The organism is Kitasatospora sp. NPDC001603, from assembly GCF_040298365.1.
Taxonomy (GTDB): domain Bacteria; phylum Actinomycetota; class Actinomycetes; order Streptomycetales; family Streptomycetaceae; genus Kitasatospora.
The window spans coordinates 1-55,791 of sequence record NZ_JBEPAA010000052.1 but is presented as its reverse complement, the minus strand read 5'-3'; the positions used below and the strand labels follow the sequence as shown (position 1 = coordinate 55,791).

Below are 55,791 nucleotides of genomic sequence, written 5' to 3'. Positions count from 1 at the left end.
CGGCCAGCACGCCCTTGATGCCGAACGGGGCGAAGCCGTGCGAGGTGAAGTTCGAACCGTGGAAGTTGGTCAGCGCGAGCACGAAGATCGTCAGCAGCGGGACGAAGATCTTCAGCCAGGTGGCGATCGAGTTGGTGTGGGCCAGCACCCGCACACCGAGGAAGTTGACCGCGACGAAGACGCCCATCAGCAGGACGGCGACGATGAAGCCGCTGGTGGTGAGGGTGCCGTTGTCGTTCAGGAAGCTCTTGGCGAACTCCCAGTGCCCCGCGTACCCGATCATGGCCTCGACCTCGATCGGTGCCACGGTCGCGGCCTGCAGCCAGGAGAACCAGCCGAAGGACATGCCCGCCAGACCGCCGAAGGCGTAGTGCGGGTAGCGGGCCGTGCCGCCGGCGACCGGGAAGAGCCCGCCCAGCTCGGCGTGCACCAGGGCGAGCAGGACGATCGCGACGGCGCCGATGCCCCAGGAGACGAGCGCGGCCGGCCCGGCGACCATGACGGCGTTCTTGGCGCCGAACAGCCAGCCGGAGCCGATGATCGAACCCACCGAGGCCCACAGCAGGCCGATCAGGCCGACCTCGCGGCGGAGCGACCGATGGGTGGGTGTCCCGGAATCGGGAGAGGTGCCGGTGCTCGGCGGGGACAGCTGGTTGAGGGATGCCATGCGAAATCTCTCTGTGGTGTGGGAACCCGGCGGACGGAGCGCGGAGAGTTGCCACACAGTAGGCGTATTCATAGGCCTATGCACAGATTTCATTACTGAATGTTTACCTACTTCCCCAGACATTCCCGCTGGTAGGGGGTCATCTGTTCATGTGTGTGTTACGTGACTCGCCGGTAGGTCCAGCATTTGAGCCGGAATTGAGGTTCCGCACAAGATCCGGCAATGTGGACGGCAAATAGGGTTATAGAAATAGTGGCGGACGCATAGGGATACCGGGCGGAATCGGTGAGGTGCACTGTGGCCGGGGTCGTTCGTTCGCTACGGTATGCGCCACCACCGCGGCACAGCGTTGTGTCCGTGCGCTCGAACCCCTCCCGAGGTGCGCGCAGATGAGACTCACCCCCCACGAGCAGGAACGCCTGCTCATCCACGTGGCCGCCGAGGTGGCCCGCGCCCGCCGGGCGCGGGGGCTGCGGCTCAACCACCCCGAGACGGTCGCGCTGATCACCTCGCACGTCCTGGAGGGCGCCCGGGACGGCCGGACCGTCGCCGAGCTGATGGACTCCGGCCGCAAGGTGCTCACCCGGGACGACGTCATGGAGGGGATCGCCGAGATGATCCCGGACGTCCAGGTCGAGGCGACCTTCCCGGACGGGACCAAGCTGGTCACCGTGCACGGGCCGATCCAGTGAGCGGCGAGCGGGCGTTCCCGGGGCAGATCCTCCACGGGGAGGGCGCGATCGGCCTCAACCCCGGCCTGCCGGTCACCCGGCTGACCGTCGTCAACGCCGCCGACCGGCCCGTCCAGGTGGGCTCGCACTACCACTTCGGGGAGGCCAACCCCGGACTGGACTTCGACCGGTCCACCGCGCGCGGCCTACGGCTGAACATCCCGGCCGGCACCGCCGTCCGCTTCGAACCGGGCATCCCGGTGGAGGTCGAACTCGTCCCGATCGCCGGCCGGCGCGAGGTCCTCGGCCTGCGCGGCGCGGTCGGAGGTGCGCTCGATGACTGACCGCCCCGCCCTCTGGCTGACCCGCGAGCGCTACGCCGACCTGTACGGCCCGACCACCGGCGACCGGATCCGGCTCGGTGACACTAATCTGCTGATCGAGGTCGAGGAGGACCGCGGCCGCGGCGGCGACGAGGCCGTCTTCGGTGGCGGCAAGGTGATCCGGGAGTCGATGGGCCAGGCCCGGACCAGCCGCGCCGAGGGCGCCCCGGACACCGTCGTCACCGGCGCCGTGGTGCTCGACCACTGGGGCGTCGTCAAGGCCGACATCGGCATCCGGGACGGCCGGATCACCGCCCTCGGCAAGGCCGGCAACCCCGAGACCATGGACGGTGTCCACCCGGACCTGGTGATCGGACCGGAGACCGAGGTGATCTCCGGCAACGGCCGGATCGTCACCGCCGGCGCCGTGGACGCCCATGTCCACTTCATCTGCCCGCAGTTGGTGGACGAGGCGCTGGCCTCCGGGGTCACCACCCTGGTCGGCGGCGGCACCGGACCGGCCGAGGGCAGCAAGGCGACCACGATCACCCCGGGGGCGTGGCACCTCGGCCGGGTCTTCGCGGCACTGGACGGCCTGCCGGTCAACATCGGCCTGCTCGGCAAGGGCAACACCGTCAACCGGGCCTCGATGCACGACCAGCTGCGGGCCGGCGCGCTCGGGTTCAAGATCCACGAGGACTGGGGCGCCACGCCGGCCGCGATCGACGCCTGCCTCCGGGTCTGCGACGAGACCGGTGTCCAACTGGCCATCCACACCGACACCCTGAACGAGGCCGGCTTCGTCGGCGACACCCTCGCGGCGATCGCCGGCCGGGGCGTCCACGCCTACCACACCGAGGGTGCGGGCGGCGGCCACGCGCCGGACATCATCACCGTGGTCGGCGCCGCGAACGTGCTGCCCAGCTCCACGAACCCGACCAGGCCGCACACCGTCAACACCGTCTCCGAGCACCTCGACATGCTGATGGTCTGTCACCACCTCAGCCCGTACGTGCCGGAGGACCTCGCCTTCGCCGAGTCCCGGATCCGGCCGTCCACCATCGCCGCCGAGGACATCCTGCACGACCTCGGCGCCATCTCCATCATCAGCTCCGACTCCCAGGCCATGGGCCGGATCGGGGAGGTGGTCCTGCGCACCTGGCAGACCGCCCACGTGATGAAGGCCCGGCGCGGCCCGCTCGCCGGCGACGGCCGGGCCGACAACCACCGGGCCCGGCGCTACGTCGCCAAGTACACCATCAACCCGGCCGTCGCCCAGGGCCTGGACGGCGAGATCGGCTCGGTCGAGCCGGGCAAGCTCGCCGACCTGGTGCTCTGGTCACCCGCCTTCTTCGGGGTCAAGCCGGACCTCGTGATCAAGGGCGGCCAGATCGCCTGGGCGCAGATGGGCGACGCCAACGCGTCCATCCCGACGCCCCAGCCGATGCTGCCCCGGCCGATGTTCGGCGCCATCGGGCGCTCGGCGGCGGCCAACTCGCTCAACTTCACCGCGACGGCGGCGATCGAGGATGGCCTTCCCGAGCGGCTGGCCGAACAGCTGGGGGTCGCCAAGGCGTTCACCGCGATCCGGAACACCCGGGGGGTCACCAAGGAGCGGATGGTCAACAACAGCGCGCGGCCGGACGTCCGGGTCGAACCCGACACCTTCACCGTCACCATCGACGGGGAACTCGTCACCCCCGAACCGGCCGCCGAACTCCCGCTCGCCCAGCGGTACTTCCTCTTCTGATGGGCCTCGCCGCGCTCCTGCTGCTCGCCGACGGCCGGTTCCCCGCCGGCGGGCACGCCCACTCCGGCGGGGCCGAGGCGGCGGTCCGGTCCGGGCGGGTGCGGGACACCGAGAGCATGACGGCCTTCCTCGCCGGGCGGCTGCACACCACCGGTCTGGTGTCGGCCGCCCTGGCCGCGGCGGCCGCCGCCGGCCAGGACGCCGGCCGGCTCGACGCGGCCGCCGAGGCCCGCACCGCCTCACCCGCCCTGCGCGCCACCAGCCGCCGGCTCGGCCGACAACTGCTCCGCGCCGCCCGCGCGGCCTGGCCGCACCCCGGACTCGACCGGCTGGCCGCCGAGTTCCCGCGCGGCGCGCACCAGAGCGTCGTCCTCGGCACCGCCGCGCTGGCCGCCGGCCTCACCCCCGCCCAGGCCGCGACCGCCGCCGCGCACGAGAGCGTCAACGGCCCGGCCACCGCCTGCGTGCGGCTGCTGGGCCTGGACCCGTACGAGGTCGCGGCCGCGCTGGCCCGGCTCGCCCCCGAACTCGACACCGTGGCCGAGGCCGCCGTCACCGCCGCCCTGCGCGGGGACCCGGACGCGTTGCCCGCCGCCTCCGCCCCGCTGCTCGACGTCTACGCCGAGCAGCACCACTCCTGGAAGGTCCGCCTCTTTGCATCGTGACCACGCCGACCCCGTCGACGCCCCCGCCCGCCACACCTACACCTCCACCGCCACCGGCGGCACCCGCCGGCGCGCCCTGCGGATCGGCCTCGGCGGGCCGGTCGGCTCCGGCAAGACCGCCACCGTCGCCGCGCTCTGCCGCCTGCTGCGCGAGGAGCTGTCGCTGGCCGTCGTCACCAACGACATCTACACCACCGAGGACGCGGAGTTCCTGCTGCGCAACGCCGTCCTGCCGCCCGAGCGGATCACCGCCGTGGAGACCGGCTGCTGCCCGCACACCGCCATCCGCGACGACATCTCCGCCAACCTGGAGGCCGTCGAGGAACTGGAGGAGGCGGTCGGGCCGCTCGACCTCGTCCTAGTCGAGTCCGGCGGCGACAACCTCACCGCCACCTTCAGCCGGGGCCTGGTCGACCACCAGATCTTCGTGATCGACGTCTCCGGCGGGGACAAGATCCCGCGCAAGGGCGGCCCGGGGATCTCCACCTCGGACCTGCTGGTGATCAACAAGACCGACCTCGCCCCGCTGGTCGGCGCCGACCTCGACGTGATGGCCCGCGACGCCGCCGCCCAGCGCGGCGCGCTGCCCACCGTGTTCTCCGCGCTCACCTCGCCCGACGGCGTGGCGCCGGTCGCCGCCTGGGTCCGGGAGCGGCTGGCCGACTGGCGCACCCGGCCGTGACGGCTCCCACGGTGACGGCGCCCACGGTGACGGCTCCGGTGACGACGGCCGCGGCCGGTCCCGTCCCGGCCGACGCGCCCCGGGCCGCGCTGGTGGCCCGGGCCCGGATCCGGGCCGAACCCGACGGGCGGGGCGCGACCGCCCTGCCCGTCCTCTCCGGCGCCGGACCGCTCGCCCCACGGCGCACCCGGGACGCCGGCGGCGGAGCCCGGGTGGTGCTCGTCGGCTCGATGGCCGCGCCGCTCGGCGGAGACCGGCTGGCACTCGCGGTCGAGGTGGCCGACGGCGCGGCCCTCACCGTGACCAGCGCGGCCGCCACGATCAGCCTGCCCGGCCCCGGCCCCGCCCACTACGACGTCGAACTGACGGTGGGGGAGGGCGCCCGGCTCGACTGGTGCCCCGAGCCGGTGGTCGCCGCCGCCGGCAGCCACCTCCTGCTGCACACCCGGATCACCCTCGCCGCCGGTGCCCGGCTGCGCTACCGCGAGGAGCAGATCCTCGGCCGCCACCACGACTGGGCCCGGGCCGCCGGCCCCGGCCGGCTCACCTCCCGGCTGACCGTGCGCCGCGCCGGCCGGCTCCTGCTGGACCAGCGGACCGACCTCGGCCCCGGCGCCCCCGGCTGGGACGGTCCCGCCGTCCTCGGCGGCCACCGGGCCACCGGCCAGCTGCTCACCGTCGGCCACCCGCCGCCCGCGCCGCCGCGGTGGCCCGAGGCCGGGGACGCCGCCCTGCTCACCCTGCCCGACTCGGACGCCCGGCTGCTCATCGCCGCGGCCCCCGACGCGCTCGCCCTCCGGCGGGTGCTCGACGGGGACTGAGCGCCGGGGCCGCCGCCGCGGGGCCGCCCCGCGCGCGGCCGGCCGGGCGCTGATCCGATGCGAATGGTCGGACAAGCCCTAGCCTGGGGCGATGACCGATCGCCGGCCCGGCCGCTACCGCCCGCTCTCCCCGCTGCGCGAGCACCTGCGGGAGTCGTTCTGGTTCGCCCCGCTGGTCACCTGCGTCGCCGCGGTACTGCTCTCCGGGGTGACGGCCTGGCTGGACGAGGCCGTGGTCACCGCCAGCGTCGCCGAGACCGGCTCGGCGGACGAGCTGATGCGGTTCACCGGTGCGGCCAAGAGCGTGGTCTCCACGGTGAGTTCGGCGATGCTCACGTTCATCGGCGTGGTGTTCTCGATCTCGCTGGTCGCCCTGCAGATGGGCGCCAGCCAGTTCTCCCCGCGCGTCCTGCGGCTGTACGTCCGCAGCCGGCTCACCAAGGCCACCTTCTCGGTCTGCCTGGCCACCTTCCTGTTCGCCCTGCTCGTCCAGCTCAGCTACGACGACTCCACCGACCCGGCGAAGGTCACCTCGGTGCCGGTCTTCTCCGGCCTCGGCTCCCTCCTGCTGGTCCTGCTCAGCCTGGCGCTGTTCGTGCTCTACGTGCAGTCCACCATGCGGCTGCTGCGGGTGCCGCACGTCATCGACCGGGTCGCCAACGAGTCGGTGGCGGTGATCCTCCAGTACCGGCGGATGCCGCCCGAGCCGCAGCCGCCGGCCGTCCCGGAGGGGGCGCCCACCCTGCTCCACGAGGGGCGCTCCGGGGTGCTGCGCGACGTCAACATCGGCCGCCTGGTCCGGATCGCCCGCAAGCACGACGCGGTGCTCCATCTGGTGCCCAGGATCGGCGACTTCATCACGCCCGGCACCCCGATCGTCCGGGTGGCCGGGGCCGCCGACCGGCCGCCGCGCCCGCGGGGGATCGCCCTGGCGCTCAACGTCGGCGTCGACCGCACCATGCACCAGGACCTCAGCTTCGGGTTCCGGCAGCTGGTCGACATCGCGATCCGCGCGCTCTCGCCCGCCGTCAACGACCCGACCACCGCCGTGCAGGCGATCGACCGGATCCACCAACTGCTCGGGATGCTGGTGCACGAGAGCTTCGGGGACCTCTGCTTCCGCGACCGGGCCGGCGCCGTCCGGCTGGTCGAACCGGTGCCGGACTGGCAGTCCGTGGTCGACCTCGCGTTCACCGAGATCCGGCTCTGCGGGGCGGGCCACCCGCAGGTGACCCGCCGGCTGGCGGCCGCCCTGGACGACCTGCTGCTGATCAGCCCCGACCGGCGGCGCTCGCAACTCCTGGAGCAGCGGCGCCTGTTGGACCGTGCCGTGGTCGAGCAGCTGCCCGATCCGGAGGTCCGCGCCTTCGCCCTGCTGCCGGACCGGCAGGGCATCGGCTGAGGAGCCCCGGGGCCGGGCCGCCGCCCGACTACCCGGCCGCCACCAGGTCGGAGGGGTCGGTGTTGGCGCCGCAGAGCAGCACCGCGATCCGCTCGCCGGCCACGTCGTCCAGCTCCGTCACCGCGGCGAGCGCGGTGGCCGCCGCGTGCTCGACGGCGATCCGCCGCTCGTCCCAGAGCGCCTGCCGGGCCCGGACGATGGCGTCGTCCGGTACCAGCACGGTGCGGACGCCGTCCTGCCGGGCGGCGTGCACCGCCAGCGCGGTGGCCCGGCGGGCCCCCAGGGAGTCCGCGGCCACCGAGTCCACCGGGACGTCCACCGGGTAGCCGGCCGCGAGGGCCGCGCCCAGTGCCCGGCTCCCCGTCGGCTCCACCGCCACCACCCGCACGCCGTGCTCCCGCGCCGCGGCGGCCACCCCGGCGAACAGTCCGCCACCGCCCACCGAGACCACCACCGTGTCCAGACCGGGCAACCGGGACACGATCTCGTCCAGCACCGTCCCGGCCCCGGCCGCGATCAGCGGGTGGTCGTACGCGTGCGAGGCGAGCGCGCCGCCGTCCGCCGCGAACTCCTCGCAGGCCGCCAGCGCCTCGGCGTACTCGCGGCCCGCCAGCCGCACCTCGGCCCCGTAGGAGCGCAGCCGGGCCACCTTGACCGCGGGCGCGGTCTCCGGCAGGAACACGGTGGCCCGCACGCCGAGTTCGCGGGCCGCCCAGGCGCAGGCCAGGCCGGCGTTCCCGCCGGAGGCGATGGTCACCCCGGCGGCCGGGAGGGTGCCCGCCTCGGTGTGCGCGAGCAGGAAGTTCTGCGCCCCGCGGGCCTTGAAGCTGCCGGTGTGCTGGAGGTACTCCAGGGCCAGCCAGACCCGCCCGCCGTCGTCCCCGGGTGCCACCACCACCGGCCGCACCCGCCCCGCGATCCGCCGCCCGGCCGCCTCGACCTCGCCGTACGTCAAGTGCTCCACGCTGCTGCTCCTCCCGGTCCGGGGGTGGAAGCCGACTTCCACCGCGTCACCGCCGACGGTACGTCGCGGCGGCCCACCAGCAGAAGATCATGACCGCCCGGCGGGGGCCGCACAGGGGTCGGGGCCGGGCGGCCGCGTAGGCTGACCGCCATGCGTTCCGTGATTCTTCCGCCGCCCGCCCGCTAGCGGGCGCGCTCCACGATTCCCCGCCCGGCGGCGCCGTCGCCACCGGGCCGCTGGATGCCGCCCGCGTCGACCGCGGACGTCACCGGCCCACCATCGTGGAGAACCAACGCATGACCACTCGTTCCGCCGTGCCGCTCCGGCACGGCCTGCTGTCCATCTCGGCCGCCGCCGTCGCCTGGGGCCTGGGCGGCGCCGCCGCCGCGCTGCTGCTGCGGACCACCGGGCTCGGCCCGGTGGCCGTCTGCTTCTGGCGGTTCGCCGTCGCGGCCGGCTGCCTGGCCCTCCTCCCCGCCCGCCGGGGGCGCGCCGGTGCGCGCGGCGCGGCCCTGCTCACCGGGCTCGGGCTGGCGGTGAGCCAGTGCGCCTACTTCGGCTCGGTGCAGTACGCCGGTCTCGGCCTCGGCACCCTGGTCACCATCGGTGCGGGGCCCGTCCTGACCAGTCTCGGCGCCCACCTGCTGCTCGGTGAGCGGCTCACCGTGCGGGCCTCGGCCGCGATCGCGGTCGCGCTCGGCGGGCTGGTCCTGCTGGTCGCCGCCCCGGCGGCCGGCCCGCGGCCGGTGCTCGGCGTCGCACTCGCCGTCCTGGCGGGCGCCGGGCAGAGCGGCCTCACCCTCTGGGCCCGCGGCGGCGGTTCGGCCCGGGCGGACGTCGGCGCCTTCACCACCGGCATGCTCTGCCTGCTGCCCCTGGCCGCGGCCGACGGGGTGCTGCCGACCGCAGGCGGTCCGGCGCTGACGGCGGGCGCGCTGCTCTTCCTGGGGACCGTCCCCACGCTGCTCGCCTACCGCTGGTACTTCACCGGTCTGACGGCCGTCCCCGGGGCGACGGCCGCCGTGCTGGTGCTGCTGGAGCCGGCGACCGCCGCGCTGCTCGCCACCGTCTGCTTCGGCGAGCCGGTGACCCCGGCCCTGCTGGCGGGCTCCGTTCTGCTGCTGGCCGCGATCGCGCTGCTCACCCGGGAGAGCGGCTGACCGCTAGGGCCACCCGCGCCCCGCCCGGTCGACGGGGGGCGCGGGCGGCCCTACGGCACCGGCCGCAGCGTCGGCGGAGCAGGTGTCAGGGCGCGCAGCACGAGGTCGACCTGGACCCGCACCGCGCCGGCCCGGAGCAGCGCGGTGGAGACCGCGCGCAACTCCTGGGGGCCGCCGCAGACGAGCCGCAGTTCGAGGTCGGCGCCGCCGGCCAGCGCGAACCCGCTCCGGATGGCCGGGAACTCGGCGGCGAGCCGGTCGAAGTCGAGCGGTACGGGGCCGAAGCGGACCCGGACCAGGGCGTGCAGGGGCCGCCCGCCGCCGGGGTGCGGGGTTCCCCCGGGCCGGGCCGCCGGCCCGGGGGAGCGCTGTCCCGGGCCGGCGGCCCGCCGGTCCGGTTCGGGCGACCGGGCGCCGGGGACGAGCCGGAGCGTCGTCACCGGTGCTGGAGCTCGGTCCGGACAGCCGCCGCGGTGGGGCCGGTGGGCCCGGCGGGCGTGCTGGCCGCGCCCTCCCGGGCGGGCCTGGCGACGGGCGGTGCCACCAGCCGTGGATCCAGGACCAGGGCGTCCACGCCGAGCGGCGCGGCGAGCGCCCGCAGCGCGGGCTCGGCGAGTTCGGTGCACGCCTGTTCCGGTCCGAGGAGCGCGGTCAGCGCCTCGGTGGTGGCGAAGCCCACCGCGCAGCGACGGCCGTCGCGCAGGCGGAAGAGCCGGAGGGCGGTGGTGGATCCGGTGACGGTGACCGGGACGTGCCAGACGACGGGGGCCATGCGGTGCTCCCAAGGAGTGGTGGGGCCTGCGGGAACTGCTCACTCCGACGCTAGGGCGGCGGCGGGCCGTCGGTCGCTCCCCTGACGCGGCGTTGACCGAATGCGGTGCTGTGTTGACGGAGTCCTGACGGTCCCCGGACTTCCCCCCGATCATGCCTTCCCTTTCCTTCCCTATCCGCCCGACCGTCGTGGTAGTTTGCGTAATGATAAGGAAGATCAAGGAAGTGAGGCCTGGTGGCGCCCTACTACTCGGTGGAACAGGTGGCCGAACTGCTGGACCTGCACGTGCGCACGGTGCGCGGCTACGTCCGGGACGGCCGCCTCCGGGCGACCAGGATCGGCAAGCAGTACCGGATCACCGCCCAGGACCTCGCGGAGTTCACCGGTGCCCAGGCGCCCGCGCCGGCCGAGGAGCGGCGCCACGCCGAGGCCTCGACCATCGTGCAGATCGACGCGATCGGGACGGTGGAGGCCGCCCGGCTGGCCAACACCCTGATGGCGGCCGTCGCGGGCCCGCGCGAGGACGGACCGCTGCGGGTCCAGACCCTGCACGACGAGCAGCGCTCGACGCTCAAGGTGGTCATCCTCGGGGGTCTGGCCGACACGGCCGAGCTGCTCGTCATCGTCAACGCACTGATCGGGGAGAACGCCGATGTCTGAGTCCGCCGTCACCGTCCTGCGCCTGCCCGCCGACGGCCCGCCGGTGCGCGACGAACGGGATGCCACCGATCTGATCGGTGACGCGTTCGCGGCCGGCGCGGCCTGGGTCGTGGTGCCCGCCGAGCGCTTCGAGGAGGACTTCTTCCGCCTCGGCACCCGGATCGCGGGCGGGATCGTGCAGAAGTTCGCCACCTACCGGCTCGGACTGGCCGTCATCGGTGACATCTCCCGCCACACCGACGGCAGTGGCCCGCTGCGGGACTTCGTCCGGGAGAGCAACCGGGGCGGCCAGCTCTGGTTCCTCGCCGACGAGGCCGAGTTCGACGCCCGGCTCGCCGCGCACCGGTGAGGCCGCCGGCGGGGGGTTCCGCGGGCCCGCGCCCCGCTGCTCCGCTTGCCCGGCGCCCGCCCCGGGACGACGGTGGAGCTGACCGCCGCCGGCCCGCCCGGGCGCGGGAGCGCACTCCGGTGCGGGGGGAGGTGGAGCGAAGGGGCGAACACGAGATATCTTGACATCAAGACGTTGGAGACGTGAAGCGGAGTACCGATGACTGACTCGACCATCATCTATACGCACACCGACGAGGCGCCGGCCCTGGCAACGTACTCGTTCCTGCCTGTGGTGCAGGCTTACGCCTCGACGGCGGGTGTGCGGGTGGAGACTCGCGACATCTCCCTCGCCGGGCGGATCATCGCGAGCTTCCCGGAGCGTCTGGAGGAGGGCCAGCGGATCGAGGACGCCCTCGCCGAGCTGGGCGAACTCGCCAAGACCCCGAGCGCCAACATCATCAAGCTGCCGAACATCTCGGCCTCCATCCCGCAGCTGAAGGCGGCGGTCGCCGAGCTCCAGGCGCAGGGCTACGCGCTGCCGGACTACCCGGACGACCCGCAGACGGACGAGGACAAGGACGTCCGGGCCCGCTACGACAAGGTCAAGGGCAGCGCGGTCAACCCCGTCCTGCGCGAGGGCAACTCCGACCGCCGTGCCCCCGCGTCGGTCAAGAACTACGCCAAGACGCACCCGCACCGCATGGGCGCCTGGTCGGCCGACTCCAAGACCAACGTCGCGACCATGGGCGCGAACGACTTCCGGTCCACCGAGAAGTCCGTGGTGGTCCCCTCGGCCGGCTCGCTGCGCATCGAGCTGGTCGCCGAGGACGGCACCACCACCGTGCTGCGTCCGTCCGTCCCGGTCCTGGCCGGCGAGGTCGTCGACGCCTCGGTGCTGCACGTCGCCGCGCTGCACGAGTTCCTGGCGGCCCAGGTCGCCCGCGCCAAGAGCGAGGGCGTGCTGTTCTCGGTGCACCTCAAGGCCACCATGATGAAGGTCTCCGACCCGATCATCTTCGGCCACGTGGTCCGCGCCTTCTTCCCGAACACCTTCGCCAAGTACGGCGAGGCGCTGGCCGCGGCCGGTCTGAACCCGAACAACGGCCTCGGCGGCATCCTGGGCGGCCTCGAGAAGCTGGAGAACGGCGCCGAGATCAAGGCCTCCTTCGAGGCGGAGCTGGCCGAGGGCCCGGCCCTGGCCATGGTCGACTCCGACAAGGGCATCACCAACCTGCACGTGCCGAGCGACGTCATCGTCGACGCCTCGATGCCGGCCATGATCCGCACCTCCGGCCATATGTGGGGCCCGGACGGCAACGAGGCCGACACCCTGGCCGTGCTGCCGGACAGCAGCTACTCCGGCGTGTACCAGGCCGTCATCGACGACTGCCGCGCCCACGGCGCCCTCGACCCGGCCACCATCGGCTCGGTGCCGAACGTCGGCCTGATGGCCCAGGCGGCCGAGGAGTACGGCAGCCACGACAAGACCTTCGAGATCGCCGCCGCCGGCACCGTCCGGCTCGTCGACGACGAGGGCAACGTCGTGCTGGAGCAGGCCGTCGAGGCCGGCGACATCTTCCGCGCCTGCCAGACCAAGGACCTGCCGATCCAGGACTGGGTCAAGCTGGCCGTCACCCGTGCCCGCGCCACCGGCGACCCGGCCGTCTTCTGGCTGGACGAGAACCGCGCGCACGACGCCGTGCTGATCGAGAAGGTCAAGACCTACCTGCCGGAGCACGACACGGCCGGTCTGCAGATCGAGATCAAGACCCCGGTCGAGGCCACCAAGTTCTCGCTGGAGCGCATCCGCCGCGGCGAGAACACCATCTCGGTCACCGGCAACGTGCTGCGCGACTACCTCACCGACCTCTTCCCGATCCTGGAGCTGGGCACCAGCGCCAAGATGCTGTCGGTCGTCCCGCTGATGAACGGCGGCGGCCTCTTCGAGACCGGCGCCGGCGGCTCCGCCCCGAAGCACGTCCAGCAGCTGGTCAAGGAGGACTACCTGCGCTGGGACAGCCTGGGCGAGTTCTTCGCGCTGGCCGCCAGCTTCGAGCACCTGGCCCAGACCACCGACAACGCCCGCGCCCAGGTGCTGGCCGACACGCTGGACCGCGCCACCGGCACCTTCCTCAACGAGGACAAGTCGCCGAGCCGTCGCCTCGGCGGCATCGACAACCGCGGCAGCCACTTCTACCTGGCCCTGTACTGGGCCCAGGAGCTGGCCGGGCAGACCGCCGACGCCGAGCTGGCCCAGGCGTTCGCCGGTCTGGCCGAGGCGCTGGCCGGGCAGGAGCAGGTCATCGTCGAGGAGCTCATCGCGGTGCAGGGCTCGCCGGTCGACATCGGCGGCTACTACCAGCCCGACCCGGCCAAGGCCGCGGCCGTGATGCGTCCCTCGAAGACCTTCAACGAGGCGCTCGCCAACCTCGGCTGATCCCAGCCGGGCGGAGTCGGCACCAAGCCGGCACCGAGCCGTACCGGGAGGCCCCCGGGTCCGTTCGCGGACCCGGGGGCCTCTCCGCGTCCGGCGGGGCGGGCGGCCGGGCGGCTCACCACCGCCAGCCCACCACCGCCCCCGCCGTCGCGAGCAGCAGCACGGCGACGGCGTTCGCCCGGGGGTACATCAGGCCCGTCGCGACCACCTCGCGCAGGACGGCGCTGGGCCAGTAGTACCCGGCCGTCGGCGCGCCGACGACCTGCCCCGGCACCCCGGCCCGGCGGGTGGTCACGGCGGAGCGCAGCACGTGGAAGCTGCTGGTCACCACGGTGCAGTGGTAGCCGGGCCGTTCGCGCTCCATCAGCTCGCGGCTGAAGGCGAGGTTCTCGGTGGTGCTGGTGGCCTTCTCCTCCAGCCGGATCCGCTCCCGCGGGCAGCCGGCGGCGACCAGGTGGTCCGCCATCGCCGAGGCCTCGGTGCAGCTCTCGTCCGGGCCCTTGCCGCCGGTCACCAGCATCAGCGGCGCGTGTCCGGCGGCCTCCTCGGCGCGGTAGAGCGCCATCGCGCGGTCCAGCCGGGCGGCCAGCAGCGGCGGCACCTCGCAGCCGTTCAGCCCGGCGCCCAGCACCACCAGGTAGTCGGCGCCGGGCCGGGGGGCGAGGCGCCGGTACAGCAGGGTGTACCCGAGGAAGCAGAGCAGCAGGAAGGCGCCGTAGCCGCCGAGCAGGACGGCGGCGCCGGCCGCCGCGCGCAGCGCCCGGACGCTGAGGTAGGTGGCCGAGAGCAGCAGCCCGAGCAGGGCGAGCAGGGCGGCGCCGGCGAGCAGGGACAGCAGGCTGGCCGGCCGGGTGCCCTCCCGCCGGACCATGGTGACCCCGTTGGCCACCAGCAGGGCGGCCGCGACCAGGCCGCTCAGCCAGACCGCGCCGGCCACCCCGGCGGTGACGGCGCTCGCGGCCGACGAGGAGAAGTGGCCGACCGCGCTCACCGTGCCGAGCGCCGCGCAGACGCCGATCAGGCCGATCAGCACCCCGTTGCCCAACCGTCTCGGTTCCTGGATCCGGGAGAGCAGGACCACGGCGAGCAGGGCGGCCATCAGAAGCGCTTGCATGCCCGGATCCTAGGCGGTGTCGGCAAGGTCGCGGCGTCGCGGGCCCGGCGGGACACTGCCAACACCCCCCAGGCGCACACGCGCGGGCGCCGCCGCCCGCCGGGCTGGTCCCGGCGTGCGACGGCGCGGGTGATGGGGCGGGTAGGGGCCGGAGGCGGGCTCACCCCTCCTCGTGCGGGCGGGCGTGGCGGGGCAGCAGGAAGGCCACCAGGAAGGCCAGCGCGAGCAGGCCCGCGCTGAGGCCGAAGGTCCAGTCGGCCGCGTGCCGGAAGCCCTCCGGACCGGCCCAGCCGAAGAACGCGGTGCCGAGCAGGGCGACCCCGATCGAGCCGCCGAGCTGCTGCTGCGCGTTGAGCACGCCGGAGGCCGAGCCGGTCTCGGCGTCCTCCACACCGGCCAGGGCGATGTCGAAGAACGGCGCCATGATCAGGCCGAGTCCGAATCCGGTGACCAGCAGCGCGGGGATCAGCGCCCAGCTGGTCAGGCCGCCGGCCCAGTGCTCCACCGAGACCCAGAGCCCGAGCGCGCCGGTGGCGGCGACCGCCATCCCGGCGTGCAGCACCCGGCGGCCGTAGCGGGGGCCGAGGACGCCGCCGGAGAGCACGGCGCCGGCCACGATCCCGAGCGAGAGCGGGATCATGCTCAGGCCGGAGTGCAGCGACGTCCAGCCGAGGCCGAGCTGGAGGTAGAGGGTGAAGGTCAGCAGCAGGCCGGAGAGCGCGGCGAAGAAGACCAGGCCGGTGGCGAGCGCCGAGGTGAAGGCCCGCTTGGCGAACAGCGAGGGCTCGATCAGCGGGGTGCCCCCGCGCCGCAGCACGCTGCGCTGGTGGAGGGCGAAGAGCCGGAGCACCGGCAGCGAGGCGGCCATGGCCAGGTACGTCCAGAGCGGCCAGCCCAGCTCGCGGCCCTGGACCAGCGGGTAGACCAGCAGCAGGACGGCGGTGCTGAGCAGCAGCACGCCCACCGGGTCGAGCCGGCCGGCGCCCTCCGCCCGGGTGGTCCGGTTGGCGGGCAGGATCCTGACGGCGGCCACCACGGCGAGCAGCCCGAGCGGCAGGTTGATCAGGAAGACCATCCGCCAGCCGGTGCCGAACCAGTCGGCGTCGGTGAGGTAGCCGCCGAGGGTGGGGCCGAGGACGGAGGAGAGCCCGAGGATCGGCCCGAACAGCCCGAAGGCGGCGCCGATCTCCTTGGGCGGGAACATCGCCTTGATCAGGCCGAGCCCCTGCGGGATCAGCAGTGCGGCGAACAGGCCCTGGACGGTCCGGGCGGCGATCAGGGTGCCCGCGCCGGTGGCGGCAGCGCAGAGCACGGAGGCGAGCGTGAAGCCGGCCGCGCCGAGGACGAACAGGCGCTTGCGGCCGAAGAGGTCGCCGAGCCGGCCGCCGGTGATCAGCAGCACGGCGAAGGCGAGCGTGTAGGAGGCGGAGATCCACTGGATCTGCGCGTCGCCCCCGCCGAAGTCGCGCTGGATGGCGGGGGAGGCCACGCCGACGATCGTGGTGTCGAGGAGGTCCATCACCTCGGCGGCCAGGATCACGGCGAGGGCGGCCCAGCGCAGCCGGTATCCGGCCGGTTCGGGCTCGGCCGCGGTGGCGGCCGGGGGCGGGGCGGTCTGACTGGTCATGAGGGGGCTCTCCGGGATCCGGGACTGGGGGCTGGGACTGGAGGCTGGGGCGAACTCTGTTCGCCTCGACGAACACTGTTTTCTTCGACGAACAGTGTTTTCCCATGGAACGGTGTTCGTGTCAAGTACGCTGGGACTCGTCGCCGACCACGAAGGAGCCCCGATGACCAGTGCCGCCCCGCGTCCGAGCCGGCCAGCGCACTGGCAGGAGAAGGAGAAGGCGCCGGCCAGGCGCCAGCCGCTGAGTCGCGAGCGGATCGTCGAGGCGGCGCTGCGGATCGTCGACACCGAGGGCATGGACGCGCTGAGCATGCGACGGGTCGGCCAGGAGCTCGACACGGGGGCCGCGAGCCTCTACGCCCACATCGGCGGCAAGGAGGAGCTGGTCGAGCAGGTCCTCGACATGGCCTACTCCGAGATCGAACTCGAGGAGCCCGACGCGGCCGACTGGCAGGAGCAGATCAAGCGGCTGATGCGCCGCTCCCGGGACGCCCTGCTGGCGCACCGGGACCTCGCCCGGGCGGCGGTGGTGGCCAATGTGCCCACCACGCCGCACGCCATGGACATCGCCGAGGCCATGCTCGGCATCCTGCGCGCGGGCGGCCTCGACGAGCAGACCGCCGCGTACGGGGTCGACGTGCTCGGGCTCTACACCACGGCGACCACCTACGAGGTGTCCACGCGTGGGGGCGGGAACTCCCAGGACTACACCGACCAGGTGCGGGAGTACTTCGGCACCATCCCCGCCGACCGCTATCCGATGATCACCTCGATGGCGGCGGCGCTCACCCGCAACGTCGGTGACGAGCGGTTCGAGTTCGGTCTGGACATTCTGGTGGCCGGCCTCGCCCGCCAGAACGGCTGGAAGGCCTGAGCCGCCGGGGAGCCGGCGGCCGGGGACGACGAAGCCCCCGCCGGTGGGGCGGGGGCTTCGTCACGGTGTCGGGGGCGGTGCCGGCGCGGCCGGTCAGCCCGCGTCGGCCGCCGGTGCCGGGGCGGCCCGCTGGCCGCGCTTGTCCAGCGAGGCCAGGTAGGCGTTGTACGCGGCCAGCTCGGCGTCGCCGCTGCGGTCCTCGGCGCGGTCGCGGCGGCGGGACACCCGCTGCTCGGACCGCATCCACTGGTAGACCAGCGCGATCAGCACGATCGCGGTCGGGATCTCGCCGAACGCCCAGGTGATGCCACCGGCCAGCTTCTGGTCGTCCAGCAGCTTCGTCCCCGGAGGCGCTCCCTCCTCGGTGAAGGTGGTCACCAGCGGGTGGCTGGCCATCATCACCGCGACCCCGAAGAAGGCGTGGAACGGCATCCCCATGAACAGCTCGATGATCCGCATCACGTGGCCGGGCCGGTGTGGGCCCGGGTCCACGCCCATGATCGGCCAGAAGAACGCCAGTCCGGCGGCGAGGAAGTGCACCATCATGAAGATGTGCCCGAGCCGGTACTGCATGAGGAAGTCGAACAGCGGGGTGAAGTAGACCCCGTAGAGGCTCGCGATGAACAGCGGGATGGTGAAGCCCGGGTGCGAGACGACCTTGACGTAGGTGCTGTGCAGCAGGGCCACCAGCAGCTCGCGCGGCCCGCGCGGCCGGCCCTTGCCGGCCGGGCGCAGCGCCCGCAGCGCCAGCGTGATGGGCGCGCCGAGCAGCAGCAGGATCGGCGACAGCATCGAGAGCACCATGTGCTGCATCATGTGCGCGCTGAAGAGCACCATGCCGTAGTCGTTCAGGCCGGTGCAGGTGACCAGGATCACCGAGCCGATGCCCGCCGCCCAGCCGACCGACCGGCCGATCGGCCAGCGGTCGCCGCGCCGGTACAGCCGGACGACGCCGGCGCCGTACAGCGCCAGGCCGGCCAGGCTGCCGATCAGGAAGACCCAGTCGGGGGACCAGGTCATGACGTTGGAGAGGGAGAAGGGGCCCAGCTCGGTCATTCCGCCGTGGTGGTGCATCCCTGACATTCCGTCGCCCATCGGCGGGTCCCGCTTTCCCTCGTCACGACCCTGGGTGGGTCCGGTTCGCCCGTTTTGCTTGCCTCCACAGCCTAGGCGGGCCTTACTCCGCCGCTTCCCCCGCCCCCCGTCCGCGGGGCGGCGGCGCGGGAAGGGGCGGCGCGCCGGTCGCCGACCGCGCGCCGCCCCTTCCGTCCGTCCGGGCGGGCGTCAGGACCCGCTGTTCCCCTTCAGGCAGTACCCCTTGTCCGCGTGCTCCTTCAGGTAGCCCGCCGTGATCAGGCCGCTCACGTCGAAGGTCGGCAGGGCCGGGTCGTTCGGCTTGAGGTCCGGGTCGAGCCACTGCTGGAGGCCGTTGCCGGGCTGCGAGAAGGCGCCCGCGATGTGGCCCTGCTGGACCTTGAACCCCTTCAGCACCTCGAAGCAGTGGTAGTTGGCCTCGCCCCCGTTGAGGGAGTCCGGCGGGAGGGCGCGCTCGGCGAACCGCGTGCCGCCGGGGGCCAGGAACCTGCCGCGGTCGTTGCTGCCGAAGCGGTCGAGCTTCTTGCCCGTCGCCAGGGTCACCTCGGTCATGTCGAGGTTGCCGCCGTTGTCGGTGAAGCCGTTGTGGTCCGGGTACTTCCAGCCCCGCCAGTCCCGGTACCAGTCCAGGAACCGGGCCGGTGTCACCCCGCCCAGCCGGTCGTAGTCCTTCAGCAGCGCCTTCAGCACCGGGCTCGTCGGCAGGGTGACCGGGCCGAGCTCCCGCCGGGTGCAGAGGTACTGGTCCGCGCCGGTGTCGTAGACCTTCGGGACGCCTTCGCACTCGTTGATCGGTACCCGCTGGGAGGGGGACGACTGCGCGACGGCGGTGCCGGTGGCGGCCAGGCCGGTCAGGGGGAGCGCGACCGCCATGGTGAAGGCGGCGAGAGCGGGACTGCGCATGCGTGGTTCCGTTCGGGAGGGGGGAGTGGGGCGCCTCGGTCACCCCGCCCGCCCGGCGGGCCTGGTAGCCGAGAGCACGCGCACAGTTACCCACGGCGACACGGTTGGTGCACGGATGACCCACGCGCACGGCCTGCCGCCCACCCGTTCGGCCCAGGGCGCGTGCGGTGGAGGCCTGTTCGGGGGTTCGGCGGGCCGCTCGCCTCGGACCGCCGGACGGTCCCGGCGACGCGCCGCGTCGGGTGCGGCGGCGCGGGGGAACGCCGAGGACCCGTCGCCGCGGGCGGTGACGGGTCCTCGGCGGAGGGGCTCCGGTTCCACCGGGTCGCCCCGGCCTCGTGTCAGAGGCCCTGCCAGGCGGGCTTGGCGGCGTAGGTGTCGCGGAAGTAGTCGGCGAGCTTGAGGCCGGAGGCGGCCGCCTCGTCGACGACGACGGTGGCGTGCGGGTGCAGCTGCAGGGCCGAGGCGGGCACCATCGCGGACAGCGGGCCCTCCACCGCGAGGGCGACGGCCTCGGCCTTGGCCTCACCGGTGGCGAGCAGCACCAGGTGGCGGGCCTCCAGGATGGTGCCGATGCCCTGGGTGAGCACGTGGTGCGGGACTTCGTCGAGGCTGTCGAAGAACCGGGCGTTGTCCTCGCGGGTCTGCCGGGTCAGCGTCTTGATGCGGGTGCGCGAGGCGAGCGAGGAGCACGGCTCGTTGAAGCCGATGTGGCCGTCGGTGCCGATGCCGAGCAGCTGGAGGTCGACCCCGCCGGCCTCGGCGAGCGCGCGGTCGTACGCCGCCGCGGCCGCGGCGATGTCCGGCGCGTTGCCGTCCGGCCCGAGGAAGGACGCCTCGGTCAGGCCGAGCGGCCCGACGACCTCGCGCAGGACCACCGAGCGGTACGACTCGGGGTGGCCGGCCGGGAGGCCGACGTACTCGTCCAGCTGGCAGACGCGTGCGCGGGAGGCGTCCAGGGTCCCGGCCTGCACGCGGGCGGCCAGTGCCTGGTAGATCGGCGTCGGGGTGGAGCCGGTTGCCACCCCGAGCAGGGCGTCGGGCTTGTCGGTCAGCAGATCGGCGATCGCCGCGGCGATGAGGCTGCCTCCGGCGGCAGCGTCGGGCACGATCACGATTTCCATACGGATAGCCATTTCTGGAGAGCGACGTAGAGGTCTAGACCACATTCTGCCGCGAATTCCTCCCCCAGGTCCATTCCGTTCCCCCGGGCGTCCCGGAGGGTGGTCGGCCCCGCCCCGGACGGGGCGGGGCCGGGCGGTGGGCGGGCCCCTCGGCGGGTGGCCCCGGAGCACACCGGCGACGTCGCCCCGTACGTGCACCAGGGTCATGTCGTCGGCTGCGACGCGTTCAGGACCCAGGCCGACGCGTAGGCCGTCCGGCGGGCGGACACGCTCGACCCGAACGCACCCGACCGGGACGGCGACGGGCTCGCGTGCCCGGACCTCCCCGGGCCGAAGGACCGCAAGCCGGGTCCCCACCGGGTCCCCCCGGGGTCAGTTCCTCGGTACCAGGGTGTTCTCGCTGCGCCGGCCGGCTTCGAAGTCGTCGACGTTGCGGACCGTCGCGCCGATGATCTGGCCGACGGCGGTGTGCGTGAAGTAGGCCTGGTGGGAGGTGATCAGGACCTGCGGGAAGGTGACCAGCCGGGCGAGCGTGTCGTCGCTGACGCCCTCGACCGAGCGGTCGTAGAAGAAGACGCCGGTCTCCTCCTCGTAGACGTCCAGACCGACGCCGGACAGCCGGCCGGCGCGCAGCGTCTCGACCAGGGCGGTGGTGTCGACGAGGCCGCCGCGGCTGGAGTTGATCAGGATCGCGTCGTCCTTCATCAGGGCGAGCGCCCCGCCGTCGATCACGTGGTGGGTGCTCGGGACCAGCGGGACGTGCAGGCTGATCAGGTCGCTGCGGGCGAGCAGTTCGGCGCGGTCCACGTAGGTCATGCCGAGCGCGGTGCACGCGGGGTTCTCCGCGATGTCCCAGCCGAGCAGCTCGGTGCCGAAGCCGTGGGCGATCCGGGCGAAGCACTCGCCGATCTTGCCGGTGCCGAGCACGCCGATCGTCATCCCGTGGATGTCGCGGCCGAGCAGGCCGTCCAGCCGGAAGTCGAACTCGCGGGAGCGGTTGGTGGCCCGGGTGAGCCGCCGGTTCACCGCGAGCGCCAGCGCCCAGGCGTGCTCGGCGACGGCGTACGGGCTGTAGTACGAGACCCGGGCGACGGTGAGGCCGAGCTCGGCGGCGGCGTCCAGGTCGATGTTGTTGAAGCCGGTGGAGCGCTGCGCGATCAGCTCGGTGCCGCCGGCGGCGAGCAGGCCGAGCGTCCGGGCGTCCAGGACGTCGTTGACGCTGCTGCTGACCGCGCGGTACCCGGCCGCCAGCGGGGCGGTGTCGCGGTCGAGGAAGACCGCCAGGCTGCGCAGCGCGTGGCGCTCGGCGAAGGCCTGCTCCAGCAGGGGCCGCTCATCTTGTTGGACGCCGTAGGCGAGGATCTCCATCCCGTCACGCTACCGAGCCGTCCCGCTCCGACGCCCCCGACGCGTCGGGGGCGTCGCGCCCACCGGACGCACCGACAGTTGTGGCCGGTGGCGCCGGGGTTCGGCCACCGGCGGCCGGAGGGAGGCCGTCCCATCGCGCCATCCTGGCCGGGTGGTGCCGGTCACCGGGGAAGGGTCGGGGGCGAAGGATTTTCGGTGCGGGATCTGCACAGCGTGAAGATCGATCCGGGTCTGACGATCATTCAGTGGAGAAACGGGAGATCTTCCTGGGGCGTCCGAGGCGTGGGCAGCCGGGGGATGGCTGAATCCGCGCCAACCGTACGTACCCCCGCCGATCGGCAGTTCACTAGGTCGAGTTGCCCTGCGAGCATCGAAACAGCGAGCACGATCATGAAATCGCCTCGCATTAACGTTTCTGCAAGCTTTTCTGAACGGCTCCCCAACACCAGACGGGGCGCCCAAGGGGGGTACCACCATGTCCGAAGACACCCATGCCTCGGAGCTGACCCGGCGGCGGATGCTGCAGGGGGCCGCCGTGGCCCTGACCGCGGCCGCCGGCACCGTCGTGCTCGGCGTCGCCGGTCCGACCAGCAAGTCGGCGACGGCGGCCGACCCGGGGGCGTCCGACACCTTCGACGAGGTCTTCCAGGGCCGTCGCATCCAGGGCCGCCCGGTCACCGACGGCAGCAGCCACCACCACGGCGGCGCCGGCTACTCGGTGCGGATCGACGGCGACGAGCTGCACATGATGCGCAACGCGGACGGCACCTGGATCAGCGTCGTCAACCACTACCAGACCTTCGCCACGCCGCGCGCGCTCGCCCGCGCGGCCGTCAGCGAGCTGCAGGGCGCCACGCTCGTGCCGATCGCGACGGTCTGAGCACCGAGTCCGAACACCCGGACCAGGAACACCACTTCACACCCAAGGGGGGACTCATGGCAGTCCGCAAGAACCAGGCGACCCTGACGGCCCAGGAGAAGCGCGCCTTCGTCAACGCCGTGCTCGAACTCAAGCGCAGCGGCGGTTACGACTCCTTCGTCACGACCCACAACAACTTCATCATCAGCGACACCGACAACGGCGAGCGGGTCGGCCACCGTTCGCCGTCCTTCCTGCCCTGGCACCGGCGCTTCCTGCTCCAGTTCGAGGAGGCCCTGCAGGCGATCGACCCGACCGTCACCCTCCCGTACTGGGACTGGACGGCGGACCGCACCACCACCGCCTCGATCTGGGGTGCCGACTTCATGGGCGGCAACGGCCGCAGCAGCGACGGCCAGGTGACCACCGGGCCGTTCGCCTTCTCCGGCGGCAACTGGGCGCTGAACGTGCGGCCGGACAGCCGCACCTTCCTGCGGCGCCAGTTCGGCGCCTCGGTCGCCCAGCTGCCGACCCGCGCCGAGGCCACCGGTGTGCTGGCGATCGCCGCGTACGACGCCGCGCCGTGGAACAGCGCCTCGGACGGCTTCCGCAACAACCTGGAGGGCTGGCGCGGGGTCAACCTGCACAACCGGGTGCACGTCTGGGTCGGCGGTCACATGACCACCGGCATGTCGCCCAACGACCCGGTGTTCTGGCTGCACCACTGTTTCATCGACAAGCTCTGGTCGGAGTGGCAGAAGCTCCACCCGTCGTCCACCTACCTGCCGGCGGCCGGCACGGCGAACGTGGTCGACCTCAACGAGACCATGAAGCCGTGGAACAACGTGACCCCGGCGGACATGCTCGACCACACCGCCCGCTACACCTACGACACCGGCTTCTGACCGGCCGCGCGCCGACCTGACGCCCGCACGAGACGGCGCCGGCCCCCGAGCGGTTGCTCGGGGGCCGGCGGCCGTGGTCGGGTCGAATCAGATGACCGTCTCCGCCTCCAGGTAACGCTCCTGCGGCACGGTCTTGAGCTCGGCGACGGCCTCGCCGATCGGCACCAGGTTGATGTTGGTGCCCTGCAGTGCGGTGATGTGGCCGAAGGCGCCCTTGTGGACGGCCTCCACGGCGTGCCAGCCGAACCGGGTGGCCAGCACCCGGTCGTACGCGGTCGGCGTGCCGCCGCGCTGGGTGTGGCCGAGGATCACCGGGCGGGCCTCCTTGCCGAGCCGGTGCTCCAGCTCCCGGGAGAGCTGGGTGGCGATGCCGGTGAACCGCTCGTGGCCGTAGATGTCCTTGCTGCCCTCTTCCCAGTGCATGGTGCCGGGCTCGGGCTTGGCGCCCTCGGCGCAGACCACGATCGCGAACTTCTTCTGCCGGTCGAAGCGCTCGCGGACGACGGCCGTGAGCTTGTCGATGTGGAACGGGCGCTCCGGGACGACGATCGCGTGGGCGCCGGCGGCCATGCCCGCGTTGAGCGCGATCCAGCCGGTGTGCCGGCCCATGACCTCGACGACCATGACCCGCTGGTGCGACTCGGCCGTGGTCTTCAGCCGGTCCAGCGCGTCGGTGGCGACCGAGACCGCGGTGTCGAAGCCGAAGGTGACATCGGTGCACGCGATGTCGTTGTCGATGGTCTTCGGCACGCCGACGATCGGCAGACCGGCGTCGCTCATCAGCTTGGCGGCCTTGAGGGTGCCCTCGCCGCCGATCGGGATGACCGCGTCCAGACCGAGGTCGGCGCAGTACCGCTTGGCGCGCTCGACACCGTCCCGCAGATGGCTCGGCTGCACTCGCGAGGAGCCGAGGATGGTGCCGCCCTGGGCGAGGATGCCGCTCACCGAGTCCAGGGTCAGGGGGCGGTGGACGCCCTCCAGGAAACCTCGCCAGCCGTCCTCGAACCCGATGATCTCGTCGCCGTGGTCGACCACCCCCCGGTGGACCACGGAGCGGATCACCGCATTCAGGCCGGGGCAGTCACCGCCGCTGGTCAGCACTCCAATACGCATTGCTTTGCAACTCCCGAGCAGAACCGAGGAACGGCCGGACTACAGGCTGGGACGACGAACCGTCACCGTAGCGGTCGGTTCCCACACCGTGATGGCGGGGAGATGACCGAGGGGTGAAGGACCGGTCGATCCGGACAGAACGCCCGAAAACGACCGTGCAGTCGAGCATACGACCCCTGCGTCCGGCCGGGCAGGAGCCGACGCGGGAGCGGCGCCGTCGGCGCCCCCGCGCGGAAGTGCAGCCTGCTGCCGAGGAGGGTGTGCAGCCGGCATCCCCATTGTCGTACGTCCGGGCCCGCCCGTGGACCGGATGACCGCATCGCGGGCACCCGGTCGGAGCGGGCCGGCGTACTACGCGGGGCGCGAAGTGGCCGCGATGCGCTCGGCGCGCAGCGCGTCGTACCAGGTGGTGTCGGCCGGCGGCAGGGCGTTCACGTCCAGCGCCAGCTTGATCAGCATGTCCGCGACCGCGGGATTGCGGGCCATCACGGGGCCGTGCAGGTACGTCCCGAAGACGGTGTCCCGCCAGGCGCCCTCGGTGCCGTCGCCGGTGCCGTTGCCCCGGCCCGCGGTGACGGTGGCCAGCGGCTGGACGCCCTGGCCGAGGTGCGTGATGCCCTGGTGGTTCTCGAAACCGGTCAGCTGCGGCAGGGCCAGGCGCGGGTCGACGTCGGCGAGAACGTCGCCGACGCAGCGGGCGCCCTCGCCGCGGGTGGTCCAGACGTCGAGCAGGCCGAGGCCCGGCTCGCGCTCGCCGAGGTCGTTGACGAACTCGTGGCCGAGGATCTGGTAGCCGGCGCAGACGGCGAAGATGATCGCGCCGTTCTCGGCGGCCCGGACCAGCCCGCTGTCGCCCCGCAGGCGCTCGGCGGCCAGCCGCTGCGGCCGGTCCTCACCGCCGCCGATCAGGTAGATGTCCCCGCTGGTGGGCACCGCCTGGTCGGAGCGGACGTCGATCCTGGTCACGTTGAGGTGGCGCTGGCGGGCCCGGCGCTCCACGACCAGGGCGTTGCCCCGGTCGCCGTAGGTGCTGAGCAGGTCGGGGTAGACCCAGACCACGCGCAGGCTGCTCTCACTCATCCTCGAAGGCCTTCCGTCGTGAAGTGGGCTGCTGGGCCGGGCATCAGCCGGCCACGACCTTCCGCAGCTGCTGGAAGGCGGTGTAGTTGGCGATCGCCTCGATCCGGCCGGGCGGGGCCATCCGGACGGCCTGCTCCAGCGAGTCCACCACGTGGAACTGCAGTCCGGCGACCTCCAGGCGGACGGCGAGGTCCAGCTTGCGCTGGCCCATCACGAAGACCGGGTGCCCGGCGAGGCGCTCGTAGTCGACATCCCAGAGCCACGAGGTGTCGGTTCCGTCGGCGTCGAGCGCGTTGACGGAGAGGATCACCGGCGCCGGCGGGCCGTCGATCAGCGAGAAGGTCTCCAGCCAGCCGGCCGGGTTCTTGGCGAGCAGCAGCCTGATGTCCCGGCCCTGGTACTGGACCACGTCGTAGCGGCCGGCCACGGCCGTCACCGACTGCATCCGCTCCAGCGCGACCTGCGGCGGGACGCCGAAGACGGCGGCCACGGCGGCGGAGCTGGTGGCGTTGGCCAGGTTGGCGCGGCCGGGCAGCTGGAGCTGGATCGGCCAGGCGCCGCGCTGCGGGTCGATCACGTGGGTGCCCTGGAGCGCCCAGTGCGGGTTGGGGCGCCGGAAGCCGCAGTCCTGGCAGAACCAGTCGTCGCCGGGGCGCTGCATCACGCCGCCGCAGGCGGGGCAGGACCAGGCGTCCTCCTTCCAGGCCTGTCCGGCGGCCACCCAGACCACCTTCTTGCAGGAGGAGGCGGCCCAGGTCACCAGCGGGTCGTCGGCGTTGGCGATGACCACGGCCTCGGTGTCCTGGAGGCCCTCGCGCCACTTCTCGGCCATCATCCGGGTCTCGGCGGCGCGGTCCAGCTGGTCGCGCGAGAGGTTGAGCAGGGCGATCGCCTTGGGGTGGGTGTCACGGGCCACTCCGGCCAGGTACTTCTCGTCCACCTCGATGACGCCGAAGCGGGCGTCCGTGCCGCCGGCCAGGGCGGAGGTGATGCCGGCCGGCATGTTGGCGCCCAGGGCGTTGGAGACCACCGGGCCGGCGGCGCGCAGCGCCTCGGCGATCAGCCGGGTGGTCGTGGTCTTGCCGTTGGTGGCACTGACCAGCACGACGTCCAGGTGGTCGGCGAGGGTGGCGAGCAGGTCGGGGTCGAGCCTCAGGGCGATCTTGCCGCCGATCACCGAGCCGCTGCCTCGGCCCGCCTTCTGGGACAGGGCGGCGGCCACCTTGCCGGCCGTGACCGCGATCTTGGCGCGGGCGGGCAGCGAGGCGTCGCGTGCGCCTGTGGGCTCCGATTCGGTGCCTGCCATGCTCAGTGGTTCCTCCTTGCTGCGGCACCGCCCGGGGCCGGATAACGGGCCGTCGGGCGGCGGGGACGGGGCCAGCCTACCGACTCCGCCGCCCGGCTCGACGCTCCGGACCCCGCGCCGCCTGCTGCGACGGCGCCGGCTGCCTCGTCGGCGCCGCTCTGACGCGGCGTCAGAACGGGCGGTGTACGGAGGGGCCTTGCCCTGCGGGGGACGCCTCGGCCGGGCCGGTCGGTTCCCCCGGTGCGCGCCTGGGACGGGCCCGCCGAGCCGCCCGGCGGGACCGGTCCGGGCCGGGCGCGCGACGGTCCGGACGGCGTGGTCGCCGCCCGGACCGGTGTGCGTGCCGAGGCCCGCGGTGAGGATCCGGTGAAGACCGGACTACCTGCCCGGCCGGGTGGGCCAGGGCACGGGCAGCTCCTCGGCGGCCTCCGCCAGGTGCGCGGTGATCACCAGGGTGCCCTCCTCGACCTGGTAGTCCAGCGGCGCGGCCAGCTTGCGCATGGTGGCGATCAGCCCGGTGTTGGAGGAGTGGGTGACGGCGTAGACCGTCTCCACCCCGGCCTCCAGCGCCAGCGCGGCCATCCGCCGCATCAGGTCGAGCCCCAGCCCGCGCCGCTGCCAGTCGTCCTCGACCAGCACCGCGACCTCGGCGCTGCCGTCGTCCCACATCAGGTGCCCGAGGGCGACGATCCGCCCGTCGGGGGCCTCGACCGTGAGGGTCTGGCCGTGCGGGCGTCCAGCAGGTGGTCCAGATAGCGGTCGGCGTCCCGGACCGGGCCGTGGTAGCGCCGGCGCAGGGTCTCCGGGGAGCAGCGCCCGTGCATCGCCAGCGCCGCCTCCCGGTCGCCCTCGTCCGCGCGCCGCACGGTCAGGTCCGCCCCGGCGGGCAGCCGCAGCCGGGCCCGGACGTCCGGCACCCGGGGGCCGAGCAGGGTGTCCAGCTCGACCAGGGCCTGGGCCCGGGCGAACTCGGTCGGGGTGAACGGCAGGTGCGGGCGGCTGAGCTCGATGAGGTCGCCGGAGGGCACCGGCAGCCGCATCAGGTGCCCGTCCACCCCGGCGCCGCCGCGCCGGGCCGCGCCCGGGTACTGCCGGATGGCGCACTGCCCGAACAGCCGGCGCAGCGCGATCGGCAGCTCGGCGGCGTCCAGCGCGGTGCGGGTCGCCAGTGCCAGGACGTGGGTGGGCACGTCCACCAGGTCGTGCGCGTCGGCCGGGTCGGTCCAGATGTCGTGCCCGCCGGCCGACGCCACCAGCGCGGCCAGGTCGGTCCGGGTGAGGGCGTGCGGCGCCCGGACGAAGAACTCGTCCACGGTGCCGTTCGGCAGCGGGTGGGACTGCATCGAGATGATGTTGACCTGCCGCTCGGCGAAGGCCGTGCAGACCCGGGCCAGACTGCCGGGGGAGTCCTGCACCGTGGTGCGGACCCGCCAGAGCGCGGTCTGCTCGAAGTCGGCCAGCGGCCCCTTCGGCCCCTCCGCCGCGTTCGGCGCGGGCGGGCCCGGTGGCGCCGACGCGTCCGGGGCCGGCGGGCCGTGCAGATGGTGCCGGTGTGACCACCAGGTGTGGAACAGCGCCGTGGCGAGCAGGGCCACCGCCGAGGCGGCGAGCACCACCGGGCCCTCCGGGCCGTGCACGACGAGCTTGGCCACCAGGTCGGCGGCGGTCACCGAGAGGAAGACCGCGGCCAGCTCCACGGTGTCGCGGCGCCAGCGGTGGGTTCTGGCGCCGCGCCGTTGGGCACGGGAGGGGGTCGGCGAGTGGTCGGTGGATTCGGTCGTCGTCAGAGGCTCCGTGTGCTCCATGCCATCAATCTGCCGCTCCGGTGTTTCGCGATCACGAATCCCCCGTGACCTGTCGGTAAATGTCTCCGGGCCTCGGTTACCGCTGCTCGCCGGCGAGCAGTTCGGCCGCGGCCGACTTCACCTCGGTGAGCAGCAGGGCGAGGTCCGCCTCGGTGGTCGCGGCGTTCAACAGGCAGGCGCGAAGCATCTCGTGGCCGTCGAGCCGGGCGCCGGTGACGAAGACCCGGCCGCGCCGCTGCACCGCGGTCGGCAGCTCCCGGTTGAGCGCGTCCAGCGCGGCGCCGTCCAGCCCGGCGTCGCGGTGACGGAACGCCACGATCGAGGTTTGCACCTCGGCCAGCAGCTCCAACTCGTCGTCCGCCTCGACGAGTTCCCCGAGGTGGCGGGCCAGCGCGGTGCACCGGGCGATGTCCCGGGCGATGCCGTCGCGGCCCCGGTGGGCGATGGTGGCCCAGACCTTGAGGGCGCGGAAGGGGCGGGTCTGCTCGGTGCCGTACTCGGAGAACCAGCCGAGCGCCCCGGCGGCCTCGTCGCGCAGGTAGGGCGGCACCAGGCTGAAGGTGGCGCGCAGCTCCTCGGTGTCGCGCACCAGCGCGCAGCCGCAGTCCACCGGGACGCCGAGCCACTTGTGCGGGTCGAGGGCGAGTGAGTCGGCCCGCTCCAGCCCGGCGTAGCGGTGGGCGATCAGCGGGTCCAGTACGCCGAAGGCCCCGTACGCGCCGTCCACGTGCAGCCAGAGGCGCTGCTCGGCGCAGACGTCGGCGATCGGCCCGAAGGCGTCCACGGCACCGGTGCCGACCGTGCCGGCGGAGGCCACCACCAGGAACGGCAGCAGTCCGGCGGCCCGGTCCCGCTCGATCGCGGCTCGCAGGACGGCCGGGTCGAGCCGGCCGTCGGGGCCGGTGGCGACGGTGCGCAGGTGCCGGCTGCCCAGGCCGAGCAGCTCGGCGGCCTTGCGCACGCAGGAGTGCGTCTCGCCGGTGACGTAGCCGACCAGCGGCGGCATCCCGGCGAGGCCGTCCTCGCGGACGTCCCACCCGGCCGCGCGGGCGGCCCGGTCGCGGGCGGCGGCGAGGCAGACGATGGTCGCCATCGAGGTGCCCGAGGTGAGCAGCCCGCCGCCGGCCGGGTGGGGGAAGCCGACCAGCTCGGCGATCCAGCGGACCACGGCCCGCTCCAGGTGGACGTCGGCGTGGTCGCCGCCGGCCGAGCTGGGGTTCATGGCGGACGCGGCGAGGGTGGCGAGCACGCCGGCCGGCGCGGGGGCGGAGTTCACCCAGCCGAAGAACCGCGGGTTGCCGTTGCCCATCGGGTACGGCAGCACCTCCGCGTCGATGGCGGTGAGCAGCTCGGTGAGCGGCCGGCCGGCCGCGGGCAGCGGCGCGTCCAGCAGGGCCTGCCGGGCGCTGTCGTCCATCGGCTGCCAGACCGGGCGGGCGGGCAGGTCGGCGAGGTAGTCGCTGACCAGGTCGGCGGCGGCGTGCGCGGCGGCGCGGAAGTCCTCGGAGGTCACGGCGGGCTCCAGGTGGTACGGGGCCTGGTGGCGCGGCGTCCTCGGCGCACCCGGATCAGCCCGATCCTACGAAAGCGGGCCCGCGCCGTGCGGCGCGGGCCCGGTCCTGGGGGGAGGGGGTCAGTCCAGGGAGGCGGAGAGCCCGCTCGCCGAGCGGCAGTAGCCCTGCATCTCCTTGTTCGTGATCTTGGCGCAGAGCCGGCCGGCCGCGCCGCCGTCGGTGTAGTTGACCGTGTAGTAGCTGACCAGGCCCTCGGCGCAGGCCTTGCGCTGCCAGCCGTCGGCGGCGGTCGCGCACTGCTCGGCGGCCCAGTCCTCGCGGTCCAGGTTGTACTTCATGGTGCGCGAGCCGACGCCCCGGCTGCAGTCCACCGCGCCGCCGCTCGCCTTGCCGTTGAGGCACCACTTCAGCGCCTCGCCGTAGACCTCGGGGTGGTTCGGGTAGTCGTGCGAGGACAGGAAGAAGGTCGGCGCGTAAAAGTAGCAGGCGGACTGGTAGAGGGCCGGCTGGTCCTTGCACGGGTAGAGCGGGTCCTGCGCGAGCTTGTCGGCGGGCAGGTTCGCCTTCGCCTTCTCGTCCTCCTCGTCCGGGCCGAAGAGCTGCATGAACAGGCCCTCCGAGCAGCGGATCCGGTTCTGGTCGGTGGTGAACTTGTTGCAGAGGTCGCGGGCCTTGGCCACGTCCTGCTTGGCGACGAACATCGTGCCGTGCCCGACGCCGTGGATGCAGGGGCCGGTGTTCTTGGGCGCGCAGAGCTTGAGCAGGTCCACCTCGGGCTGGGCGGAGGCGTTCAGCATCTCCTCGACCGCGCCGTGCAGGTAGCCGGCCGCGCAGGTCTCGTGGGGGAAGGAGATGACCTTCTGGAAGTCGGCGTTGTACCGCTTGACCGCCTCGTGCCCGAGCTCGTGCGCGATCGGGTGGCAGAACCGGACGGTGTACGGCAGCTGCTTGGTGATCCGGTCGAGGTCCGCCAGCGCCACCCCCGGGTCGCTCGCCTGCATCTCGGCCATCATCTTGTTGCGCAGCGTCGAGCGGGTCCAGACCGCCGGGTCACCGGTCGGGGTCGCCGTCGCGGCGCCGCCGACGGGGGGTGCGTTGGAGCCGGCCGCGGTGGCGGCGCCGGGGGCGGTCGCCGAGGTGCTCGTCGCGGGGGTCCAGTCGGTGACGGCCACCGACCCGAGGCCCAGCACTCCCAGCAGGAGGGCGGTGAGAATCGCGAAGACTCGCGGCTGCATGGCGGAGATCCCCCGGCGGATCGAGACGGACGGTTCGCTCCCCATCCTGACGCCACGGGGGCGGGAATCCGCGTTTTGGGCAGCCATTCGGGAGGTGTCGGCGACGCTATCGCACGTCGCACCCGGTCAACGAAGCGGGATGCCCGGCGGTCACCACCCGGACGGCGGGCACCCGGCACGCCGCCGTCCGGAGGTGACGGCCGCTCACAGTTCCAGGGAGACCTGGTACTCCGTCAGCCAGGCGTTGAGGTCCAGCGCCAGGTCGACGCCGAGCCGGACGGACTGCGGGTCGGTGTCCGGCGCGAGTGCGTCGGTGAGCGCCCGGCGGTCCAGCAGGCCGAGCACCGGGGCGCCCGGGTCGGCGGCGAGCTCGGCGAGTTCGGCGCGCAGCAGCGCCGGGTAGTGCGGGTCCTGGACGACGGGGTACGGGCTCTTCACCCGGTCGGCGATCTCGGCCGGCAGCAGGTCGCGGACGGCGGCCCGCAGCAGGCTCTTCTCCCGGCCGTCGAAGCTCTTCATCGCCCAGGGGGTGTTGAAGACGTACTGGACCAGCCGGTGGTCGCAGAACGGCACCCGGACCTCCAGGCCGTTGGCCATGCTCATCCGGTCCTTGCGGTCCAGCAGGACGCAGACGAAGCGGGTGAGGTTGAGGTAGGAGATCTCGCGCATCCGGCGTTCCACCGGGTCGGCGCCGGGCAGGTGGGGGACTTCGGTCAGCGCCTCGCGGTAGCGGGCCCGCCGGTACTCGGCCACGTCGAGCTTCTCGGCCAGCCCCCGGTCCAGCAGCTGGTCGCGCGGGCCGGCGCCGGTTCCGCCGAGCTGGGTGACCGCGTCCACCCACGGGAAGTCGTCGGCGGCGACCAGCTTCGGGTCGTGGTACCAGCGGTAGCCGCCGAACAGCTCGTCGGCGGACTCGCCGGACAGCGCCACGGTGGACTTCTCGCGCACGCCCCGGAAGAGCAGCAGCAGCGAGACGTCCATGTCGCCGAAGCCGCCGGGGGTGTCCCGGGCCCGCAGTACGGCGGAGCGCTGCGCCGGGTCGGTGAGCGCGGCGCTGTCCAGCTCGATGACGTGGTGGTCGGCGCCGACGTGCCCGGCCAGCATCCGCGCGTACGGGCCGTCCGGGGTGGACCGGACGGCGTCGGCCCGGAAGCTCTCGCTCTGGCCGGTGAAGTCGACCGCGAAGGAGCGCACCGGGCCGGCTCCGGCCGTCCGCAGCGCCCGGGCGGCGATGGCGGTGACGGCGCTGGAGTCGAGCCCGCCGGAGAGCAGCGAGCAGAGCGGGACGTCCGCCTCCAGCTGGCGGTGGACGATGTCCTCCAGCAGGGCGCGGACGGTGGCGACGGTGGTCTCCAGGTTGTGGGTGTGCTCGCGGGCCTCCAGCGCCCAGTACCGCCGGGTCGTGACGCCCTGGCTGCGCACCCGGACGACGTGGCCGGGCCGCACCTCGGCGATCCCCCGGTAGAGGGTGCGGCCGGGGGTCCGGCTGACGGCGAGCATCTCGCGCAGCCCGTCCAGGTCGACCACCGCCCGGACGTCCGGGTGCGCCAGCACGGCCTTGGCCTCGGAGCCGAAGACCACGCCGTGCGGCGTCCGGAAGTAGTGCAGCGGCTTGACGCCCATCCGGTCGCGGACCAGCAGCAGCTCCTGGCGGCGGGAGTCCCAGACGGCGAAGGCGAACATGCCGTTCAGCCGCTCGGCCAGGCCCTCGCCCCACTCCAGGTAGGCGTGCAGCACCACCTCGGTGTCGCTGCGGGTGCGGAACCGGTGGCCGGCCGCCTCCAGCTCGGCGCGCAGCTCGCGGTGGTTGTAGACCTCGCCGCTGTAGGTGAGGGCGGCCAGTACGCGGCCCTCGTGCTCGACGGTCATGGGCTGGGTGCCGCCCTCGATGTCGATCACGGCGAGGCGGCGGTGGCCGAGCGCGGCGTGCCGCTCCAGGTGGGCGCCGCCGGCGTCCGGGCCGCGGCAGAGCTGGGTCCGCGTCATCGCGTCCAGCACTGGACGCTGGGCGGTGAGGTCGCGCTCGAAGTCGACCCATCCGGTGATCCCGCACATCAGCAAGCCTCCGGTCTTCCGCTACGCATCTCCGATGCGTATGCGGAGTATCACGCTACGGGGCGTAGTGGTGTCGCTACAAGGGTGTGTCGGCCGGGTGGCGAGCCGGCGCCGGTCGGGGTGGCGCGCCGCCCCCCGAGGGCCGGACGGGGCTTCGGGCGCCCCGCGTGCTCCGAATGTCGCAAGGCCTGCCCGAAATCGGGCAGGATCTTTGATCTCGCGGCTCGGTCCGGCCTAGGCTCCCCATTCGTGTCCAGCTCACCCGGCTCCTCGCACCCTCACGAAGACCTGCTCGCCCACCTCACCCGGACCAGCCCGCTCGGGCCCCGCGAGGCGGCGCGGGTGGTGGCGGAGGTGCTGGCGTACTTCTCCGAGACGACCGAGGAGTACGTCCGCCGCCGCCACGGCGAGCTGCAGGCACGCGGCCTGACCAACGAGAAGATCTTCGCCCGGCTGGCCGAGGAGCTGCCCGCCCGGCGCGTCGCGGCGCCCGGGCTCTCGGCCCGCCAGCTGCGCCGGATCGTCTACGGCTGACCGCCGTCGCCCCCTCGCCCTCCCCGTTCAAGGAGTCCACCCAGATGTGCGGAATCGTGGCCTACATCGGCCCCAAGGACGCGACCCCCTTCCTCCTGGAGGGCCTGGCCCGGCTGGAGTACCGCGGCTACGACTCGGCCGGCGTGGCCGTCACCGGCCGCACCGGCGGCCTCAAGCTCCGCAAGGTCAAGGGCCGGGTCGCCGACCTCGCCGCCGCCGTGCCGGCCCGGTTCAAGGGCACCACCGGCATCGGGCACACCCGCTGGGCGACCCACGGCGTGCCCAGCGACGCCAACGCCCACCCGCACCTGGACAACGCCGAGCGCATCGCCGTCGTCCACAACGGCATCATCGAGAACGCCGACGAGCTGCGGGCCAAGCTGACCGCCGACGGTGCGGTGTTCCGCTCCGAGACCGACACCGAGGTGCTCGCCCACCTGATCGCCGCGCACGCCGCCGAGGGCGCGGAGCTGGAGGACGCGGTGCGCGCCGCGCTCGGCAAGGTGGTCGGCACCTACGGCATCGCCGTGCTCGACGCGGAGCAGCCCGACCGGATCGTGGTCGCCCGCAACGGCAGCCCGATCGTGCTCGGCATCGGCGAGAAGGAGATGTTCGCCGCCTCCGACGTCTCCGCCCTCGTCCGCTACACCCGCCAGGTCGTCCACCTGGAGGACGGCGAGCTGGCCACCGTCCGCGCCGACGGCTTCCGCACCTTCACCGAGGACGCCCGCACCACCCACCGCCAGCCGTCCACCGTCGACTGGGAGATCGACTCCTACGACACCGGCGGCTACGAGCACTTCCTGCTCAAGGAGATCCACGAGCAGCCCGGCTCGGTGGAGCGCACCCTCAGCGGCCGCCTCGACGAGCGCTTCGCCACCGCCCACCTCGGCGGTCTCAACCTGGACGCCCGCGAGCTGCGCGAGATCCGCCGGGTCAAGATCCTCGGCTGCGGCTCCGCCTACTACGCCGGCGAGATGGGCGCCCAGCTGATCGAGGAGCTGTCCCGGATCCCCGCCCACAGCGAGCCGGCCTCGGAGTTCCGCTACCGAAACCCGGTGATCGAGGCGGACACCCTGTACGTGGCGGTCAGCCAGTCCGGCGAGACCTACGACACGCTCGCCGCCGTCCAGGAGATCAAGCGCAAGGGCGGGCGGGTGCTCGGCGTGGTCAACACCGTCGGCAGCGCCATCGCGCGCGAGTGCGACGGCGGCATCTACCTGCACGCCGGACCGGAGATCTCGGTCGCCTCCACCAAGGCCTTCACCTCGACGGTGGTCGCCTTCGCGCTGCTCGCCCTGCACTTCGGCCGCATCCACGACCTCTCGCCCGCCGACGGCCGCCGGATCGTGGCCGGGCTGAAGGCGCTGCCGGACCAGATCCGGGAGATCCTCGCGCAGGGCGAGGAGATCGCCGAGCTCGCGGCCGCGTACGCCGAGTCCGAGGGCATGATGTTCATCGGCCGGGTCCGCGGCTTCCCGGTGGCCCGCGAGGGTGCGCAGAAGCTCAAGGAGATCTCCTACGTCCACGCCGAGGCCTACCCCGCCAGCGAGCTGAAGCACGGCCCGCTCGCGCTGATCAGCCCCGAGCTGCCGACCGTCGCGCTGGTCCCGGACGACGAGCTGCTCGACAAGAACCTCACCACCCTCGGTGAGATCAAGGCCCGCTCCGGCCGCGTGCTGGCCGTCGCCCACCGCCGGCCCGAGGCCAAGCTCGCGGACCACTGCGTCCTGGTGCCCAAGAGCGAGCCGGAGCTGGACCCGCTGCTCCTCAACATCCCGCTCCAGCTGCTGGCCTACTACGCCGCGGTGGCGCTGAAGCGCGACGTCGACAAGCCGCGCAACCTGGCGAAGAGCGTGACGGTCGAGTAGCGGCCGCCCGGCCGCACGGAACCGGCCGCCCGGGTGCGTCGCGCGCCCGGGCGGCCGCGCCGGTCCCGGAGATGATTGACTTTGCCAACCATCTCGGCCTACTGTCGACAGAAGCTTGATATTGTCAACTATCAAGCGCTTCAAAATTTCCTGTCGGGAGTACTCTCATGAAGGCCATCACCGAATCCGATCCCGCCACCGTCGTCGCCGGGCTGCGCGCCGCCTTCGCGAGCGGCCGGACCCGCCCGGTCGCCTGGCGCCGGGAGCAACTGGGCGCCCTGCGCGCGCTGCTCACCGAGCGGAGCGACGATCTCCTCACGGCGCTCCACGCCGACCTCGGCAAGGGACCCGCCGAGGCGTACCGCACGGAGATCGCCTTCACCCTCAACGAGCTCGACCACACCGTCCGGCACCTGGACGAGTGGCTGAGCCCGCGGCCGGCCGACGTCCCCGAGGCGTTCCGCCCGGCCACCGCCCGGGTGGTCCGGGAGCCGCTCGGCGTGGTGCTGGTGATCGCGCCCTGGAACTACCCGCTCCAGCTCGCCCTGGCCCCGGTGGTGGGCGCGCTGGCGGCTGGCAATGCCGTCCTCGTGAAGCCCAGCGAGCTGGCCCCCGCCACCTCGGCCGCGCTGGCCCGGCTGCTCCCGCGCTACCTCGACCCGGAGGCCGTCGCCGTCGTCGAGGGCGCCGTCCCGGAGACCACCGCCCTGCTGGAGCAGCGGTTCGACCACATCTTCTACACCGGCAACGGCGCGGTCGGCCGGATCGTGATGACCGCCGCCGCCCGCCACCTGACCCCGGTGACCCTGGAGCTCGGCGGCAAGAGCCCGGTGGTGGTCGACCCGGACACCGACCTCGAGGTCACCGCCCGGCGGCTGGCCGCCGGCAAGTTCCTCAACGCCGGCCAGACCTGCGTGGCCCCCGACTACGTCCTCGCCGTCGGCGGCACCGGCCCCGCGCTGGCCGGGCACCTGGCCGAGGCCGTCCGCGCGCTCTACGGCGAGGACCCGGCGGCTGATCCCGAGTACGGCCGGATCGTCAACACCCGCCACTTCGACCGCCTGGCCGCGCTGCTCGGCGACGGCCGCGTGGTCACCGGCGGCGGCCACGACCGGGCCACCCGCTTCATCGAGCCCACCGTGCTGGCCGACGTGGATCCGGACGCCCCGGTGATGCGCGAGGAGATCTTCGGCCCGGTGCTGCCGGTGCTGGAGGTGGCCGATCTCGACGCGGCGATCGCCTTCATCACCGCGCGGGAGAAGCCGCTCGCGCTCTACGCCTTCACGGAGTCGGAGACGACCAAGCGCCGGCTCGCCGAGGAGACCTCCTCCGGTGCCCTGGTCTTCGGCCTTCCGGTGTCCCATCTGGCCGTGCCCGAACTGCCGTTCGGCGGCGTCGGGGAGAGCGGCATGGGCAACTACCACGGCGAGTACTCGCTGGCGACGTTCAGCCACACCAAGGCGGTGCTCGACAAGCCGCTGGGCTGAGCCCGGGGGCCCGCCCCGGGAGCCGCCCGCCTCCCGGGGCGGGCGGCTCCCGCGTTCGGAACCGGCCGCGCGCGGCCGGGCCGGACGGTGCCGGATGCCACACCGCGGACGCGCCCGGAAAAGGACCCCGTTTCGCGCCCGCACCTGCTACAGTCGACGTCAGTTGCAGTTTTGGTTCCCATGAACTCTGTGTGCGCCTGCCGGTTGTAACCGCTGGCGCATTTTTGTTTTCCCCGGATTTTCCTCGGGTGGGCCTCATCGCGGCGACGCGGGACTTCGCGAGGTGCGAAGCTCCGGATTTGCCCTTTCAAGGAGAATTTTTATGGCTAATGGCACTGTGAAGTGGTTCAACGCGGAGAAGGGCTTCGGCTTCATCGAGCAGGAGGGTGGCGGCCCGGACGTCTTCGCCCACTACTCGAACATCAACGCCCAGGGCTTCCGTGAGCTGCTCGAGGGCCAGAAGGTCGAGTTCGACGTCACGCAGGGCCAGAAGGGCCCGCAGGCGGAGAACATTCGCCCCCTGTAGTACGCACCGCTGAGCGGCCCCGGCCGAACAGCACGGGCCTGCACTGCGCTTCGCGCACGGTGCAGGCCCTTCGGCGTTCCCGGGCGCGGGCCGGGCGGCCGTGGGCGCCCGCGACCGCCCGGCGGCGCCGGGACCGGCCGGAGCGAAGCCGGCGGGCCCGGGACCCTGACTCCGCCGGGTCCGGTCCGTTAGCCTGGCGGTATGCCGAACCCGGATCCGTTGCTCATCAGTATCACCGCGATGGTGGAGTCGACGGGCAGTAATCAGATGCCGATCACCGTGGTCGTCCCCGGCGCAGTCATCACCGGGCGGCTCGCCGCCGAGACTGTCTGGCGGGAACGAGTCGCCGAAGTCCTGGAAGCGTCCGACCACCTCAAACCCTTCGCGCCGCTGTTCGCCGACGCGGTGACGGACGCCGACGCCCCGGTGACCCACCTGCACCTGCACCTCGCCAAGATCCTGCAGGGCAGCTTCGGCCTCCCGCACACCGGCGGGATGTACCGCATCGCGATCGACGACGTCAGCAGCTGGACCCTGGGGGACCTCAGCTACTCGGACCAGTGACGGTGGCGGGTGCCCGGCCGGCCGCGCAGGCCGGCCGGGCACCCGCCCTCAGCGCACCGAAGGCGGCGGCGCGGAGGACGGCCGCGGCCAGCGCGTGGGTCTCCGGCGCACCACCGCCTTCGGTGCCGAACCTGCGGCGGGTGTAGCCGTACGCCACTCCGCTGCGAGGATCGGCGAACGACTGGGCGCCCACCGCGCCGCTGTGTCCGAAGGCGTCCGGCCCCAGGAAGGGGTAGCGCGACCCCTGCGCCTCGAAGCCGAGGCCGAAGTGGTCGCGCTCACCGGTGACCAGGTCGACGCCGGTCGTCCGGACCGGGCCGAACTCGGCGATCGTCTCCGCCGTCAGCAGCGGCGTAGCGTCAACCACCGGTGGGCCGGGCGCATTCCTGCCGGGCACGCGGTTCCTTCGGGGCTGGGCCGGGCGTGGTCACCTGTCGGCCCGCCGCGCCGCGAGGGTGTTGAGCAGGGCGGCGCCGCGCTCGGCGTCGTCGACGCTGACCGCGAACTCCGCGCCCGTGCGCGGGTGGACGACCAGGCACTCGCCGCGCCGGAGCATCACGGTGGTGCCCAGCCCGCTCAGCCGGTAGCCCCAGCCGCCGACCTGGGCGGGCGTCCGCTGTTCGACGCGGGCCGACTCGATGTCCTGGACCGGCCAGCGCCGGACCGGCCAGCCCGCCGGGCCGAAGGCCACCTCCAGGCCCTCGGGCGTCACCCGGGCCTGGACGGAGGAGCAGCCGAGCACCGCCGCGGCGACGAGGGCCAGCGGGGCGATCGCCGCCCAGGGGGCGTCGATGAGGCCGCCGGCCGCGGCGATCGCCCCGGCCGCCGAGGCCAGACCGAACACGGCGGCGGTCAGCTGGAGCCAGGGGTTGGTCGTCCAGGAGAGCCAGACGAACCGCTCTCCCACGGGGACGTCGAGCACCGGTCCGCCGGCCGGGGCCGCGGCGGCCGTCGTGCCGCGCCGGCCGACGAGCAGGCCCAGCAGACCGGCGAGCAGGGCCGCGCCCAGGGTCAGGGCGACCGCGGCGCCGACCCCGTCGGCCTCGGCCCAGTCGGCGCGGTCCAGGTTGGCGTGCACGATGGCGGCCTGGGCGCCGGTCAGCAGGACGCCGGTGAAGAGCAGCGTCGCGCCGAACCAGGGGCGCGCCGGCAGGGTCGTGCGCCTGGTCAGCAGGGCGAGGACCAGCACCAGGACCGCCCAGATCAGGGCGGGGAAGAGCGGGACGGCCCAGCGGGGCAGCGAGCCGTCCGGGTGCCCACCGTCACCCCAGTGGGTGGCCACCCGCTCGGGCAGCCGCCCGGCGGCACTCAGCGGCAGGGCGACCAGCGCCCCCAGGACGCCGGCCACCCAGGCCGCCGCGCTCCAGCGCGCTCCACGATTCCGGTTCCCCCCACTGCTCACGGCAGCCTCCTGATCAGTTCGACGAGATCGGCCCGGCTGTACCCCAGGCGGGCCGCTTCGGCGACCAGTTCGGCCGCCTGCCGGGCCAGTTCGGCGCGCTGGCCGGCGCCGCCGGCGACGGTCACGCCGCGCCCCCGGCGGAACTCCAGCACTCCCTCGTCCCGGAGGGCCCGCAGGCCCCGCAGGACGGTGTTGGCGTTGACGCCGAGCGCGCGGGAGAGCTCCCGGGCGGGCGGCAGTCGGTCGCCCGGCGCGCACTCGCCCTCGGCGATCGCGCGCCGGATCGCACCCGCGACCTGCTCGTGCAGGGGGCGGTTGTCGGTGAGGTCCAGCTTGAGCAACATGGTGATATCGACAGTAGCACCATATGGCGATAGTGCCATCGCCGAGGGAGCGGCCGGACCGCCGCGTCCGCGCCGGCCGAGGCCGTTCGCGGGGCGGGGGCCCGCCGGGTTCCGGGCGCCGGGGGCTCGGCGTTCCGGGTGGCCTCAGTAGTCCGCGCTGGGCGCCGCCGCCGTGGGGCCGAGGTCCGGCGTGTCGCGGAGTTCGACCGCCTCCCCGTGGGTCTCCAGTTCGAGGACGACCAGCTCGTTGCGGCCGGCCCGCCAGAGCGGGGCCGGCGCGTAGAGGGTGCGCTGCGGGCCCTGCCGGGTGTAGCGGCCGAGCAGGAAGCCGTTCAGCCAGAGCAGGCCCCGGCCCCAGTCCGGGAGGGCGACGAAGGCGTCGGCGGGGGCGGCCAGCGCGGCCTCGAAGCGGTGGAAGACCGGGTCGCCGGCGGCGGCCGGTGCGGTGGCGTCACCGAAGGCGAGCGGGCCCAGGTCGTCGAGCGGGAGCGGGCGGATCTCCCAGTCGAAGAGGCGCTGGGAGCCGTGCGAGACGCCGCGGCCGATGCCCTTGCGGTCGTCCAGCTGAGGGCCGTAGTTCACCCGGCCGAGTGCCTCCACCAGGATGTCGAGCGCCGCACCGGCCGGGCCGCTCTCCAGCGGCAGCGTCCCGCCGGGGGCGTTGCGGTCCAGGACGCCGAGCGGCACGCCGTCGGCGAAGACGTGGGCCCGGTCGCCAATCCCGTCGATCCGCAGCGCCGCGGCCGGCCGGGGGCCGGGCACCCGGGTGCGGTAGTGGATCAGGCCGAGGGACTGGCCGACCCGCTCCATCGGCTCCGGCGTCGCGCTGCGGACCGGCGTGGACAGCGCGTCGAGGGAGGCCAGCAGGCGGGTGCGGCCGGTCGGGCCTGCGAGCCGCTGCGGCGCGACGCGCGGGGCGGGCTCCGGCAGCGCCGCGTCCGGCAGTGGGGCGTACTTGGCGATGACGGACCGGAACGCGTGGAACTTCTCGGTCAGTTCACCCGCCTCGCCGATCGGAGCGTCGTAGTCGTAGCTGGTGGCGGTGGGCTCGTACCCGGCGTCGTACGGATGGGCGCCGAAGTGGTTGGCGCCCGACCAGAAGCCGAAGTTCGTGCCGCCGTGGGCCATGTAGAGATTGACCGAGGCGCCGGTCGCGAGGAGTTCGTCGAGGGAGCGCGCGGCCTCCCCGGCGTCGCGGACGTGGTGCGGCCCGCCGACGCGGTCGAACCAGCCGATCCAGAACTCCATCGCCGTCAGCGGGCCCTTGGGCTGGTGGCGGCGCAGGACGGCGAAGCGCTCGGCGGCCCGCGACCCGAAGGTGGCGGTGGCCAACTGGCCGGGGATCGCGCCGCCCTGCTGCATGGCGTCCTCGGCGCCGTCCGTGGTGAAGAGCAGGCAGTCCAGGCCCCGGCCGAGCAGGCCGTCGCGCAGGTGGGCCAGGTACCCGGCGTCGTCGCCGTAGCTGCCGTACTCGTTCTCGACCTGGACGGCGACCACCGGGCCGCCGCGGCTCGCCAGCAGTGGCAGGATCTCGGGCACCACGGCGTCGAACCAGCCGTCCACCTCGGCCAGGAAGGCCGGGTCGGCGCAGCGCAGCCGCATGCCGTCGGCGGCGAGCAGGCGGGCCGGGAGGCCGCCGAACTCCCACTCCGCGCAGATGTACGGGCCGGGGCGCAGGATCACGTCCAGGCCGTTCGCCCGCGCCAGCCCGGCGAACCGGGCGATGTCCCGCCAGCCGGTGAAATCGACCTCGCCGGAGGACAGTTCGTGGAAGTTCCAGGGGACGTAGGTGTCGACGGTGTTGGCGCCCATCGCGCGCAGCCGGCGCAGGCGGTCGTCCCAGAGGTCGGGGTGGACGCGGAAGTAGTGCAGGGCGCCGGAGATGATCCGGTGCGGGGCGCCGGCGCGGCGGAACCCGGTGTCGTCGTAGTCGAGCAAGGGGGCCTGCCTTCGGTGGGAGCACGGTGGGATCGCGGAGTGATCGTGGTGTGCCGGGCGAGGGTCGAGGGGCCGACGGTCGGTGTACGGGTGATCTTCGGAGCCTACCCGGGGCGGCCGACGGGATGCCGGCGCACGGCCTGCCGGTGCGGGGCGTCGGGCTACGAGTCGGCCCGGTCCCGCAGGTCGGCGTGCCAGGGTGGGTTGGGGCCGGCGACCGAGCAGGTCAGGGCGGCCACCCGGGCGGCGAAGCGGCAGGCGTCGTGCACCTCCTCCGGGGTCAGCCCGTCGAGGCGGCCGCCGAGCCGGCCGATCCCGCCGAGGTGGTGCAGCAGGCCGCCGGTGAAGGCGTCGCCGGCGCCGATGGTGTCGACCACGTCGGTCCGCGGGGCGTCGACGGTCAGCCGCTCGCCGTCCAGCGAGGCCAGCGCGCCCCGGCCGCCCAGGGTGATCACGACCAGTCGGACACCGGCCAGGTGCCAGTCGTCGCAGGCGCGTTCGGGACTGACGCCGGGCAGCAGCACGTCGAGGTCGTCCGCGCTGAGCCGCAGGATGTCGGCGGCCGCGCACCAGTGCGGGAGCCGGGACCGGTAGCGTGCCGGATCGACCAGCAGCGGACGCACGTTGGGGTCGATCGACACGGTCGGGCGGCCGGGGGCCCGGGTCAGCAACTCCTCGACGCGGGGGCCGCCGGGCTCGCGGACCAGGGCGAGCGAGCCGGTGTGCAGACAGCCCACGCCGGCCAGTGGGAGGGCGCCGAGCTCGGCCGGCGTCCAGGCCCAGTCGGCGGTGCCCTCGGCGTGGAACGAGTAGCGGGCCTGGCCCAGTTCGTCCACGGTGGCGATGGCCAGGGTGCTGGGTTCGGCCGCCGCGACACTGCCGCCGAGGTCGACGCCGGAGGAGTCGAGGTGCTGTCGGAACAGCGCCCCGAAGGGGTCGGCGGAGATCCGGCCGAGGAAGCGGGTCGGGGTGCCCAGCCGGGCCAGCGCGACGGCGGTGTTGGCGGGGCCGCCGCCGGGCAGGACGCGCAGCGCGAGTTCGCCGGGGCGCCGCTCGGCGGAGGAGTCGGTGAACGCGTCGGCGACGCACTCGCCGAGTACGGCGACCGGGAGTCGGGTCATGGCGGACCGCCTTCGGGAGAGGGCTCGTTGGGTGCTGCCGGGCGTCCCGGGCGACACCGCAGGGGTGTTCCCGGGGCACCTCAGCGTACGGGGGGATGCCGCCGGGGCGGGAGCACCGAAGGCCCGCACGGCGTCGGGCGGGCGCTGCTCACGGCGTCGCTCACGGTGCGTCGGATCGGGCATCCCGGACCAGGGCCGGTCGCCGGGCCCGCCCGCCCGGCTGTCCGGTGGGGTGTCCGGGCGGGCGGAGCACGCCTAGACTGCGGAACTCGCGCGGTATTACCGACCGGTAGGGATGGGGAGTTCGGATGGCCGAGGAGCGGGTCCACGCGTTCGGGGACGACGCGTTGGGGGAGCACGACGCGGTCGCGCTGGCGGCGCTGGTACGGTCCGGCGAGGTCGCTCCCGGTGAGCTGGCCGCCGCCGCGGCGGCGCGCGCCGAGCGGGTCGACGCGGCGCTGGCACCCGTCGCGTTCGCGTCGTACGGCCAGCCGCGCAGCGCCCCGGCCGGTGGTGGGGCCCCGCTGTTCGGGGTCCCGAGCTACCTCAAGGACAACGTGGACCTGCGGGGGATGCCCACCGGGCAGGGCAGTTCGGCGTTCCGCGCCAAGCCGGCACGGCGCGACGCCGGCTTCGCCGAGCAGTTCCTCAGCACCGGCCTGGCGGTGCTGGGCAAGACCAGGATGCCGGAGTTCGGCCTCAACGCCTCGACCGAGTTCGCCGAGGCCCGGCCGGTCCGCAACCCGTGGCGGACCTCGCACTCGCCGGGGGCCTCCTCCGGCGGCGCGGCCGCGCTGGTCGCGGCGGGCGTCGTGCCGATCGCGCACGCCAACGACGGCGGCGGGTCGATCCGCATACCGGCCGCCTGCTGCGGCCTGGTCGGCCTGAAGCCGACCCGCGGCCGGCTGGTCGCCAACGACCAGGGCCGCCGGCTGCCGATCGACCTGGTGACGGACGGTGTGGTGACGCGCTCCGTCCGGGACACCGCCGCCTTCTTCGCCGCCGCCGAACTCCACCACCGCAATCCGGCGCTGCCGCCGCTCGGACTGGTGGAGGGCCCGGGGGACCGGCCGCTGCGGGTCGGCCTGGTGGTGGACTCCCCGATCGCCGTCACCGACGGGCCGACCCGGCAGGCGGTCGAGCGGACGGCGGCGCGGCTGCAGGCGATGGGGCACAAGGTCACGCCCGCGACGCTGCCGTTCGGCGAGGACTTCTCCCGCGACTTCACGCTCTACTGGGGCTGCATCGCCTTCATGATCGCCACCACCGGCCGGCTGCTGCTGGACCCGGGCTTCCAGGCGCGGAAGCTGGACGGTCTGACCACGGGGCTGCGGCGGCGCTTCCACCGGGAGTTCCTGCGCACGCCCGGCGTGCTGCGCCGGCTCCGGCAGGCGGAGGCGGAGTACGGCGGACTGTTCCGCGAGCACGACGTGATCCTCTCGCCGGTGCTGGCCCATGTCGCGCCGCCGATAGGGCACTTGAGCCCGAACGTGGCGTTCGACGAGCTGCTGGACCGGCTGGGCCGGTACGTGGCCTTCACCCCGGTGAACAACGTGACGGGCGGTCCGGGGATCTCGCTGCCCGCCGAGTCGGCCGGGAACGGGCTGCCGATCGGGGTGCACCTGTCGGCCGCGCACGGCCGGGAGCGGCTGCTGCTGGAGCTGGCGTTCGCGCTGGAGGCGGACCGGCCCTGGCAGCGGATCCAGGACTGAGCGCGGGGTCGGCAGGCGGCCCGCGTGGTGCGTGTTCAAGCCGGGCCGGGGGAGGCGTCCCGCGTGAGGGGGGTGCCGGCGCTCAGCCCGGGCCCGGGGAGGCGATCGCCCGGGCGGCCCGCACCTCCTGGCGTAGCGGCGCCAGCACGCCGTCCTCGGCGGACTCTCCGCCGGACTCCTCGCCGGTCTCCGGCCCGGCCTCTCCGCCGGTCCGCCCGGTGCCGGCGGCCGGGTCGGACGGCGGAGGGGTCGCGGGTCGCGGAGCGTCGGCGCGCAGGGCCGCCGCGAGCTCGTCGAGCTCACGGGTGATGGCGGCGACCTCGGCCGCCGGCGGCGGGGGCACCCCGTGGTCGATCCGGACCCGGGTGGCGGTGGTGGCCTCCACGATCCGCTCGACGGCGATGACCAGCGGCCACCACGCGGCGGCCCGCGCCCCGGTGGGCGGGGGCTCGGTGAGCGCCCGCTGGAACTCCGACCGCACGGCGGACAGGTCGCGGTAGAGCCGGCGCCGGTGGCGGAGCCGGGCCGACTGGTCCCGGCCGGGGTCCGCGTCGAACGCCAGCCTGACGTAGGCCGCGGTGTCCGCCGCGGCGTCCGCGAGCCGGTCGCCGATCCGGGTGTGCCAGGACTCCAGCCAGAGCAGGTAGCCGGCGATCAGCGAGACCCCGCAGCCGATCAGCGAGTCGTAGAGCCGGGGCGCCACCAGCCGGAACCCCTGGTGGTTGAGCAGGTCGGAGAGGAGCAGGATGACCGGGGTGATCGCCGCGGTCTGGAAGGCGTAGCCCTTCGCGGAGAACGCCGGGATCAGCATCGCGAGCAGGGCGATGGTCGGCACGTCCCACCACCCGCGCGGCACCTCGGCGAGGACCGGGATGGCGATCAGCAGGCCGACCGCCGTGCCGAACGCCCGCAGCACGGCGCGCGAGAAGACCGAGCCGAAGTCGGGCTTCATCACGAAGGTGACGGTCAGCGCCACCCAGTACGAGCGGGGGACGGCGATCACCGAGACCAGCGTCTGGGCGACGCCGATGCACAGGGCCAGCCGCAGGCCGTAGCGCCAGGACGCCCCGGACAGCAGGGCCGCGCGGGTCGTGCGGCGGGCCCGGACGTGCAGCACGGCGGGGCGGCCGAGCCGGTCGGCCCCGCCGAACGGGTCCGGCGCGGGCTCCCCGGCGACGGCGGCCGCGTACCGCAGCGCCTGGTCGACGGCCCGCTCCGAGGGACCGGTCGGCGGTGGCAGGTCCAGCGTGTGCGGCTCGCCGGGCCGCCCCCGCTCGACGGTGTCGGCCAGGGCCCGGGCGGCCGCCTGGTAGGCGTCCGGCAGCGGGCCGAGCGAGGCCGGGCGCAGCTTCGCCGCCGAGGCGGCCTCCACGACCGGGATCACGGCGTTGAGCTGGGCGAGCAGCCGGGTGAGGCCGGGGGAGCGGCCGTGCCGGCGGGTGCGGTGGGCGAGCAGCAGGTCGTAGGACTGGTTGAGCGAGTGGGTGACGGCCAGGCGCCGTTCGTCGTGCGCGGGGGTGCCCGCCGCCCGGAGGAAGTCGGCGACGGTCCGGTACGTCTGCGCGACCGCCGTCCGCTCCGGGACGCCACCGCGCAGCGGCCAGGCGAACAGGGTGAGCGCGAGCACCACCAGGCCGCCGAGGAGGAGCAGCAGCGGCGGCTTCCACCAGGGCGCCGGCATCGGCAGGCCGGCCCCGACGACGGCGTTGAGCAGGAGCAGCAGCCCCGACACCGAGGCGACCGAACCGATCGAGGAGATCATGCCGGAGACCAGCGCGATCAGGGTGAGCACGACGACGGCGAGCCAGCCCTCCCCGTACACCAGGGTGCCGAGGGTGACGCCGACGGCGCCGAAGAGCTGGGGGACGGCGATGTTGTAGACCCGCATCCGGTAGGCGTCGGCGGTGTCGCCGATGACTCCGGAGAGCGCCCCCATGGAGGCCAGCGCGCCGTACTGGGGCTGCCCGGCCGCGAGGCCGACGGCGAGCGGTGCGGAGAGGGCGACGGCGGCGCGGGCGACGGCCGCCCAGGGGATCGGCGCGGGGTGCGGGCGCAGGCCCGCGGTGAGCCAGCTGGGGGGTGCGAGCCGGCCGGCTCGTGCGCTCCGTGCCATACGAGAAACGTACGGCTCCGGGCCGGGGCGGGCCCGGTGTCGGCGCGCCGGACGGCTCGGTGTCGCGGCGCCGGGGGGCGGGGTGCCGGGGGGCGGGGTGCCGCCCCGTCAGGGTCGGCCGACCGGCGTGGGGGAGGCGGCCGGGGTGGCCGGCGCGGCGGAGCCGTCCGGGAGGTCGCGCAGGTGGGGCAGCGGGGACAGCCAGAGGACGGCGGCGGCGAGCGGGACGGCGGCGGTGGCCAGCCACATCGCGGGCACCACCCCGACGGCGGAGGCGGTCGCGCCGCTGGCCAGGGCGCCGAGGGGGATGGCGCCGTAGTTGAGGAAGGAACCGCTCGCGCTGATCCGGCCGAGCACCCGGGCGGGGACGTGGCGCTGCTGGAAGGTGGCCCGGAGGACGTTCCCGGCGACGATGCCCGCCGAGACGGCGAAACCGCCGAGGACGTAGCAGGCGACACCGGCGCCCGGCCCGGTCAGCGGGATCAGCAGGGCCAGCATCGGCACCCAGAACAGGAAGAGCATCAGGGCGCGGGCGGTGCCGATCGCGGCTCCGACCCGGCGGGCGACGGCCGCGCCGAGGACGCCGCCGGCGCCGGCGGCGCCGACCACCGCGCCGATCGCGCCGTCGGAGAGACGGGCCTGCTCGACCAGGAAGACGACCTGGATCGACTGGTAGGCCATCAGGGCCATGTTGGCCAGTGCGCCGTGGAGGGCGAAGGTGCGCAGCCAGACGTCGTGGGTGATCAGGCGCAGGCCCTCGGAGACCTCGCGCCGCAGGTTCGGGCGGGGGCTCGGCGCGGTGCCCGGGTGGTCGCCGCGGCGTGCCGCCGGGGCGGGCTCGCGGGTGCGGATGGCGGCGGTGGAGAGGAGCGAGAGGAGGAACGTGGCGGTGTTCGCGAGCAGGCTGTTGACCGGGCCGAAGGTCTGGGCGGCGGCGCCGCCGGCGCCGAGCCCGACGATCTGGGCGGCCGAGGCGCTGCCGTGCAGGGCGGCGTTCCCCTCGGCGCGGTCCGGTTCGGCGACGAGGGTGGGGAGGTAGGCGGTGTACGCGGTCTGGAAGAAGACCTCGGCGGCGCCGGTCGCCGTGGCGACCGCGAGGAGCTGGCCGGTGGTGAGGACGCCGAGCACGGCGGCGGCGGGGACGGTGAGATGGAGCACCAGGGAGACGGCGGTGGAGACGAGCATGACCGTCCGTCGGCGCATCCGGTCGACCCAGGCGCCGGCCGGCAGGCCGATCAGCAGCCAGGGCACCCACTTCGCGGCGACCAGCAGGGCGGCCTCGAAGGCGCCGGCGTGCAGGACGCCGACGGCGATCAGCGGTAACGACAGATTGGTGAGGGCGCCGCCGAACCTGCCGGCGACCTCGCCGGTGAAGAGAAGCCGGAAGTCCCGGTTGCGGCGGAGCAGCGAGCCGCGGGCGCCGGCGCTCATTCGGCACCGCGCGACGTGCGGGGGAAGGACTGCAGCTGCACCACGACCGGCAGCGCGTCCGGCGCCGGGTCGGCGTCCGGGGCGGGGGTGTGGCGGCCGATCACCTCGAACAACTCCTCGTTGAGGGCCTTGAGCTGAGGCGGCGTCAGGCGCAGGTTGGTCCAGTCCGCGATGGTGCCGGAGTTGCGCCAGTCGCCCGCCCAGTCCTCGCTGAGGTAGGAGGTGACGCGGTTGAAGTACTGCTGCACCAGCTCGTGCGTGTAGAGCGCGACCGCGCCCCGGCTGTCCGGGTCGTCCCGGAACTCGGCCGTGTTCAGCTCGTTGCGGACGGGGATCCGCCGCCACCAGCGCTCGCGCTTGGTGCCGCGTCCGGTGTCCTCCTCGATGAAGCCGTGCTCGGCGAGGTGGCGCAGGTGCCAGCTGACGGTGCCGGTGTTCTCGCCGAGCCGTTCGGCGAGCCGGGTGGCGGTGGCGGGACCGTCCAGCTTCAGCAGCTCGAAGATCCGCATCCGCAGCGGATGGGCCAGCCCGCGCAGGCTGCGGGCGTCCAGCCGGCGGAGCGGCCGGTCGGCCGGCGGCTGCGGCTGCGGCTGGGGCTTGGTCGGGTCCGGCGGCTCGGTGGGGGCGGGGTGTTCGGCCATGACGCCATCGTAGGGTGCAGAGAGTTCTCTGCATAGGCATCTCTGCAGAGAATGCTCTGCAAGTTGCCCGGGAGTGAGGCCCGGAGGAGTGTGGGGACGTGCGGAGGCGGGCGGAGAACCGGAGTGACGTCCTCCGGGGCACGTCGGCCCGCCTGGGGCGGTGATCTTCTAGAGTCGCCAGCGGTACGACTGTATGACCACCGTGCGGTCCCGGAGACTGTGCGGAGCGCGACACCGAGAGGCGGCACCACCATGAACGACCAGCAGGCACCCGAGCCGTTCGAGCCCGTCGACGAGGACTGGCAGACCGCGCTGGCGGTCGTCGCCCACCCCGACGACATGGAGTACGGCGGTGCCGCCGCCGTCGCCCGCTGGACGGCCCAGGGCAAGAAGGTGGTCTATGTGATGGTCACCAGCGGCGAGGCCGGCATCGACTCGATGAGCCCCGAGGACTGCGGCCCGCTCCGCGAGGCCGAGCAGATCGCCTCCGCCGCCGTGGTCGGCGTCGACACCGTCGAGTTCCTCGGCCACCCGGACGGGGTGCTGGAGTACGGGCTGCCGCTGCGCCGGGACATCGCCCGGGCCGTCCGCCGCCACCGCCCGGACATCGTCATCACCAGCAACTTCCGCGAGACGTACGGCGGGGTCTTCCTCAACCAGGCCGACCACATCGCGGTCGGCCGGGCCACCCTGGACGCGGTCCGGGACGCCGCCAACCGCTGGGTGTTCCGCGAGCTGGTGGCCGAGGGGTACGAGCCGTGGAACGGGGTGCGGGCGGTCTGGGCGGCCGGCTCGCCCGAGTCGCGGCACGCCGTGGACACCACCGAGCACTTCGACAAGGGCGTCGCCTCGCTCGCCGAGCACAAGGCGTACCTGGCCGGGCTGGGCGGTGCGATGGCCGATCCGCAGGAGTTCCTGGAGGGCTTCGGCCGGGGCGCCGGCAGCCGGCTCGGCACCCGGTTCGCCGTCCCCTTCGAGGTGTTCCCGCTGCGCTGAGGCGTGCCGCGCGGGATCAGGAGCCGTGGTCGGCGTGCTCGCGGCGGCGCCGCCGGTGGCGCAGCAGCTGCCGGGCGGCGAGCGCCGCGCAGAGCACGCCGACGGCGACCAGCAGCCACAGCTGGTACCGGACCGCCGTCCGGTACACGGCCCCGATGTTGGCCCCGGCCAGGTAGCCGAAGGCGGACCAGACCCCCACCCAGAGCGCCGCGCCGAGCACGTTGAACGGCTGGAACCGCCGCCAGGGCATCTCGGTGGTGCCGGCGATGATGCCGTTGGTCTGGCGCAGCCCGTCCACGAAGCGCGCCACGGTGACGACCTTGCCGCCGTGCCGGGCGAAGAAGCCGTCGGCGCGCTCCATCCGGGCGGGGGTGAGCAGCACGTAGCGGCCCCACCGGTGGACGAAGGCGCGGCCGCCGGTGCTGCCGATCAGGTAGCCGAGGCTGTTCCCGAGGACGGCGGCCGCGAAGGCGATCCCGACCACGGTGGCCAGGTCGAGGTGCCCGGCGCCGGCGTAGACGGCGGCCAGCACCAGGATGGTCTGGCCGGGCGCGGGGATGCCGCAGTTGTCCAGCAGGACGAAGAGCGCCACGGCCGCGTAGCCGTACTCGTCGAGCAGCGGGGCGAGCCCGGCGAGCGGGCTGGGCAGTGCGGGCTCGGACACGTGGCTCACCACCCCGCGCCGGTCAGGCCCGGGGTGGCGGCCGGATGGTTCAGCGGAGCGCCTGGCGGGGCTCGATGTTGCAGTCGGGGCCGGGGTAGATCAGCCCCGTGTGGCCGTCCTCGAAGCGGACCATGTACGGCGGCTCGCCCTCCGCGCCGCGCACCTCGATGATCTCGCCCTTCTGGTCGACCATGCCCACCGCCCTGCTGTGGATGTGGAGCTGGTCACCTACCGCTGCGTGCATGGTCTGCTCCTCGGGTCGCGATGGCCGCGCGGGCGGCCGTTCTGCTTCCACTCTGCTGCGGCGGGGGCGGGCCCGCAACGGCTTGGCCGTGCGGCCGGTGCCTGGGGGGCGGGTGTCGTCGTGGGCCGGTCGACGTCGCCGGGCGGGCCCGGTCAGTGGGGCCCGAACTGCTCGGCGAGGTAGCAGCGGACCAGTCGCTTGCACTCGCCGATCAGCGCCGGATCCCCGTCCGGAGCGCTCCGGAAGGCGAGCTTGAGCACGGCGTCCGCCGCCTCCAGGGCCACCCGCAGCGCGAGCGTGAGCGCCGCCGGGTCGGCCGTCGCGAACAGGTCGCCGCCGAGGGCCTGGAGGCGCAGCGCGACGGCGGTGTTGTTGTCGAGGTCGGTGTCGAGCAGGTGCAGGTCGTCCCGGACCCCGGCGGGCACGGCCGCGCCGGCCAGCCCGAAGTCGACCTGGCCGAAGCCGGGGACGGCCCGCTTCATCGCCACGAACTCGTCCACCGCGAGGTCGGTGAACCCCGCGGTACCGGTCGGCGCCGCGTCGAGCAGCCGGCGGTCGAGGCGCTCCAGGTAGTGGTCGAGGTTGCGGCCGGCGAGCGCGGCCAGCAGGTCCTCCTTGCCGGCGAAGAACTGGTACAGCGTGCCGATCGGCACCTGGGCGCGGTGCGCGACCTCCTTGGTGGTGAGCGCGGCCGCGCCGACCTCGTCGAGCAGCCCCGCGCAGGCGTCCAGGAGCCGCTCGTAGCGCTCCTGGCTGCGCTGCTGCACCGGCCGCCGCCGGCCCGGTCCGCCCTGCCCGGCCACCCGGTGACTCCTCGTGTCCGCGCTCATGGGGCCACTGTGCCGCATCGGGTGTTCCACGGGCCAATCATCGCTGTGAGCCGTGCTCGTATTCTTCGCCGCGGGGCTTCGGCCCACCTGTCCGTCGCCCGCTCGACGGCGGGTCGTCGCCGTCCGGCCGCCGGGGCGGTGACACCTGCTGCCGGGGCCGGGTGCGTGCGGCCGGGGGAGAGTGTTCCGCCATTGCGGCGACATCGCCCCGGCGCTGCCCGGTCCGCTGATCCGAGCCGCATACCCTGTCGCCTTGCCGTCGCCCGACGGTGAGGCGGCGTGGGTCGGTGGACAGGGGTGCGGCTTGGTTTCGTCGGGTTCAGCCGATCCGGGGGCCGCGGCGTCGGGGCGGCAGCGCTTGCGTGCGTGGTTGCTGGACGGGCTGGCCGACATGGCCAAGCAGTACCCCGGGCCGCACGCGCAGGCGCCCGTCGAGCACCAGGGCGCCCGCTGGTGGCGGGTGATGTGCCTGACCGGCCTGGACTACTTCTCGACGCTCGGCTACCAGCCGGGCATCGCCGCACTGGCGGCCGGCCTGCTGTCCCCGGTGGCGACCATCGTGCTGGTGCTGGTGACGCTGTTCGGCGCCCTGCCGGTGTACCGGCGGGTCGCGAAGGAGTCCCCGCACGGCGAGGGCTCGATCGCGATGCTGGAGCGGCTGCTCTCGTTCTGGAAGGGCAAGCTCTTCGTCCTCGCGCTGCTGGGCTTCGCCGCCACCGACTTCATGATCACCATCACCCTGTCGGCCGCCGACGCCACCGCGCACCTGGTGGAGAACCCGCACCTGCAGAGCGCGCTGAGCGGCCGGCAGGTACTGATCACGCTCGTCCTGGTCGCGCTGCTGGGCGGCGTCTTCCTGAAGGGCTTCAGCGAGGCGATCGGCCTGGCCGTGGTGCTGGTCGCGATCTACCTGTCGCTGAACGTGGTCGTGGTGGCCACCGGGCTCTGGGAGGTCGCGCGCTCCCCGCACCTGGTCACCGACTGGTCGGACGCGCTGACCACCGAGCACGGCAACGTGGTCGCGATGATCGGCGTCGCACTGATCACCTTCCCCAAGCTCGCGCTCGGCCTGTCCGGTTTCGAGACCGGCGTCGCGGTGATGCCGCACATCGAGGGCGATCCGGAGGACACCGAGGAACGGCCGACCGGCCGGATCCGGGGCGCCCGGAAGCTGCTGACCACGGCCGCGCTGATCATGAGCGTCTTCCTGATCACCACCAGCTTCATCACCACCCTGCTGATCCCGAAGGCGGCGTTCGAGCCCGGCGGCGAGGCCAACGGCCGGGCCCTGGCCTACCTGGCGCACGAGTACCTGGGCAGCGCCTTCGGCAGCGTCTACGACCTGGCCACGATCCTCATCCTCTGGTTCGCCGGCGCGTCGGCGATGGCGGGCATGCTCAACCTGATGCCCCGCTACCTGCCGCGCTACGGCATGGCGCCGGCCTGGGCGCGGGCGGTGCGGCCGATGGTCATCGTGCTCACCCTGATCGCCTTCCTGGTGACCTGGATCTTCGACGCGAGCGTCGACGCGCAGGGCGGCGCGTACGCCACCGGCGTGCTGGTGCTGATCAGCTCCGCCGCGATCGCCGTCACCATCGCCGCGCACAAGGCCCGCCAGCGCAACTGGACCATCGGCTTCGCGGTGATCGCGGCCGTCTTCGTCTACACCACGGCGCTGAACATCGCCGAGCGGCCGGACGGCGTCAAGATCGGTGCCTGCTTCATCGCCGGCATCATCCTGCTGTCGCTGCTCTCCCGGCTCAAGCGGGCCTTCGAGCTGCGGGTGACGGACGTCGCGTTCGACGAGGCCGCCGAGCGGTTCGTCCGCGACTACACGCACCGCCCGCTGCGCCTGATCGCCAACGAGCCGAACAGCCGGGACCTCGCGGAGTACCAGGAGAAGAAGCGCCAGATCCGGGCGGACAACGACATCCCCGCCGAGGACGACCTGGTCTTCGTCGAGGTCACCGTGCTCGACCCGTCGGAGTTCGAGACCGTCCTGAAGGTCCACGGGGAGGTCCTGCACGACCGCTACCGGGTGCTCACCCTGGAGAGCTCCAGCGTGCCGAACGCCCTGGCGGCCCTCCTGATGGAAGTCCGGGACCGGACGGGGCAGCAGCCGCACATCTACTTCGAGTGGACCGAGGGCAACCCGTTCGCCCAGTTCCTGCGGTTCTTCCTGTTCGGCCACGGCGAGGTCGCGCCGGTCACCCGCGAGGTGCTGCGGGAGGCCGAGCCGGACCGCGGCCGCCGCCCCCGCGTCCACGTCGGGTGAGCGGGAATCCGGGGGGCTACGGGCGTCGAGGCGGGGCGGGCGCTCAGACCGGAACGACCGCGACCGGGCAGCCGGCGTGCCGGACGACCGCCTGGCTGGTCGAGCCCAGCCTGCCGAGCGGTCCGCGCTGCTCACCGTGGCGTCCGACGACGACCAGTCGCTGGGTCTGCGACCCGGCGACCAGCTCGCGGGCCGGGTTGGAACGCACCGCGGTCGCGGTCACGGTGACGTCCGGGAACCGTTCGCGCGGGCCGGCCAGCACCTCGGCCAGCAGCCGGTCGTGCTCGGCGGCGATGTCCGCCTCCTCGTAGACCAGCGGGAGGTCGTGCGCGGGCCCGGCGACCAGCGGATAGGCCCAGGCGTGGACGGCGAACAGGGGGAGGTTCCGGCGCCGCGCGGAGTCGAAGGCGTAGGCGAGCACCTCGTCGTCGTGTCCCTTGCCCTGGACGCCCACCAGCACGCCGCCGCCGCCGGCGCCGGCCCCGGTGTCGTGCACGACGACGACCGGACAGGAGGCGTGGCCGGCGGCCCGGAGACTGGTCGAGCCGAGCAGCAGGCGGGGGAAGCCCCCCGTACCCCGGGCGCCCAGGACCAGGAGCAGGGCCTCCTCGGCCGCTGCCGCCAGCGCCTGCCGCGGATGGTCGTCCACCAGCTCCGTGACGACGGCGAGGCCGGGGTGCCTCAGCAGGACGCGTTCGCGGGCCGCGTCGAGCAGGCCGGCGCCCGCGTCCTTGCTGAGCCGGGTCTCCTGACCCGCGGGAGCGTGTGCCGCCTCACCGAACCAGGCGTGGACCACGCGGAGCGGCGCGTTGCGCAGCCAGGCCTCGTCCGACGCCCAGTCCACGGCCTCCAGGCTCGACTGCGAGGCGGCGACGCCCACGACGACGGGGTTTCTCATGGCCGGCTCCTCCTGACTGCGGGGCGGCGTCGCGGGGCAGCCCGGTGCTCGCACGGGCACCGCGTCCGGTCCTGCGTCCAGGCTATGCCGCAACCCGCGCGGTGGCAGGGCGGGCGGGTCGGGGTCGCGGTCGCGGGTCGGGGGCCAGGTGCTCGTCCGGGAGGGCCGGGGGCCGGGGCGGATGTCGGGTGGGCCGGTGGGGTGCCTGCGGGTGGCGTCGTGGCATCGCCTGGCGCAAGGGGTGGTGCCATCTGGTGTCATCCGGTGTCATGAGGCGTCATGAGGTGCCACGGGTGCTGCCTCCAGGGGCTGCGGGGTGCTGGGTGCCCGGTCGTTGGGTGGTGCTTGCTCCAGGATCGGGCAGTTGGGAGGCCCGGAAGTGCCTGGTGTGAGGCCTATGTCGGGGTGGGTGCCATAAAGGCTTGCGGATGGCGCCATAGTGGTGCCACCATAGCGTCATCGGCCTCGCGGCGTCAGTGATCCCGGAGACGATCGACTACGTCGTGGTCCGAAAGAACCACACCCGGCAGAGCACCATCGACCTCCTCCGCGCCGCGGGCTGAGCCCCGGCACCGCCACCTCGCACACGCCCCAGTCACGTCAGTTCTCGAACGGGAGGGCTCATGCCTTCATCCGCCATGCCCACACCCAGGCGGGCCGACGGCCACCTGCCACCGACCGCCGTCTCCGTCGTCGGTCTGCGCAAGTCCTACGGGGACAAGACCGTCCTCGACGGCATCGATCTGCGGATCCCGGCCGGGTCCGTGTTCGCGCTGCTCGGCCCGAACGGGGCCGGCAAGACCACCGTCGTCAAGATCCTCTCGACCCTGATCGGGGCCGACGGCGGACAGGCCCGGGTGGCGGGCCACGACATCGCCACCGCGCCGCAGGCGGTGCGCGCCGCGATCGGTGTCACCGG

The 55,791-nt window shown here is 73.8% G+C and carries 51 protein-coding genes and 1 pseudogene (1 of these 52 only partly in view); 23 read left to right on the top strand and 29 right to left on the bottom strand.

The genetic code is table 11. From position 1 onward, the window contains the following. Nucleotides 1-667, bottom strand: the beginning of a protein-coding gene (locus ABT263_RS27565) for an APC family permease (RefSeq protein ID WP_352294313.1). 998 nt of this gene lie to the left of the window's left edge; the window shows 667 of its 1,665 coding nt (coding positions 1-667); it begins with the start codon at nt 665-667; its stop codon lies beyond the left edge, outside the window. 389 nt (nt 668-1,056) lie between these two features. Here ABT263_RS27565 and ABT263_RS27560 point away from each other — a divergent pair, with 389 nt between their 5' ends. The 7 genes from ABT263_RS27560 to ABT263_RS27530 all read left to right on the top strand — a co-directional run bounded on the left by ABT263_RS27560 (nt 1,057) and on the right by ABT263_RS27530 (nt 6,981). Continuing rightward, on the top strand, nt 1,057-1,359 hold the full coding sequence (locus ABT263_RS27560) for an urease subunit gamma (RefSeq protein WP_329490983.1): 303 nt from the start codon (nt 1,057-1,059) through the stop codon (nt 1,357-1,359). Further along, nucleotides 1,356-1,682: an urease subunit beta gene (locus ABT263_RS27555; protein ID WP_329490984.1), complete on the top strand. Its 327-nt coding sequence runs from the start codon at nt 1,356-1,358 to the stop codon at nt 1,680-1,682. Before ABT263_RS27560 ends, ABT263_RS27555 begins: the two co-directional genes overlap by 4 nt. Beyond that, nucleotides 1,675-3,411, top strand: coding sequence for an urease subunit alpha (locus ABT263_RS27550; protein WP_352294311.1), 1,737 nt, complete (start codon nt 1,675-1,677; stop codon nt 3,409-3,411). The genes ABT263_RS27555 and ABT263_RS27550 overlap by 8 nt, the downstream gene beginning before the upstream one ends. After that, complete coding sequence (locus ABT263_RS27545) at nt 3,411-4,076, top strand: urease accessory protein UreF (RefSeq protein ID WP_352294309.1); 666 nt, start codon at nt 3,411-3,413, stop codon at nt 4,074-4,076. Before ABT263_RS27550 ends, ABT263_RS27545 begins: the two co-directional genes overlap by 1 nt. Beyond that, the gene (gene ureG / locus ABT263_RS27540) at nt 4,066-4,758 is read left to right on the top strand and encodes an urease accessory protein UreG (RefSeq protein WP_352294307.1); all 693 of its coding nucleotides are present in this window, start codon (nt 4,066-4,068) and stop codon (nt 4,756-4,758) included. Before ABT263_RS27545 ends, ureG begins: the two co-directional genes overlap by 11 nt. Nucleotides 4,759-4,796: 38 nt before the next feature. Beyond that, on the top strand, nt 4,797-5,579 hold the full coding sequence (locus ABT263_RS27535) for an urease accessory protein UreD (RefSeq protein WP_352294318.1): 783 nt from the start codon (nt 4,797-4,799) through the stop codon (nt 5,577-5,579). A gap of 91 nt (nt 5,580-5,670) precedes the next feature. Next, entirely contained in the window at nt 5,671-6,981 is a 1,311-nt protein-coding gene (locus ABT263_RS27530; RefSeq protein WP_352294306.1) for a DUF2254 domain-containing protein, read from the top strand. Between the two features lie 28 nt (nt 6,982-7,009). On the opposite strand, the gene ABT263_RS27525 is transcribed toward ABT263_RS27530, so the two are convergent. Beyond that, nucleotides 7,010-7,945, bottom strand: a complete 936-nt coding sequence (locus tag ABT263_RS27525) for a serine/threonine dehydratase (protein WP_352294304.1) — start codon at nt 7,943-7,945, stop codon at nt 7,010-7,012. A gap of 296 nt (nt 7,946-8,241) precedes the next feature. On the opposite strand from ABT263_RS27525, the gene ABT263_RS27520 reads away from it, so the two are divergent. Further along, nucleotides 8,242-9,105 carry a DMT family transporter gene (locus tag ABT263_RS27520; RefSeq protein WP_329490991.1) on the top strand — a complete coding sequence of 288 codons (864 nt, stop codon included), beginning with the start codon at nt 8,242-8,244 and terminating at the stop codon, nt 9,103-9,105. A gap of 50 nt (nt 9,106-9,155) precedes the next feature. On the opposite strand, the gene ABT263_RS27515 is transcribed toward ABT263_RS27520, so the two are convergent. Beyond that, entirely contained in the window at nt 9,156-9,545 is a 390-nt protein-coding gene (locus ABT263_RS27515) for a hypothetical protein (RefSeq protein WP_352294302.1), read from the bottom strand. Then, the gene (locus ABT263_RS27510; RefSeq protein ID WP_352294300.1) at nt 9,542-9,877 is read right to left on the bottom strand and encodes an SAV_915 family protein; all 336 of its coding nucleotides are present in this window, start codon (nt 9,875-9,877) and stop codon (nt 9,542-9,544) included. Before ABT263_RS27510 ends, ABT263_RS27515 begins: the two co-directional genes overlap by 4 nt. 234 nt (nt 9,878-10,111) lie before the next feature. On the opposite strand from ABT263_RS27510, the gene ABT263_RS27505 reads away from it, so the two are divergent. From ABT263_RS27505 to ABT263_RS27495, 3 genes are all read left to right on the top strand, one after another. Then, nucleotides 10,112-10,537 carry a helix-turn-helix domain-containing protein gene (locus tag ABT263_RS27505; RefSeq protein ID WP_352294299.1) on the top strand — a complete coding sequence of 142 codons (426 nt, stop codon included), beginning with the start codon at nt 10,112-10,114 and terminating at the stop codon, nt 10,535-10,537. After that, entirely contained in the window at nt 10,530-10,886 is a 357-nt protein-coding gene (locus tag ABT263_RS27500; protein WP_352294297.1) for a DUF4180 domain-containing protein, read from the top strand. Before ABT263_RS27505 ends, ABT263_RS27500 begins: the two co-directional genes overlap by 8 nt. A gap of 198 nt (nt 10,887-11,084) precedes the next feature. Continuing rightward, a complete protein-coding gene (locus ABT263_RS27495) occupies nt 11,085-13,304 on the top strand; it encodes an NADP-dependent isocitrate dehydrogenase (RefSeq protein WP_352294295.1) in 2,220 nt (739 codons plus the stop codon). Between the two features lie 115 nt (nt 13,305-13,419). Here ABT263_RS27495 and ABT263_RS27490 read toward each other — a convergent pair whose 3' ends face one another. Next, on the bottom strand, nt 13,420-14,418 hold the full coding sequence (locus ABT263_RS27490) for a YdcF family protein (RefSeq protein ID WP_329490996.1): 999 nt from the start codon (nt 14,416-14,418) through the stop codon (nt 13,420-13,422). Between the two features lie 160 nt (nt 14,419-14,578). Continuing rightward, nucleotides 14,579-16,045: an MFS transporter gene (locus tag ABT263_RS27485; protein ID WP_352294293.1), complete on the bottom strand. Its 1,467-nt coding sequence runs from the start codon at nt 16,043-16,045 to the stop codon at nt 14,579-14,581. A gap of 163 nt (nt 16,046-16,208) precedes the next feature. On the opposite strand from ABT263_RS27485, the gene ABT263_RS27480 reads away from it, so the two are divergent. Further along, nucleotides 16,209-16,919 carry a TetR/AcrR family transcriptional regulator gene (locus ABT263_RS27480; protein WP_352294291.1) on the top strand — a complete coding sequence of 237 codons (711 nt, stop codon included), beginning with the start codon at nt 16,209-16,211 and terminating at the stop codon, nt 16,917-16,919. A gap of 93 nt (nt 16,920-17,012) precedes the next feature. On the opposite strand, the gene ABT263_RS27475 is transcribed toward ABT263_RS27480, so the two are convergent. The 4 genes from ABT263_RS27475 to ABT263_RS27460 form a co-directional block, all read right to left on the bottom strand. After that, a complete protein-coding gene (locus tag ABT263_RS27475; RefSeq protein ID WP_329492364.1) occupies nt 17,013-17,993 on the bottom strand; it encodes a cytochrome c oxidase assembly protein in 981 nt (326 codons plus the stop codon). A gap of 210 nt (nt 17,994-18,203) precedes the next feature. After that, on the bottom strand, nt 18,204-18,917 hold the full coding sequence (locus ABT263_RS27470) for a TNT domain-containing protein (RefSeq protein ID WP_352294289.1): 714 nt from the start codon (nt 18,915-18,917) through the stop codon (nt 18,204-18,206). 341 nt (nt 18,918-19,258) lie between these two features. Further along, nucleotides 19,259-20,041 (bottom strand): glucosamine-6-phosphate deaminase, encoded by a 783-nt coding sequence (gene nagB, locus ABT263_RS27465; protein ID WP_329491001.1) that lies wholly within the window; start codon nt 20,039-20,041, stop codon nt 19,259-19,261. A gap of 372 nt (nt 20,042-20,413) precedes the next feature. After that, complete coding sequence (locus ABT263_RS27460; RefSeq protein ID WP_352294287.1) at nt 20,414-21,409, bottom strand: 2-hydroxyacid dehydrogenase; 996 nt, start codon at nt 21,407-21,409, stop codon at nt 20,414-20,416. A 475-nt stretch (nt 21,410-21,884) separates the two neighbouring features. On the opposite strand from ABT263_RS27460, the gene melC1 reads away from it, so the two are divergent. Both melC1 and melC2 read left to right on the top strand, forming a co-directional pair. After that, nucleotides 21,885-22,289, top strand: a complete 405-nt coding sequence (gene melC1 / locus ABT263_RS27455; RefSeq protein WP_329491003.1) for an apotyrosinase chaperone MelC1 — start codon at nt 21,885-21,887, stop codon at nt 22,287-22,289. A gap of 56 nt (nt 22,290-22,345) precedes the next feature. After that, a complete protein-coding gene (melC2, locus tag ABT263_RS27450) occupies nt 22,346-23,173 on the top strand; it encodes a tyrosinase MelC2 (RefSeq protein ID WP_352294285.1) in 828 nt (275 codons plus the stop codon). A gap of 87 nt (nt 23,174-23,260) precedes the next feature. On the opposite strand, the gene ABT263_RS27445 is transcribed toward melC2, so the two are convergent. The 7 genes and pseudogenes from ABT263_RS27445 to asnB all read right to left on the bottom strand — a co-directional run bounded on the left by ABT263_RS27445 (nt 23,261) and on the right by asnB (nt 33,281). Continuing rightward, nucleotides 23,261-24,286, bottom strand: coding sequence for a 6-phosphofructokinase (locus ABT263_RS27445; protein WP_329491007.1), 1,026 nt, complete (start codon nt 24,284-24,286; stop codon nt 23,261-23,263). 351 nt (nt 24,287-24,637) lie between these two features. Continuing rightward, entirely contained in the window at nt 24,638-25,366 is a 729-nt protein-coding gene (locus ABT263_RS27440) for a type 1 glutamine amidotransferase (protein WP_329491008.1), read from the bottom strand. Nucleotides 25,367-25,409: 43 nt separating this feature from the next. Continuing rightward, the gene (locus ABT263_RS27435; RefSeq protein ID WP_329491009.1) at nt 25,410-26,672 is read right to left on the bottom strand and encodes a MurT ligase domain-containing protein; all 1,263 of its coding nucleotides are present in this window, start codon (nt 26,670-26,672) and stop codon (nt 25,410-25,412) included. 378 nt (nt 26,673-27,050) lie between these two features. Continuing rightward, a pseudogene (locus ABT263_RS27430) lies at nt 27,051-28,477 on the bottom strand (GNAT family N-acetyltransferase). A gap of 76 nt (nt 28,478-28,553) precedes the next feature. Continuing rightward, nucleotides 28,554-29,990 carry a pyridoxal phosphate-dependent decarboxylase family protein gene (locus ABT263_RS27425; protein WP_352294283.1) on the bottom strand — a complete coding sequence of 479 codons (1,437 nt, stop codon included), beginning with the start codon at nt 29,988-29,990 and terminating at the stop codon, nt 28,554-28,556. A 120-nt stretch (nt 29,991-30,110) separates the two neighbouring features. Beyond that, nucleotides 30,111-31,226 carry a hypothetical protein gene (locus ABT263_RS27420; protein ID WP_329491012.1) on the bottom strand — a complete coding sequence of 372 codons (1,116 nt, stop codon included), beginning with the start codon at nt 31,224-31,226 and terminating at the stop codon, nt 30,111-30,113. A gap of 204 nt (nt 31,227-31,430) precedes the next feature. Continuing rightward, on the bottom strand, nt 31,431-33,281 hold the full coding sequence (gene asnB, locus ABT263_RS27415; RefSeq protein ID WP_352294281.1) for an asparagine synthase (glutamine-hydrolyzing): 1,851 nt from the start codon (nt 33,279-33,281) through the stop codon (nt 31,431-31,433). Between the two features lie 249 nt (nt 33,282-33,530). On the opposite strand from asnB, the gene ABT263_RS27410 reads away from it, so the two are divergent. The 5 genes from ABT263_RS27410 (at nt 33,531) to ABT263_RS27390 (ending at nt 38,263) form a co-directional block, all read left to right on the top strand. After that, nucleotides 33,531-33,815, top strand: coding sequence for a hypothetical protein (locus tag ABT263_RS27410; protein WP_352294279.1), 285 nt, complete (start codon nt 33,531-33,533; stop codon nt 33,813-33,815). Between the two features lie 44 nt (nt 33,816-33,859). Next, complete coding sequence (gene glmS / locus ABT263_RS27405) at nt 33,860-35,686, top strand: glutamine--fructose-6-phosphate transaminase (isomerizing) (protein ID WP_352294277.1); 1,827 nt, start codon at nt 33,860-33,862, stop codon at nt 35,684-35,686. Nucleotides 35,687-35,853: 167 nt separating this feature from the next. Next, the gene (locus ABT263_RS27400; RefSeq protein ID WP_352294275.1) at nt 35,854-37,173 is read left to right on the top strand and encodes an aldehyde dehydrogenase family protein; all 1,320 of its coding nucleotides are present in this window, start codon (nt 35,854-35,856) and stop codon (nt 37,171-37,173) included. Nucleotides 37,174-37,495: 322 nt separating this feature from the next. After that, nucleotides 37,496-37,699 (top strand): cold-shock protein, encoded by a 204-nt coding sequence (locus ABT263_RS27395; protein WP_042388274.1) that lies wholly within the window; start codon nt 37,496-37,498, stop codon nt 37,697-37,699. Nucleotides 37,700-37,900: 201 nt separating this feature from the next. Further along, nucleotides 37,901-38,263 carry a GvpU-like protein gene (locus ABT263_RS27390; RefSeq protein WP_329491017.1) on the top strand — a complete coding sequence of 121 codons (363 nt, stop codon included), beginning with the start codon at nt 37,901-37,903 and terminating at the stop codon, nt 38,261-38,263. On the opposite strand, the gene ABT263_RS27385 is transcribed toward ABT263_RS27390, so the two are convergent. From ABT263_RS27385 to ABT263_RS27365, 5 genes are all read right to left on the bottom strand, one after another. After that, nucleotides 38,244-38,630 carry a hypothetical protein gene (locus ABT263_RS27385; RefSeq protein WP_352294273.1) on the bottom strand — a complete coding sequence of 129 codons (387 nt, stop codon included), beginning with the start codon at nt 38,628-38,630 and terminating at the stop codon, nt 38,244-38,246. The genes ABT263_RS27390 and ABT263_RS27385 overlap by 20 nt on opposite strands. 60 nt (nt 38,631-38,690) lie before the next feature. After that, nucleotides 38,691-39,665: a DUF1648 domain-containing protein gene (locus ABT263_RS27380; RefSeq protein WP_352294271.1), complete on the bottom strand. Its 975-nt coding sequence runs from the start codon at nt 39,663-39,665 to the stop codon at nt 38,691-38,693. After that, entirely contained in the window at nt 39,662-40,009 is a 348-nt protein-coding gene (locus tag ABT263_RS27375) for a GntR family transcriptional regulator (RefSeq protein ID WP_329491019.1), read from the bottom strand. Before ABT263_RS27375 ends, ABT263_RS27380 begins: the two co-directional genes overlap by 4 nt. Nucleotides 40,010-40,153: 144 nt before the next feature. After that, nucleotides 40,154-41,947 carry a glycoside hydrolase family 35 protein gene (locus tag ABT263_RS27370; RefSeq protein ID WP_352294269.1) on the bottom strand — a complete coding sequence of 598 codons (1,794 nt, stop codon included), beginning with the start codon at nt 41,945-41,947 and terminating at the stop codon, nt 40,154-40,156. A gap of 161 nt (nt 41,948-42,108) precedes the next feature. Beyond that, on the bottom strand, nt 42,109-43,068 hold the full coding sequence (locus tag ABT263_RS27365; RefSeq protein ID WP_352294267.1) for a carbohydrate kinase family protein: 960 nt from the start codon (nt 43,066-43,068) through the stop codon (nt 42,109-42,111). Between the two features lie 308 nt (nt 43,069-43,376). On the opposite strand from ABT263_RS27365, the gene ABT263_RS27360 reads away from it, so the two are divergent. Continuing rightward, a complete protein-coding gene (locus tag ABT263_RS27360) occupies nt 43,377-44,780 on the top strand; it encodes an amidase (RefSeq protein WP_352294265.1) in 1,404 nt (467 codons plus the stop codon). An 82-nt stretch (nt 44,781-44,862) separates the two neighbouring features. On the opposite strand, the gene ABT263_RS27355 is transcribed toward ABT263_RS27360, so the two are convergent. The 3 genes from ABT263_RS27355 to ABT263_RS27345 form a co-directional block, all read right to left on the bottom strand. After that, the gene (locus ABT263_RS27355) at nt 44,863-46,893 is read right to left on the bottom strand and encodes an FUSC family protein (RefSeq protein ID WP_352294263.1); all 2,031 of its coding nucleotides are present in this window, start codon (nt 46,891-46,893) and stop codon (nt 44,863-44,865) included. Between the two features lie 108 nt (nt 46,894-47,001). Next, nucleotides 47,002-48,324: an MFS transporter gene (locus ABT263_RS27350; protein WP_352294261.1), complete on the bottom strand. Its 1,323-nt coding sequence runs from the start codon at nt 48,322-48,324 to the stop codon at nt 47,002-47,004. Further along, on the bottom strand, nt 48,321-48,965 hold the full coding sequence (locus ABT263_RS27345; protein WP_502885875.1) for an ArsR/SmtB family transcription factor: 645 nt from the start codon (nt 48,963-48,965) through the stop codon (nt 48,321-48,323). The genes ABT263_RS27350 and ABT263_RS27345 overlap by 4 nt, the downstream gene beginning before the upstream one ends. A gap of 252 nt (nt 48,966-49,217) precedes the next feature. Here ABT263_RS27345 and ABT263_RS27340 point away from each other — a divergent pair, with 252 nt between their 5' ends. Further along, nucleotides 49,218-49,961 (top strand): PIG-L deacetylase family protein, encoded by a 744-nt coding sequence (locus ABT263_RS27340; protein ID WP_329491026.1) that lies wholly within the window; start codon nt 49,218-49,220, stop codon nt 49,959-49,961. A 16-nt stretch (nt 49,962-49,977) separates the two neighbouring features. Here ABT263_RS27340 and ABT263_RS27335 read toward each other — a convergent pair whose 3' ends face one another. From ABT263_RS27335 to ABT263_RS27325, 3 genes are all read right to left on the bottom strand, one after another. Further along, nucleotides 49,978-50,625 carry a DedA family protein gene (locus ABT263_RS27335; RefSeq protein WP_352294259.1) on the bottom strand — a complete coding sequence of 216 codons (648 nt, stop codon included), beginning with the start codon at nt 50,623-50,625 and terminating at the stop codon, nt 49,978-49,980. Nucleotides 50,626-50,674: 49 nt separating this feature from the next. Next, nucleotides 50,675-50,869: a DUF1918 domain-containing protein gene (locus ABT263_RS27330; protein ID WP_329491028.1), complete on the bottom strand. Its 195-nt coding sequence runs from the start codon at nt 50,867-50,869 to the stop codon at nt 50,675-50,677. A gap of 152 nt (nt 50,870-51,021) precedes the next feature. Beyond that, a complete protein-coding gene (locus ABT263_RS27325; protein WP_329491029.1) occupies nt 51,022-51,699 on the bottom strand; it encodes a TetR/AcrR family transcriptional regulator in 678 nt (225 codons plus the stop codon). Nucleotides 51,700-52,090: 391 nt separating this feature from the next. Between ABT263_RS27325 and ABT263_RS27320 the strand changes: the two genes are divergently transcribed. Beyond that, entirely contained in the window at nt 52,091-53,974 is a 1,884-nt protein-coding gene (locus ABT263_RS27320; protein ID WP_352294314.1) for an APC family permease, read from the top strand. A 43-nt stretch (nt 53,975-54,017) separates the two neighbouring features. Here ABT263_RS27320 and ABT263_RS27315 read toward each other — a convergent pair whose 3' ends face one another. Further along, on the bottom strand, nt 54,018-54,872 hold the full coding sequence (locus tag ABT263_RS27315) for a universal stress protein (RefSeq protein WP_352294257.1): 855 nt from the start codon (nt 54,870-54,872) through the stop codon (nt 54,018-54,020). Between the two features lie 638 nt (nt 54,873-55,510). Here ABT263_RS27315 and ABT263_RS27310 point away from each other — a divergent pair. Beyond that, on the top strand, nt 55,511-55,791 hold a 281-nt coding region (locus ABT263_RS27310), incomplete at its 3' end, for an ATP-binding cassette domain-containing protein (protein ID WP_352294255.1).

What these genes read in the sequence shown, in the direction of transcription:
- asnB (WP_352294281.1), bottom strand. Translation starts at nt 33,281, where the DNA reads ATGTGCGGGATCACCGGATGGGTCGACTTCGAGCGCGACCTCACCGCC.
- ABT263_RS27500 (WP_352294297.1), top strand. Translation starts at nt 10,530, where the DNA reads ATGTCTGAGTCCGCCGTCACCGTCCTGCGCCTGCCCGCCGACGGCCCG.
- ABT263_RS27560 (WP_329490983.1), top strand. Translation starts at nt 1,057, where the DNA reads ATGAGACTCACCCCCCACGAGCAGGAACGCCTGCTCATCCACGTGGCC.
- ABT263_RS27445 (WP_329491007.1), bottom strand. Translation starts at nt 24,286, where the DNA reads ATGCGTATTGGAGTGCTGACCAGCGGCGGTGACTGCCCCGGCCTGAAT.
- ABT263_RS27340 (WP_329491026.1), top strand. Translation starts at nt 49,218, where the DNA reads ATGAACGACCAGCAGGCACCCGAGCCGTTCGAGCCCGTCGACGAGGAC.
- ABT263_RS27395 (WP_042388274.1), top strand. Translation starts at nt 37,496, where the DNA reads ATGGCTAATGGCACTGTGAAGTGGTTCAACGCGGAGAAGGGCTTCGGC.
- nagB (WP_329491001.1), bottom strand. Translation starts at nt 20,041, where the DNA reads ATGGAAATCGTGATCGTGCCCGACGCTGCCGCCGGAGGCAGCCTCATC.
- ABT263_RS27545 (WP_352294309.1), top strand. Translation starts at nt 3,411, where the DNA reads ATGGGCCTCGCCGCGCTCCTGCTGCTCGCCGACGGCCGGTTCCCCGCC.
- ABT263_RS27375 (WP_329491019.1), bottom strand. Translation starts at nt 40,009, where the DNA reads ATGTTGCTCAAGCTGGACCTCACCGACAACCGCCCCCTGCACGAGCAG.
- ABT263_RS27325 (WP_329491029.1), bottom strand. Translation starts at nt 51,699, where the DNA reads ATGAGCGCGGACACGAGGAGTCACCGGGTGGCCGGGCAGGGCGGACCG.
- ABT263_RS27330 (WP_329491028.1), bottom strand. Translation starts at nt 50,869, where the DNA reads ATGCACGCAGCGGTAGGTGACCAGCTCCACATCCACAGCAGGGCGGTG.
- ABT263_RS27435 (WP_329491009.1), bottom strand. Translation starts at nt 26,672, where the DNA reads ATGGCAGGCACCGAATCGGAGCCCACAGGCGCACGCGACGCCTCGCTG.
- glmS (WP_352294277.1), top strand. Translation starts at nt 33,860, where the DNA reads ATGTGCGGAATCGTGGCCTACATCGGCCCCAAGGACGCGACCCCCTTC.
- ABT263_RS27530 (WP_352294306.1), top strand. Translation starts at nt 5,671, where the DNA reads ATGACCGATCGCCGGCCCGGCCGCTACCGCCCGCTCTCCCCGCTGCGC.
- ABT263_RS27520 (WP_329490991.1), top strand. Translation starts at nt 8,242, where the DNA reads ATGACCACTCGTTCCGCCGTGCCGCTCCGGCACGGCCTGCTGTCCATC.
- ABT263_RS27485 (WP_352294293.1), bottom strand. Translation starts at nt 16,045, where the DNA reads ATGACCAGTCAGACCGCCCCGCCCCCGGCCGCCACCGCGGCCGAGCCC.
- ABT263_RS27440 (WP_329491008.1), bottom strand. Translation starts at nt 25,366, where the DNA reads ATGAGTGAGAGCAGCCTGCGCGTGGTCTGGGTCTACCCCGACCTGCTC.
- ABT263_RS27460 (WP_352294287.1), bottom strand. Translation starts at nt 21,409, where the DNA reads ATGGAGATCCTCGCCTACGGCGTCCAACAAGATGAGCGGCCCCTGCTG.
- ABT263_RS27490 (WP_329490996.1), bottom strand. Translation starts at nt 14,418, where the DNA reads ATGCAAGCGCTTCTGATGGCCGCCCTGCTCGCCGTGGTCCTGCTCTCC.
- ABT263_RS27355 (WP_352294263.1), bottom strand. Translation starts at nt 46,893, where the DNA reads ATGGCACGGAGCGCACGAGCCGGCCGGCTCGCACCCCCCAGCTGGCTC.
- melC1 (WP_329491003.1), top strand. Translation starts at nt 21,885, where the DNA reads ATGTCCGAAGACACCCATGCCTCGGAGCTGACCCGGCGGCGGATGCTG.
- ABT263_RS27475 (WP_329492364.1), bottom strand. Translation starts at nt 17,993, where the DNA reads ATGCACCACCACGGCGGAATGACCGAGCTGGGCCCCTTCTCCCTCTCC.
- ABT263_RS27495 (WP_352294295.1), top strand. Translation starts at nt 11,085, where the DNA reads ATGACTGACTCGACCATCATCTATACGCACACCGACGAGGCGCCGGCC.
- melC2 (WP_352294285.1), top strand. Translation starts at nt 22,346, where the DNA reads ATGGCAGTCCGCAAGAACCAGGCGACCCTGACGGCCCAGGAGAAGCGC.
- ABT263_RS27550 (WP_352294311.1), top strand. Translation starts at nt 1,675, where the DNA reads ATGACTGACCGCCCCGCCCTCTGGCTGACCCGCGAGCGCTACGCCGAC.
- ABT263_RS27345 (WP_502885875.1), bottom strand. Translation starts at nt 48,965, where the DNA reads ATGGCCGAACACCCCGCCCCCACCGAGCCGCCGGACCCGACCAAGCCC.
- ABT263_RS27390 (WP_329491017.1), top strand. Translation starts at nt 37,901, where the DNA reads ATGCCGAACCCGGATCCGTTGCTCATCAGTATCACCGCGATGGTGGAG.
- ABT263_RS27470 (WP_352294289.1), bottom strand. Translation starts at nt 18,917, where the DNA reads ATGCGCAGTCCCGCTCTCGCCGCCTTCACCATGGCGGTCGCGCTCCCC.
- ABT263_RS27320 (WP_352294314.1), top strand. Translation starts at nt 52,091, where the DNA reads ATGGCCAAGCAGTACCCCGGGCCGCACGCGCAGGCGCCCGTCGAGCAC.
- ABT263_RS27315 (WP_352294257.1), bottom strand. Translation starts at nt 54,872, where the DNA reads ATGAGAAACCCCGTCGTCGTGGGCGTCGCCGCCTCGCAGTCGAGCCTG.
- ABT263_RS27365 (WP_352294267.1), bottom strand. Translation starts at nt 43,068, where the DNA reads ATGACCCGACTCCCGGTCGCCGTACTCGGCGAGTGCGTCGCCGACGCG.
- ABT263_RS27350 (WP_352294261.1), bottom strand. Translation starts at nt 48,324, where the DNA reads ATGAGCGCCGGCGCCCGCGGCTCGCTGCTCCGCCGCAACCGGGACTTC.
- ABT263_RS27360 (WP_352294265.1), top strand. Translation starts at nt 43,377, where the DNA reads ATGGCCGAGGAGCGGGTCCACGCGTTCGGGGACGACGCGTTGGGGGAG.
- ABT263_RS27480 (WP_352294291.1), top strand. Translation starts at nt 16,209, where the DNA reads ATGACCAGTGCCGCCCCGCGTCCGAGCCGGCCAGCGCACTGGCAGGAG.
- ABT263_RS27400 (WP_352294275.1), top strand. Translation starts at nt 35,854, where the DNA reads ATGAAGGCCATCACCGAATCCGATCCCGCCACCGTCGTCGCCGGGCTG.
- ABT263_RS27420 (WP_329491012.1), bottom strand. Translation starts at nt 31,226, where the DNA reads ATGCAGCCGCGAGTCTTCGCGATTCTCACCGCCCTCCTGCTGGGAGTG.
- ABT263_RS27510 (WP_352294300.1), bottom strand. Translation starts at nt 9,877, where the DNA reads ATGGCCCCCGTCGTCTGGCACGTCCCGGTCACCGTCACCGGATCCACC.